Genomic DNA, 57,671 nt, shown 5'->3' with positions numbered 1-57,671 from the left:
TCTTATGAGTGTGATAGTCATTGGTGATAGAGCAGTGGGCAAAAGTAGCATGATTTTAGGATTATGCGAACCATCGACACAAGAAAAATATGTTGTTGTTGATAGCGATGATTGTCGCCGACTACAAGAACAACTTAGCCCCCACGGACAAGTATTGCCCACAGAAAATCCGATTAACTTACATTTCCTTTCCATCTATTTAAGGCTACCCAGACCGCGAGAAATCACAGTGGATTTAATCGATACTCGCGGAGAATTTTGGGGAGATATTAAAGCTACAGACAGTCCGCAAAAGCAATTTCCTAGTGCCTACCAAGACTTTATGGAAAAGATTGCCCAGGCACGTTATATTATGTTACTTTTACATCCCTACCAAGAGTTAGTTAGAGAAGAATATTTAGTTGCAGCAGCCAATTCTCTAGATAAAATCAATAAACAAGATGATTTATATCCCTGTCATGTCTGGGTGAAAAATCTCCAACGAAATTTAGAAATTCTCAAAAATAATTGTCCATCTGCTAAACATTTCTTTATCTGTCTGCACAAAGCAGACCTTTTTTGTAATTACCAAGAAGAAAGTGCAAGATGGCGATATAATCCAGCAGGTAATAATGATTTTGGCACTTATTTAGACAGAATTAGAACCCGCTACTTTGCTGTAGCGAGAGATGTAATTAAAGATTTTAATAAAAATCAAGTTGGCGCTTCTAAATTAAGCTTTTTTATCACTACTAAAAAAGATAGAAACTTATTAGAAATTCCTTGGTTAAGTTTAGGAACCTATTTAAGTGCAGATGCAGAGGTAGGGAGATGAAGGCGAAAACTCTAATTAAATCTATACCCGTACAAATGTGTATTATGGGGCCGAGAGCTTCCGGAAAAACAACTTACCTCGCCTCATTACTCGCCCCTGGATTAAGAGCAAAAAATAGCGGTGCTGTAAAAGCAGGAGGATTAAAAATCCACAAACTAGAAGATATAATTAGCAACTTTATTCAACAAAAAAAAGCCGTTCCCCCCACAGATTTAAACGAAGAATACGATTATCGCTTTGAGATTGCAATTGAGAATGCTAAACGCTTTCGTCAAGCCCACAAAATCCAACTTAGCGCCAAGGATCTTTCCGGAGAGCGGTTTGACAGAATTTTTCAGGCTCATATTAACCCTGCAAGCCTCAAATCTCCCCAAGAACAAAAACAACTAGCGGAAGATGTTCAAGACTTTCTCAGTCAATGTTTCACCATGAATCGCTGGATGTTTATGTTAACAGAATGGCAAACGGGGAAAGACGAAGAATATTTTAAAGTTTTTCAATGGTTGTGCGATCGCATCGATGAAAATAGTAAATTAAGGTCTATTCAAACTCTCAGAGTCGCTGTAGTCATGGCTAAATGCGAACGCGGCGAAATTTGGGGAGGGCGTCTCGATCCAGAAGCAGATTTATTTAAGATTAGATTACATAAAACTTATAATTTATTAAAAAATCGTTTAAAGAAAAAAGTTAACTTTTTCGCTTGTTCTGCCTATGGCATATTAGGCAAATACGATCCTCGTCCCAATCGATTTTATACTGAAGATGATGGTACTCATGCCGAGTATCGCGCTCGCCTGCGAGACTTTGATAATTGGCATCCTTATGGCGTAATTGAACCAATTTACTGGTTGGGTACAGGAGAAAATCTACACAATGAATTTCTTTAAATTTTTTAACATCTTCAATTCTGCTCCCATTAACCTACCAGGCGGTGATATCCGCATGATTGGCGCGCGTGATGTCGGTAAAACATCTTATCTCGCCGCCTTATCTATTTGTTGGGAAGCTCAGAACTATTTAGAAGGGCGAATTATGTCTGTAGATCCCTACGGCTATGGTGCGCAATATGTCCAAAATAATGCCGAGAATGTCTTAAAAAATGGGCTAGTAATTTCTGCTAGCGAATATGCAGATTCCTGTAAATTTTCCATCAAGCTGAAGCCCAGATTTTTCTTAAATCCAATTGCCACAATTCAAAATAAACCCCTCAGATTAAATATATCTATTACAGCACCCACAGGCGAATTAATTGAAAACTTAATTGCTGGTAACGTCAGCGAAGATGCAATTAATGATTGTGCTTCTGTAGTCGGTTTAATGCTCGTACTTGATAGCACTACACCCAAAAGAGATAAAGATTATGCCCAAGCAATTACTAACTTACAAAAAGAACTCAATAACATTATCGGCACACAAAAAAATCGCCGCAGATTAAGCAGACATCGCATCGCTATTGTGTTTACCAAAGGCGAACAAAATGATGTTTATCGCTACAAACCTCAAGAATTTGCCGAACTTAAATTTGCTCGAACTTTCGCTATATTACAAAATTGGCAACAAAGTTGGGGTTGTTCTCTCAACTTTTTTATGTGTTCTGCATTTGGCTTTATTGGTGATACACTTCAACCCAATTGTCGCCCAATTCAGGGAAGTAAAGCATATACTCTCAGCAAACCCGACGCTTGGCAAGCTTTTGGTTTAGTTGCTCCTATCTATTGGTTGCAAACAGGTAAAGACGATCGTCAATTGCGATAACCATATTAGAGGTTAAATTATGTCTACTTTTAATATCCTCAGTGGAGAAGTGGAAATATACGAATTTTCTCGCGGTTTTACTGAAGTATTGGAAAATGAACGGTGGATTTCTGGCGGTTTTGGTAATGCTATCGATCGTTCTAATTATAATGAAGAAATACCTAGTCCTATTCGCCAGTTTATTAACAATAACCAAAATATTTTTGGGATTCCCACTGGTTTTGCACCTGCGGAGGAGCAAGTAGCTTTAATTGCGCGGGTTATCGATAATCGTTACTGTGTTTTAGCAGTTGCTAATTCTTTAGGTAAAGATAATAGAGGTAGGGATGGAGTTGTGGGCTATCGCTACTTTTGGCTAGACACATATTCAATGATTAACCAACATTTACCAGCAATGGATGGTGTCGCCACTTTACTCAATTGGTGGAGCAAGAATCCCTTGGTATTTGACATGAACCCGGAGTCTTTTACAGGAGAAGAGTTAGTTTGTAAAGAATATATAGAAGATACTGAAAATTATCATCCAGAACAACCACAAGATTATCCTGTTTATCCCCAGATTCTCACCATAGCTGATTATCAGAGCGATCGCCTCATAGAATTACATTATCAAGCTGCGCAAACAGCAAAAAAAATGGGAATTCCCCTAGCATGGGCTTGGAATGTGCGCAAATTAAATTTTCCTTCCATGTATATAGCTATTTGGTGTGAAAATGAAGCCGCTAAACAAACTATTGAACGTGAATTAGCTAGGAATGATGTGGGTGATGCTGAAGTCAATCCTGCACCTATACAAATAGTTCAAAGAGTAGATAAAGATTATTTAACTAGAGATGAAAAATCAATTGAAAAAATATTAGATGACTTGATATCGGCTAATTATGAGAAAATAATTACTGAAAAAGTCCAAGCGCTAGTGGAAATATTGTGTAATGCAACAGATTTAGATTGGAATAAATTTTTTGTTGACGAAAATCAACATATCAAACATCTTCAGCAAGATGAAAATCCCATAATTGAGTCTGTGAAATATTATGCGCTAATGCCGATTTTAGTTCCTGATAGAATTGGAGAATGGTTAGCTTGGTTGCGCAAATCAAATAATCAAGAATATATTAAAGCTTCCTGCAAAACTCAAAATTTATTAATTAAATACTGTCATGAGCAACAAAAACATGTTTTGGTAAAGCAAATTTATGATGGAATTTCATTTTTGTTTTATCAAATACTTAAAAGAGATATTAATACTTATCATAATTCTCGATGGTTGTTAGCAGAAAATCGCAACAATGTTTGGGCAGAATTAATTAACCCATATGTTAAAGACTATTTAATTTATATAGAGAGAAAATGTACTATTACCACTGAGATTACAGAAGAATTTGGCGGAGAGATTACAAACCATATTTTTAGCGGATTAGCGAATATGTTGATGAATTATCAGCCAAAACCAAATCAAAATCGAATTGGGGATATTCTTTCGGGAAAAAAAGCCAATATTAATCATTTGGGGCTGAATAATCTAGCTAATTTACTCCAGGAAATAGCGCAAACGGAACTGAATCCAATTAGATATTTATTTAATCAGTACGATCGAAAAATTTTGAATGTGAATTTATTATCAGCAATTTTCTATCAATATAGTGAAGATAGCATTCCATCACCTGTTTTTTCTAAGCTAAATCCATTTCATAAAGGCACAATTAGAACAATCTTGCGAATTCCAGAACCTCAAGAAAGAGGACATAGTTTGAAAATATGGAGAAATCGTCTGTTAGTGCTTCTTGTTATCTTAAGTATGCCAACTTTATTACTTTATGCTTATTTAAATTTATCAAACTACATATTGCAAAATTTGTCAGGTTCATCAAACCTATCTTTAGAAGAAATTATTGAAAGTTGTAAAAATATAGATACTAATAATAGTAGTACTGAGTCATCAGAACAAGAGCTAAAAAAATGTGAATTGCAACTTCAGAAAATTGTTAACGAAAAAATCAATGTAATTAATGGCCTAAATAAACAGCAAATAACTGATGAGGAAAAAAGCCAGATTAGAAATAGCGAAATATATTCTGATGTCGCGAATATGTTTATTTATCCAAGAGTGTATTTACACAGTAGTTATCCAGAAAAAGACCAATATGTTTTAGAGATTATGAATTACTTCCAATTATCTTTTAAACAAAAAAAATCTTATCAACAAATTTTACCACCTCTAGAAAAATGTGCAATTAAAACGCAAATAGAAGATTTTCAAGCTTGTTTACAAAATTTAGATAACAAATAATTAAAGAGGTAGCATGTGAGACTAGAAAGACTGATACTATATATTTTATCGGGTATTATTGCTGCCTTGCTCAGTTGGAATTTTAGTCAAATGATTTTGAGAATAGTGCGAATTCTCAGTAGCGGTACTCTACCATTTAGACCAGACTTTATTTTATTACCTGTGCTAGCATTTTTCTTCGCTATTACTATGGTAGCGACAGAAATATTCCTCAGCAACCCTACCCGATATCGCAATAATTTTCAGACATTACGCAGCTATTTTATCAAAACTATCTTATGGAGTTTTATCGCTGGTATTGTTGCAGCATTTTCTACGGTTATTTTATACGAATTTACGCCCTTATCAGCCACAAATATCAAACGGGTTGCTTGGTGTATTGTGGGATTATGTACGGGAATTTGCGAAGGTTTAAGCTGGCGATCGCGCAGTATTGAAGGCTTAACCGAACGGGGAAATCAAAGGATTAAAAATACTATTATTTTTGGGAGTATTGCAGGGTTTAGCGCGGCTTTAATTATCGAAAAGTTACTTACTCACAACAGTTTACCCCAGGAATATCACGAACCATTTGGTTTTTTAACCTTTGGCTTGATTTTGGGAACATTTCTCTGCTTTGCTACTTCCCCAACTTCTCAAGTCGCGTTACGCGCAGGTGAAGGATTAGAATCTATTAATCCCCAGGTAATCAAAGAAGAAATACTCACTGGAGTAATACGCGATCGCCCTAAATTAAAACCCAAGGGTGGATTTCAATTTGTGATTGAACCAGATAACACAGGAGTAAACGCCAAAGAACCCGATGTCATTGAAGAAGGGTTATCAATTCAATTACCTGCGGGGAGAATTATTACAATTGGTGGTAGCACTGACGATGATATTTATCTCCCCAAAATACCTCCCCAATGTGCAGTAATTCAAGTCAAAATTCCCTACGCTGAAATTACTTGTCATCATCAAAGCGTGGTAGAAATTTATCCTCAACCGAAAAAGAAATCTTCAGATTCTAAATACAATCTTTGGCATAATCAAGTTATCACCTTTAAAAATCCCGATGGTGAAGAATTTTATCGCTTTGTGTTTTACGATCGCTTCCTCGATCCGCAATAACAAACTGGGGTTATTAGCTATGCTTTTAACCTGGATACCTACACCTTTGTTAGCTGCTAATGGTTCGGTAGAAATTCTCAATTATCAAACCGATGGCGATCGCGTAATTTTGAAGGTAAGAGTATTAGATCAAGAAAATCAGCCTGTTTCTAGCCTCAAGCGCGATAATTTTCAAATTAAAACCATAGATGAACAGGGTAAAACTGCGAGTTTCCCTGTCACTCAAGTCATCTCACCAGAACTTGCACAACCAGATCCTGCCAAAATTGTAATTTTACTGGATATGAGTGGCAGTATGCAGCAACGAGATGCAAACAAAGTCAGAAAACTTAATGGTGCAACCCAAGCAATTAGAGAAATTTTACAACAACTCAGAAAGCAAAATTTACCTTATGAAATTGCCATTGTACCTTTTGGCTTTTCCATATCCGAACAAAATTGTGCCCTAGTTTATGATGTCAGCCAAAACAAAATTCAAAATAGTTTTCGCGATATCAAAGATACTAAACTGGACAATGAAATTAATCAACTAGCCGCGCAAAATGTCTGTGCTGCAACTAATCTTTATCAACCAGTCGCAGAAGCTGTAAAGTTTTTAGGTACTGGGGGAAATTCACCACAAAATCAAGACAAAATAAAACCTCGACTAGCAGTAATTTTACTATCAGATGGCTACCATGTAGTTAATCGTCCTCAAGAATCGCAGCAGTTTGAGAGCTTGAGAAAGACTTTACAACAATATAGTACCAAAGTAACAGTTCATACCCTGGGCTACGGAGAAAATTTACAAGAATTACGCGATCGCACTAAATGTCCCCTTAAAGATAATGAATTAACCGTTAATCAAGTTAGCAGTATATGTAAAATACCCAAACTCAAACCAGAAGAATTTATCTTTGAAGCTATGCAATTAATAGCCGGAAAAGATAATCAATATGCTCCACCTACTACTGATATCAATACATTTATTGTAGATGAGCAAAGACTCAATGATATTGCTAAAGCTACCGGCGGATTATATAAATTCTCCAAAAATTCTCAGGATGTCGCCAATAGTTTAATTACCTTCTTTAAAACCCTGCGAGAGTATGAAGTAACCTATAAACAAACAGATGCGCAACAAGCTACACAATATAAAACTATCGTCACAGTTACTTCACCAGAACGAAATTTTAAATTTTCTTCCCCACAAAAGCAAATTCGACTCAACAATATCGGGTTTCAAGCTGCACTTTCTTGGCATAATTATTTAATTATCATCGCCATGACTTTCGCCTTTGCTCTCGCATGGTTTATTATCTTCTGGCGATGGACTAGTCAACTTAGATCTGATTCAGAACGTGCTATTAATAATTAAGGTGGAGTTAATAGTCAATAGTCAATAGTCAATAGTCAATAGTCAATAGTCAATAGTCAATAGTCAATAGTCAATAGTCAGTAGGGGCGGGTTTATTGAGAATTATCGTTAATCAGTGATGATATTTGTGAACCCGCCCGTACAGTTGTCAATAGTCAATAGCCAAAACCGATATTATTTACAACTAAAATAGGATTGCTATATATTATTAATTTTGAATCCGTGAGCATTGCAGTAATCGTTAAAAGATATTAATATTTCTTTCTCTTCAGCAAGAGATTGTTTGAGGATATTCAAACTACTGTATCTAGTCTCACCCTTGGTATTTGTATTAGATGGTTTGAGAATATTTGAGCCAGCATAATTATATGTTTTATACAAGCTAATCAAGTGCTTTTGAAAATTTACCAGGAATTTGTCATTAAATACTGGTTGATTTTCGATTGCTGCTGCTGATTTTGTCGCAATTTTAATAAATTGTAAAAGACTATCTCTATCAAACTGATTAATCTGTTTGAATTTCTGATTTTCATCCACAACAGTTTGCAGCACTTGGGTAAATCTTTGACACTGATCGCGCGTACTCTCGACTTGAGCGCCGCAACTAGATAATATAACAGTATTGGCTATAAAAATGACCGAGTAAAGATATTGCCATTTAAATTTAAACATGGCAGTAATTATCACTAATTATCTTGGTTTAATTTTATGCTAAAAGCAATAACCGTTTCAAGGTATAATTAAGTAAACTTTAATTGACAATAAATCATCAAAATGCCTGAGTACACTTTAATCATTCGAGATATTCTGGCAGGAAATAAGGAAGTAATTATAGACTCAATAGTTTTGTCAGGGCTTTATGAGCAACATCCACAAGACTTTTTTGCATCTCAAACTGCGGTAGGGTTAGCTAATCGAGAAAGATTACGCCAGAATTTACAAGAAAAACTGGCAAGATCTGCAATTGGCAATGAGATTTTAGATTATATTATTGCTGAATGGTGTCAAGGAATCAAGGAACATTATAAAAGACGTTTTATTTTAGCTGTAGAGATATCATATAGCCAATCATCTGCTGTAAATAGCCAGATTTCCAGCAATAATCCACAGCAGATAAATACATCTGTCTCAAATATCAAAGTTGTGGATCGCAAAAAAGCTAAGACTTCCTCTGCGATGCAAAAGCCAGAGGTAGATAAGCAAGATAATAACTCTACATCTGCTTCAGAGTCAGCGACAGAAACGGAAGCACAAATTAGTTCTCGCGCTGCTACAGATAAATGGAGTTTAGATTAGATTATCAGCCAAAAATACTAGAGCGATCGCATTTTTTAATAACTACGTATAATGACAAATGACAAATGACAAATGACCTTGGGAGCATCCCAATTTTGACGCAATACCCTAGAAGGGTATTGCTATACCAACAAAGCCTGCCTTCGCAGGCTATCAAACTTTTAGCCTGCGAAGGCAGGCTTCGTATTTCTAGCCCCACCCTTATAGGGTGAGGGCGTTTTTGCACATTTGGGATGCTCCCATGACCTTAAATTACACCGACCTATTTTAATAGATAATTAAAGTCTCACTCTTCACTAAATTTTATGGGTTTTAATTCCGCATTGTATACAGTCATCGCTAATCGTATCGCTACAAGTCCCGAAAGGCGAATTACTTTTGCTGAATATATGGATACAGTTTTATACCATCCCGAACATGGTTACTATTCCAGTCAAGCAGATAAACTAGGTTTTAAAGGTGGTGACTTTTTTACATCTGTGCATTTGGGTAATGACTTTGGCGAATTACTAGCAGTACAATTTCTGCAAATGTGGGAAATTTTAGGAAAACCAGAAAGCTTTGATTTAGTAGAAATGGGAGCAGGGCAAGGACTTTTAGCATCGCATATTCTTAATTATTATCAACAGCATCACCCAGAATTTTTAGCGGTACTGAAATATTTAATTATTGAAAAATCACCCACGCTTAAACAAGAACAACAGCAACGCTTACAAAATTTCTCCGTGCAATGGTGCAATTTAGCAGACATAGCATCTAATTCCATTACAGGTTGCTTTTTTTCTAATGAATTAGTCGATGCTTTCCCAGTGCATCAGTTTATTTTTGAGGCGGGGGAGTTGCAAGAGGTTTATGTGACAACGCACGGTGAGGGGGATGAGGGGGACAAGGGGGGAGGATTTGTAGAAGTTACAGGGGAATTGTCTACCCCCAGGTTGGCGGAATATTGGGATTTGGTGGGCATTGATTTGCGCCAGAATAATTACCCCGATGGGTATCGAAGTGAAATTAATTTAGCGGCTTTAGACTGGTTGAGTATAGTGGCAGACCGCTTGCGGTGCGGGTATGTGTTAACAATTGATTATGGCTACCCTGCCAGCCGTTACTATAACCCCAGGCGATCGCAAGGAACCTTACAGTGCTATTATCAGCATCGCCACCATGACAACCCTTATGTCAACATAGGAGCGCAGGATATTACAGCCCATGTTGATTTTACCGCTTTGGAACGATGGGGCGATCGCTGCGGATTAGATAAAGTAGGTTTTACTCAACAGGGATTATTTTTAATGGCATTAGGGTTGGGAAACCGGATTTCTGCCCTTTCCGAGCAAGAAAAGTCCATTTCTCAATTATTGCGGCGGCGAGAATCTCTCCACGAACTGCTCAACCCTTTAGGATTAGGCGGCTTTGGGGTGTTAGTTCAAAGCAAAGGCTTAACAGAAACAGAAATTTCTCAACCGCTAACAGGCTTAATTGTGCCAGAGTAAAAGTAGGCTAAAAGTTAAAACTCTATTAATGCTGTACTAGTCTCAGTTGACTAAGGTAACACTGTAACAGTGACAACTAAAAACCTAAGGAAACGAGGAATTATGAATACCCATGATTTGTTAATGCTAGTGACACTACTTGCCCCCGGTATCTTACTATCTGTTGTCATTTTGGTGACATTTGCCGCAGGTGGCTAGTTAAAAGAAGGCAGGAGGTGAGCCACTGCGGTGGACGGGTTCCCCGGCATAAAGCAAGTGGCGAACCCGAAGGGCAGGAAGGCAGTAGGCAGAAGGAATTTCCAGATATATAGTAAATAAACGGGAATTTTTTCAGGAAATTGTATTGATTAAATAAGTCTAATTAAATACATTTCTGATTTTAGTTCATAAATAAATTTACTTACTCTGTGAACTTGTGGCAGAAAAAAGAATCTTTCTTTTAACCTTCTGCCCTCTGCCCTCTGCCCTCTGCCTTTCTTCAGTTATCAGCCATCACTGTTAACTATTAACTGTTAACTGTACGCGATTAATCGATAATAGAAACGCGAAGTCTCACACAGGCTTCGCCTAAGCTGTACGAAAGGAACTAAACAATGAAGGTGGCATTTCTGGGAACTGGACTGATGGGACTACCAATGGCGCAAAGGCTATTGGCAGCAAATATAGAGTTAGTTGCCTACAACCGCACCCCAGAAAAATTAGCACCACTACAAGCAGCTGGTGCCGAAATCGCAACAGAACCCCGCTATGCAATTCGCGCTGCTGATTGCATCATCCTCATGCTGACAAATGCTGCTGCAATTTATAGCGTGTTGCTTTCAGATACTTCCTGGCGTGCGCTTTCCGGACGCACCGTCATCCAAATGGGCACAATCACCCCTACAGAAAGCTTAGAAATTAGAGATGCTGTTGTCTCCGCAGGTGGTGAATATATTGAAGCTCCGGTTTTAGGCAGTATACCCGAAGCCCAAGCTGGTAAACTAATTCTCATGGTAGGCGCTCGCGAAGACCAATTTCAACGCCACTTGAGTTTATTGCAAAACTTTGGCCCCGAACCGCGTTTAGTCGGGCCTGTGGGTGCTGGCGCATCAGTTAAACTAGCTTTAAATCAACTAATTGCTGCCCTGACAACTAGTTTTTCTTTGAGTTTGGCTTTTATTCAACGTCAGTATATTGACGTTGAAGTGTTTATGGAAATTCTCCGAGAAAGTACCCTTTACGCTCCTACTTTTGATAAAAAGCTATCGCGAATGTTAGATGGTAACTTTGCCAATCCGAATTTTCCCACCAAACATTTGTTGAAAGATACAGACTTATTTATCAACGAAGCCAAAGCAGCTGAATTAGATGTTAGTAGTATTAAAGGTGTCAGGCAAATATTGCACTCAGCAATGAAAATGTCATTTGCCAATGATGATTATTCATCGGTGTTTTATGCCATCAAAGCTTGGGAAGAAGGGCGTTGGGAATAGGCTCTTAAGCATTGAATATCCACATTGAGTCTGCAGGGAGCAGGGAGCAGGGAGCAAGGGAGAGGATTAGCTTAAGTTGAGAATAAAGTTAACAGCGCGCGATCGCCTAAAATTACACTAAATTACACTATTGGGTAAAATATTCATGACCTATGGTAAATTATCAACGCGATCGCGTCCTCCCAACCAGCACTGAACTCCCATGTTCAGATGATACGCCTGTGGATAATGAAGATCAAAATTTTATTCCCAACTTACTGCTTTTTCTCCTTGAGTCAATTTGGGCACAGAGGAATGATTGGTTTTTTGGCGTTGACATGGGTATTTACCACACTACAGGCGTGAGTCATCTAGTACCAGTAGTTCCAGATGGTTTTTTAAGCTTAGGAGTGGAACGACGCAAAGCAGATAAATCCCGTCTCAGCTATGTAGTATGGGAAGAACAAAACATTGTCCCCAAGTTTGTTTTGGAAGTAGTTTCTAAAACTCCTGGTGATGAATATGATACAAAGCTGAATATTTACGCCCAATTAGGTGTACTTTATTACCTCATCTACAACCCGCAATATTGGCGACGCGACCAACATCAGCCATTTGAATTGTATAAATTGATTAATGGGGAATATCAACTACAAATAGGCGAACCCTTTTGGATGCCAGAAATTAACTTAGGAATTGGGCGATCCCGTTATACATCTGGCACAATTCAACGAGAGGTACTGTATTGGTATGATGAAACTGGTACTCGCTACCCTACTGCTGATGAAATTGCACAAGCCGAACGCCAAAAAACAGAAAAATTAGCAGCCAAGCTCAGAGAATTAGGCATCGACCCAGATAATATTTAATGATATTGGAAGCCTAAACTCAATTCTCCTCAAAATTACTCTTCTTCGCCTCCTCTGCGGTTCCTTACCTTAACCTTTTGCTCAAAAATCAACTAATTTTTGCATAAAGTTTCTCTAAGTATACCCTTCCATGTACAACTGACCTAGTCAACGCAAAGGTTATATTAGTCAAAATAAAACAGTCAAGTAGGTGGATACTACATACCTAAGTGACTGCTTTTTCATACTTGACGAAAACCTATGACAGAACTGAGGATACAAGAAGCATATGAGTTTTACAGAAAATACATCTACAACGAAGAACTTATTAGCTTATTGAGAGAATATAATATCCGAATACCTGGAAGCATTTCGCCACAGATTTGGGAGTTGTTTGGCGCTATACTTACTGGCGATAGAGGCACTGGCAGCTATGGAGCCGATCTTAGCAATTATGAAGTGAAATCTAGTATTGATAACAACTCTTTTGAGTACCAATATCATCTTAGAACTGGTAGAAATAAGCTGCTAAAAGATATGGCTGTAGATCATTTATACGTGTCTTACAGCCGAGACTACAAAAATGTTACAGTCCGTAAACTTACAGGAGATTTCCTCAAAGAAATTTTTCAAAATTGGTTACCTGGGTTAGAGGAAAGGTATAGTACTCAAGAATCTAATCGTCGATACCGCAAAAATATCAGCTACAGTATCGTCAAAGCACATGGTCAAGTAGTGATGAGCGTTCAGGATGGTATACTTACATATCCTTTGATTAGTTAAGCAGCTAATTCTTCAGATGTTATTGTGCTATTTAATTGTTCAAATAATAAATTTAGATAATACTGAGCAATCCATTCAATTACTGGAACACAAACAGCATCACCAAAACCAAAAAGTATATTGTTAAATGATATATGTTCAGGTATTAAATACTCCGGCGCTCCCATAAGATGTGCACTTTCACGAGCATTAATCAATCTAGCATCAAACCGTCCTTTACCAAATCTGACAAGAATTTGACGAGCACTTCCGCCTTTAGGAGTTCGTAAACATCCAGCAATACCATCGATTCTTAGTTCTGCTGTTGATTGTTTAATACCATTACGCACTCTCATCCGCCGAAAGACAGTTCCGTATGAGAAATATTCATTATTCATCATTAAACGAATTTGCTCTTGATGACGTGCAAACATCTGATTGAATAAATACTCTGTTCGTTCTTTTGTCCACCATTCTTCAGTCTCATCAACAATATCAGCTAAATTTATTATTCTTTTAGGTAAATCTGGAAGATTGCTAAGGCTCCATTTAATTTCCGGATGAGCTACAATAAAATCTTTGATTTTTTGAGGTCTTGTATAAATTAGTTTACTTATGAATACATCCAATTCATTACGATTTTGTGATAAACCAAACAGATTACCTATAATAAATAAACGCACCCTACTTTGGGGTACAAAATAGGCAGCATCTATTAGCAAAATATCGACTGTATAACCAAGATTATTCAAGGCCTTTAATGCAATAATTAAATCTTCGCCAGACCCAGAAGTCAGGAAACCTTCTACATTTTCAATAAGAATGATAGGGGGTTTACCTACTGAAGCAACTTCCCCCATTTCATTGATGATTCTGATAAATTCCCAAAATGTAGATGATTCTCCTGAGTTTAATCCACTTCTAGACCCTGCAACAGAGATATTAGTACATGGGAAGGAAGCATGAGCTAAAGTAACTCTAGGAATATCGATTCCTCTAATTTGTTTGATATCTTTGCAGCAATAGTGACCTACTCCAAAATTTTCCTCATACATTTTTTGCTTCTCGTTACTATAGTCAAGGGCATATTCCACTTGCCATCCTTGCTTAATAAGACCCATTGTAACGAGACCAATCCCTGCAAAAAAGTCTGCTGCTGTTTTCTCAAGTTTCATTTGCTCTATTCTTATAAAGAATTTTCAATATAAAAAATGAAATTTTAACTATTTTATAGCTTAAATATCTTTAGCGGCTAAATATTCTTGAAGACTAATATGGCAAAAAGAGTAAATACCCTTTGCTCTCTCAACTAATAAACTATTGTGAGATTGAATATATTTAAGAATTGCAGCGCTATCAATTACTGCTAAATCTAAACTTAAAATATATTCGTGAATCTGCTGCTCAATAGCTGCTTTTAAAAACAAATATTCGCCTTTATAACAATAATTTTTTGCAATATTACGCAATAATTCTGCTGTCTGGCTCACAGAAATTTGCTGAAACATAGCATCACGTTGAATATGACGCTGGTTATCCCATTGTGCAAGTAAAATATCTAATGCTTCTTGATAAATTGCTAATGGATTCAAGGTAAAATCTGCTCTATCTTCAAAAACTGAACAGAGAAAGGTTAATAATAAAGGATTAGTTGCTAGTGATTTTAATGCTTGATTCTGTCGCAGTTTATATAAAAAATCTTCAGATTGTCTTGCGGCTTTATCCTGAAACCATTGAATAGCAAACTCAGTAATCTGCTGCTCATCAAAATCAGCAATTTCTACTTCTGTGAACTGCTCAAAAATATAATTTTGTGCCGCAACTCGGCAGGTAATTACAAAAGAATTGGCATAAAATCGGGTAGTAAACTGGCGAATTTCTTGCAAAATTCGGTTATAGTCTCTATCCCTTACTCGATCTAACCCATCTAATAAAACTACCGCTTGTCCTTGAGTGAGAAGAGTTAGCGCCGCATTGGGTGTAGTCACACCGCAATCTTCAAACTGTTCTGTAATATACTCTAGTAAGCTGGGTTGCTCTTTTATCTGTGCAAAGTCGTTGAGGTCAATAAATATAGGAACGCGATCGCCTCGATACTCACCCAAGTTACACTGAATAGCCAGCCACTTTAAAAAAATCGTCTTCCCGCTTCCCGGTTTCCCCAAAATCATCAATTTATCGTAGCGTTCTACAGCTTCTATCGCTGGTAAGCGCGGTTGTTGGAGAATACCCAAGTTAAAACAGTTAAACTTTGTTGGATCGAAATCTCTGACTATCTCCCCAATTTCCAGCCTTCTGCGTCCAGTGATTCGCTCCCAAATGTAAACAGGAGTGTAGATATTATCCAACCTTCGGGGCTTTTCCATATCCAGCACCCGCATCACCCCACAACGCCTTTGAATGCTGTTATGAACTTTTTCGCGGACATTCTGTACCAAAACTTGAATTTGGCTGACACTAGCTGATGCTTCTTCCTCTGGGAACGATGAAGGCTTGACAATATCTTCCCAATTTAAATTAAGCTTCTCGCAAATTGTCACGAAAATATAGCGATCGACAGCTTTACCTTGAAAAAACTTAGTAACCGGCTGACGACTAATTCCTAATTCTCCCGCTAACCCTTGCTGCGTCAAAGAATTGCGGATTAGCGCAGCTTCAGCCTTACTAATTCCCTTAGCCGATGCTTGAAGCGATCGCCTACTCATTACCCCTATATCAAAGCATTTTGTTAATTATATAACTATTTTTCCAAAAAATCATACTTATCTCATGCAAAAGTCATACATAAGTCATGCCTAAGAATGATTGTAAAACATGCATAAGAGTGCGAATCTAGAGATCTAGGTATTTGACATCTCTTACATAAAGAAGTGAAATATTATGTTACGCGATCGGTTTAGGAGGGATTATGAGCGGGATTAACGTCACCATTGATGCTCCTTCCGGAAAACATGTTATGCAGCAAGCACTAGAGAAAATCGCCGGAGAATTTCAGGATTATCTCAATTCACTACAACCTGAGGAAATAAAATGTTTAGCTGAACGATTAACGCCAAAAAATATTAAGCCAAAGTATTCTCAAGCCGAAATAGACTTTGCAGCCAAGCTAGGCGCAGAACAAATTACTGATGAAGAACGTAGCCGCTTAGAACTGGCTACCCTCACAAGAAATTTTAGATGGAGACAAGAATTACTTAAATCGTCATTAACGGCACCACAGGTAGCCGATTTACTCAATACAACTCGTCAGACACCACACGATCGCTTAAAAAAGAATAGCTTAATTGCTGTTCAAGATAACGGAGTCTGGAAATTTCCCACCTGGCAATTCGATCCTGAGGGGCCAGATGGAGTAGTCACTGGGCTACCAGATGTGTTAAAAGCCTTAAAAGTTCCTGCTTTCTCCAAAATTAGCTGGTTAACCCGACCCAATAGAGGTTTAAATGGTTTAACACCCATAGAAGCCTTAAAATTTGGTCAAATAAATGATGTCATTGCCGAAGCCAGGACGGTAAGCGTCTTGTAGTAGTCTGTATTCAACAAATGATCAATCAAATTAACGCGGAGACGCGGGGAATTAACCTTCCCTGCGTCTCTGTTTCTGTATAAGGGTTAGTCAATGGTCAATCGTCAATGGTCAATAGTTAGTCATTTAGTTGATTCAAGCTTCCCCCAACGCCTAAATCCCTGCATCTTTCATCAATATCTAGGACTCTTGACTATTGACCCTGGACTATTGACTATTGACTATTGACCCTTGACTCTTAACTAAGTATAAATCCTGCCAAAAAAGCAAATCAGTGGCGGCTAAAAGTTGCATAAACTACAGTTAAATTGATAAAAATGTCCGGAAACACGTAGCTAATACATGAAATTTGCAGTAGATGTAGTTGTAATGTACTAGTCCAGCACAGCAGAAATGCAGCTAATATTCAAAATAGATCAAAAAGCTACGTAATCAGCTGGTTGAATTTTGAATTTAGTATGGCGGCTTTAATTTACCAATGCAGTCAAAGTCTGCAAGTTCAATAAAAGGCTGAATTATCAAGGATACAAGATGAAATCAAAGCTAAAGCTATTCTGCTTTTAAGTTGCACAATCCATTGTGAAGGCTGTTGCCTGTTGACTGTTGACTGTTGACTGTTGACTGTTAACCGTGAACCGTCAACTATCAACAGTGAACAATAGCAATGGAATATTTTTTAGTTGGAAGTCCCTTACTCAATTTGTCAGGAGGTAAAACACCTCATCAAAGACATCTTGGTTTTGTGTTGTTTTCCATTCACAGGAACTTTCATCTTTGATCCTTTATCGTTCATTCTTATTCGCTCAAGTATTTCTAATTTCTCCATCAACTAGATGAGGAGTGACAAGGTGGTTAAACTAATTGTCCCGCCACCTAACTTTGGCAGGCCAAAACCAAAATTTCATACCTTAAAAAAGGGTACGGAACTGTTCAGAATTTTCCGGACAGATTTTGGTACGACTGCTTTAAGTTTTCGCTTTTGGGGGCCCCTTTATCGCTTCGATCATCATCGGGGGAAATTAGATAAAGTTTCCTACGAACCTCTGGATTACCATCAACCAGACAATGACAAAGAACGCGGTATCTATTACCTTGCACCAAAAGTTTCTAGTTGTTTAGTAGAAATTTTTGGCGATGTTGGTTGTATTGAAATTTCCGATCAGCAAATTGCGATCGTCACAGCCACAAGAGATTTAAAATTACTAGATCTACGTGGTGATGGTGCAATGCGTGCTGGTGCCAATGAAGCCACCTTAGCAAAAACAGAAAAACGCGGTCTTAGCCAAGCTTGGTCACGCTATTTTTATGAGCAATCAGCAATTTACTCTCAAATTCATGGGTTAATTTATTACAATGCCCATAATAACGAAGAAGCGATCGCAATTTACGAGCGTGCCGAACATTTCTTCACTTGTAAACCAGAAAATATCTTGCCACTAAGACATGAATTATTACGAGGCGTAATTTTAAAAGCAGCCGAAGATAATAATTTAGAAGTAATTCCTTATTGGTAATTTGTTAGAGCCGCGATAACCCTTGTCTGTACAATTGTCAGTGGTCAGTTGTTATTAGCAAATATAAAATTACCCATAACATCGTGGTTTTGTTGGTAAGATATATTAATTTTTTTACCATCAATTCACGTAGGGGCGGGGTCTCCCCGCCCTTTTCTCGATCATAATTCAACCCCGCCCTTTTCTTGACGATAATTTATATATGGCTATGATTAATTAAATTTGTAGAAAAATTATGATTAGCAAATCAAATCACGAACCAAGTAACAACCAAATTTCCAGAGAAGCAGTAGACTGGCTACTCAGAAGAATTACTCACATCCCCAAAAATTGGTTAATTATTAGCAGTATTTTTATTTTACTCAGCACCATTCAAATTACTGGTGGTGAAAAATTAACTTTTAAATTTCAAGTAACCAATACTACAGCTATTTTCTCAGCTTTAATTTGGCTCCCATCTTTGCTAAAAATTATAGCTTTAACCGGAGGCGCAATCAAAACACCAGCAGGAGAAATTACAGGCTCTAGCATGATGCCGATGCTACAATCATTAACTGGAGATACTCTAGGCTTTTTAATTGAGCATACTAAATTAGCAGAAGATGTAGCACCACCACAACAGCAATTAGAAATGCGACAAATGCGCCATGAATGGGAAAAAGCTTATGCTTCAACAGTCCCTTCTTCAGAAGCGAGAAAACAAATTGAAAGCTTAAGTCAACGCTACAAAGAACTGAGAAATTCTCTACCACCAGGCGCAAAACGTACATTTGAAATGGAATCGATTGCAGGTAGAATGCGTGCGTTAGCTTCAGAGGTAAATTTTTCTGAACCAGAGGTAAATAATCTGCTGAAATCTAACGACCAAGGTAAGCGATTGTTAGGACTTTCTGTGACAGAATGGTCTGGAGATTCGACTTATTTTTATACTGTGCTAAATATGATTAATAATTCGGAAACCGCTTTTGAACAGACTTGTGCATTACGCGCTGTAGAAAAGATGGTAATAAAACTTAATAATCAGCAGAAACAAGACTTACACTCAGTGCTAGTACATCAACGCAATTACAACGAAGCAGAAAAATGCTGGATTAGACCTAATTCTAACCGTTGGGCGTTGAGCGATCGCATTTTGACAGCCTTAGAAGCGTAATTTAATTATTAATTTTTTTAACGCGCCTCTAGCTTGGCGACTCGTGACTCTAATTTGTTAACTTGTTGCTTGAGTTCGACTACTAAAGTTGCAAGACGATCGAACATTTTGTCACGTTCTGTCTGTGATAAACTTCTGCCAGAACCACTTGAAGTTCTGGGTGTCAGAGTTGTTCTTGGTGATGGCGACACCCTAGTTTGACCAAGTTGATACTGCAACTGATTTAACTGTAACTGCACGCGATTTAAATCAGCTTCTAGGTTATTAATTCGCGATTCTACTTGTTGTGATGAAGCACTATTAGATAATAATCCTAACCAAAGCACAAGTGCAAAAATACCAGCCAAAAATAATCTTTTAAACACGATAATTTACTCCCTTGGGTAAGTAGATAGTAGAAAAAATCACTATCAACTACCCTTGACGTATTTTCTTACATGTTTTCTCCCTATTATTCAGCTTTATTTATCAGATTGTAGGTTAGAAAAAAGCCTCTGCCAATCGGTAGATTTAACTTCATTTTCTCCAGATTTAACTTCAAATGTCAGATTAGTAGCTTGTGGTTGTTTCAAAGCTTCTATACAAATTTCTGCAACATCTTCACGGCTGATTTTACCGCGAATATTATCGCCTTGCTCAAAAATTAATTCCTTTCCACCAGCTTCTTCAGTTAACGCACAAGGTCGAATAATTGTGTAAGGAATTCCGCTATTTCTTAAACTTTCTTCACCTTGCAATTTCCAAGTTAAAATTCCTCCCAATTGATCGTTTAATCTTACTGCAGGCGGTTCTTCATCAAGATTAATCCCAGGACGACCGGGACGAGTTACACCTGCGGAACTAACTAAGATAAACTTGGGTAAAGTTGTGCCACCATAAGCTTTAATTGACTCCACTTGTAAAGTGAATCCCCCTGGCGAAAAATGAGGATTTAATGCGCCATCATATTCAAATTTACTCAACATCAATTGCAATGAGCAAACTCTGCTACTGTCAATTGCTGGCGCATCATTCACAACTTTGGCGCGAAATACAGGAATAAAATCTGCAAAAGGAATGCGAAGATTTATCCAGGTATTAGCTACAGTATCAAAAGAATAGCTATAACCAATGCCATCCCATTTCCCATCAGTCCGCAAAAATAATTTATAGCGTTTTCCATCGCCTCTAACACGCAGTTCTACACCTTCATAACCAACTAAATTAAAAGGTGTATCGAAATTCTTAGTTCTCACAGAAGCAAAACCACCAGAATTAGCAGTAGAGACATTACCAGCAAACAAAGCTGTATTATCTAAAAATTGGATATTACTTGCACTGACACCACCCATTACAACATCATCTAAAGCTCCCCAGATATTCCGCAATTCATCTGAAGGTTTAGTAAAATCAAATATTATTTTTTCATTTGATTGAGCGAGATATGGTTTTGCAGCTTCCACCAAATTTTTCACACCCCGATATTCCACATTTTCGGGTGTATCGCCAACAATTTCTGGCTGATAAAATTTGACTCCTTGATAATATTTAGCTCTATCTGCTGTATCTCCTTCTATAGGTTGCACCCGCACCGCCGTACAACAAATTACAGCTTGAATATTCGCCATCACAAGAGATGATAATGTTTCTGATTTAGTAATATCGGCAACTACTAAATCAACATCATTACCCAAAACTGTTCTTGCCTTTTCAATATCGCGGACAAGACATCTTACCTGATAGCCACGTTCTAATAATCCCTTGACTACACGCTTACCTAAACCGCCAGTTGCACCAGCTACTAATATTGGACTCACATTTATTCCTCCATTAGGTTGATTTTTTTCATGTTTAGTACGTCCTTGAATTAATTTTTGAATGCAGTTTAAAAAAGGAATAACCTCAAAATAGCTCAAGGTTTTGATGAATCTGCCAAAGTCCCATTGAGAACGATTTTTTTCAGTCACGATTGCGCCCTCACAACTTTATCTAGTTTATAGCACTCTGATATCACTCATACCTGATTTTCGGGAGATTTGGAATATACGTAAGATAGGTATTGAGCAAATAAACTATTATCTATTTGGTAATTGCCAGTCTCTATATATGCATAATTCCCATATTTATTATTTGATATTTATATGTAAAAATTACTGTATTTCAAATCCTCCGAAATACTTCAACCCTTCGAGATTGGAAACATTTGGCATTGATGTAAATCGCAAAAAACGATATTGTCAAAAATTGTAGCTGAAATTTTCCATGCCCAATGCCTAATGCCCCATGCCCATGACTAACTATTTCCGTTCTAATGTTAATGCAATGGCTAGCTATGTACCTGGCGAACAGCCACCGCGAGGTACACCAATTATCAAGCTAAATAGCAACGAAAACCCTTATCCTCCCTCACCTGCGGCTTTAGAAGTGTTGCGGAATATTGATGGCGAATGGTTGCGGCGCTATCCTGAACCCTTTGGCGGCGAATTTCGCCAAGCTGCTAGTAAAGTTTTGGGCATTCCTAGCGATTGGATTATTGTGGGTAATGGTAGCGATGAAGTTTTAAGTATTGTTATTCGTGCTTGTACTGAACAGGGTCGAAAAGTAGTTTACCCAATGCCTACTTATGTGCTTTACCGCACATTAACCGAAATGCAAGCAGCAGATGTTTTAGAAATTCCTTATCAAGAGAATTACAGCTTACCAATAGAAGAAATTATTGCTGCTGATGGTGCAGTAACTTTTATTGCTTCTCCTAATAGTCCCTCTGGACATGTAGTCCCAGGTGAAGATTTGCGCAAATTAGCCAGTACGTTATCTGGGGTTTTAGTCATTGACGAGGCTTATGTAGATTTTGCTACAGAAAATGCTTTAGATTTAGTCCGGGAATATGAAAACGTCATTTTAATTCGCACCCTTTCCAAAGGTTACTCTTTAGCCGGATTGCGCTTAGGATTTGGGATAGCGAATCCCCAATTATTGTCTGGGTTGTTTAAAGTCAAAGATAGTTATAATATTGATGCGATCGCCTGTGCAGTTGCAACTGCGGCAATTACCGATCAAGAGTATAAAAATGCTTGTGTAGCTAAAATTAAAGCCTCAAAAAATCAGCTAGCAACCGATTTAAAACAATTAGGTTTTATTGTTTGGGATTCCCAAGCTAATTTTTTACTAGTTCAGCCACCGCAAGGAAATGCAGAGTACCTTTATCAAAAACTGAAGGAACAACAAATTCTCATCCGCTATTTCAAGCAACCAGGATTAGAGGATAAATTACGCATTTCTATTGGAACTGATGAGCAAAATCAAACTTTGGTACAAGCCTTAACTAGTTTGCTAAAAACCGGAGAATAAAGCCTGCAAGGTTTCAAAATACATTAACTCAAGACTTCCAGTACCTTGGCAGTAGCCTATAAAGCACAGTCGATAAAATATTCTATCTACGCCGCATAATCCAGAAAGCCTGTGTATTTTGCCCGATTAAGCTCAAATATTTAGGACTATAGCTTATTTTCACTAAATAAAACTGTAGTTGAGGCTGTTAAGGGACTTCCAGAAAATAAATTATCCCATTTTCATAGCGGCAGATTCTTTCTCCTCTGCTTCCTCTGCTTCCTCTGCTTCCTCTGCATACACAGCGATGGAATATTTTTTTAGTTGGAAGTCCCTAATTGAGCTAGAGTCACTTTTAACACTAGGAGAATTTTAAGTTTAAATACTTAATTATCTAGGGTAAAATATAAAACAATCTAAGTAAAAATATATAAATGATAAGACTTGCTGATTTTATGGTATTAGGGTTTGTAAAATCTCATACTTTGAACAATATCGCGATCGGTTATCATATGAGCGTATGAGTAAGTTCAGCCCTATGGCACACCATAATTGTAGACATACCATAATTTTTGGAGCCGATCTACAATATTTGCCAGAGGTGAATCAGAGAAAACTATGCAAAATTTGCAAGTTATTTACATCTGTTTTTAGCTGAACTCATCGCTCCTTGTTGAAACTTACGTAACCCACATGACTATTTACGTTGGAAATCTCTCATACCGCGCTACTGAAGCGGACTTAAGAGCAGTATTTACAGATTATGGCGAAGTCAAAAGGGTAGTTTTGCCCACCGATCGCGAAACAGGCAGGCTCCGGGGCTTTGCCTTTGTTGATATGACTGAAGATGCCCAAGAAGACGCTGCTATCACAGAATTAGATGGCGCAGAATGGATGGGGCGTCAACTCAGAGTCAATAAAGCTAAACCACGAGAAGATAACCGACGAGGTAGCTGGGCGAACAAACAAGAAATATAAAAAGTGTGAAATACAATAATAACAAATTGTTTTCTAGTTACGCAAGACATTAGTCAGTGAAATTCACTAGAAACAATTCACAATCAAATAACTTACTAGAATTCGACCCGGCTAGTTACGATGAGTAGGCAAATCTCACAGCTAGTCGGTTTTTCGCATTAATAGCGGAAAATTGAGGGCTAAGGGCTAGGGATAGAAAATCTTTCTTTTTGTGTTACGCGATTCTCCGGAGATTGACTAGCGGGAAAATTGGGGATAGCCGTTAGGTGCTAAAGGCTAGGGAATAGAGATTTTCACGCTTGGTTGTAGCAAACTGGGCGTGAATCGCTAGCAAAAAAATCAGGTATGGAGATTTGGCAGGAAGTATTTTTTTCCTTGCTCATTTCTTTAGTTTATCTAAAAACAAATATAGGTTATCAAATTCCCTTTCTAAGATAGAGGCAGCGACAACGATCGATAGCCATAACTACTAGGGAGAACAAAACAATGGCTCAAGCACCTGAATCTTTAAATTTATCTTATAAGGAAGCTGAAGATAAGACCTTAGATAGAGATTGTACAACGTTATCTCGTCATGTCTTACAGCAATGTCAAAGTTTTTCCGCCCAAGCGCAGGATTTGAGTGCCTTGATGAATCGGATTGGTTTAGCAGGAAAACTCATAGCCCGTCACCTCAGTCGTGCGGGATTAATGGAAGGTGTTCTCGGATTCACTGGCGAAGTCAATGTTCAAGGTGAATCTGTCAAAAAAATGGACGTTTACGCCAATGACGTATTCATTGCTGTGTTTAAGCAAAGCGGCTTAGTTTGTCGCTTGGCTTCCGAGGAGATGGATAAGCCTTATTACATTCCCGAAAACTGTCCGATTGGGCGCTATACCTTGTTATATGACCCAATTGATGGTTCCTCAAATACTGATACCAATCTCAGCTTAGGTTCGATTTTTTCCATTCGCCAGCAAGAAGGTGACGATATTGATGGCAAGGCTACTGACTTACTAGCCAATGGACGCAACCAACTGGCTGCTGGTTACATACTCTATGGGCCTAGCACCATGCTGGTCTATACTATAGGTAAAGGAGTTCACTCATTTACCCTTGATCCCAGCTTGGGTGAGTTTATTCTCACGGAAGAAAATATCAAAATTCCTAATCACGGTTCGGTGTATAGCGTGAATGAAGGGAATTTTTGGCAGTGGGAAGAATCCATTCGGGAATATATCCGCTATGTCCACCGTACCGAAGGTTATACGGCTCGCTATAGCGGAGCAATGGTGAGTGATATTCACAGAGTTTTGGTTCAAGGCGGAGTTTTTCTCTATCCAGGCACAATTCAAAAACCAGAAGGCAAGTTGCGCCTGCTTTATGAGACGGCTCCTTTAGCTTATGTGATTGAGCAAGCAGGAGGTCGTGCCACCACAGGACTAGTTGATATCTTGGACGTAGTACCGAAAAAGCTGCATCAACGTACACCTTTAATTATTGGTAGTAGAGAGGATGTTGCTAAGGTAGAGTCGTTTATTCAAAACGGTCACTAGTGTAAACAGTCACTTCGACTTTGTTCAATGATAAAGGTGTAACAAGGTGAGTAACAAATAATTACGGCGATTGGAAATGCACAATAGCTGTTTTGGAAGTGAATGAAACATTATCTCAGCAGGTCGATGCGAGAAGTGATTGGCAACGCCACAATTCAAAAGTCACCATCAACCTTTGATGGGTTGTGCCAAGTTCACTGAAAAAATTCCTCACAGGAGTGAAACAAATATAGCTATGGCAACCAATCATTTACTAGAGATTAAACAATACGGTCAAAGTATCTGGATGGATAATTTGAGTCGGGACATTATTCAATCGGGCGAACTCAAAAATTTGGTGGAAAATCAAGGAATTTGTGGGATTACTTCCAATCCAGCAATTTTTGAAAAAGCGATCGCTGGTAATGTAATTTATGATGCCGATATTGAGGCTGGAGTGCGTGCTGGGTTACCCACATACAAAATTTACGAATCCTTAGCTTTTGCAGATATCCGCAATGCTTGTGATATTTTGCGCCCTGTATATGATGCTTCCGATAGACTCGATGGTTATGTGAGTATCGAAGTCCCGCCAACTATCGCCCACGATACTGAAGCCACAATCAATGAAGCCCGGCGCTATTTCCAAGAAGTTGGCCGGGAAAATTTGATGATTAAAATTCCAGGTACAGCAGCTGGGTTACCAGCAGTCGAACAGGTAATAGCTGAGGGGATCAATGTTAATGTCACATTGCTGTTTTCTGTCCAAAGCTACATTAATACAGCAGCGGCTCATATTCGCGGTTTAGAAAAACGTGCCAGCGAGGGTAAGGACATCAGTAAAGTAGCTTCTGTCGCTAGCTTTTTCCTCAGCCGGATTGATAGCAACATTGACGGCAAAATTGATGGTAAGTTGAAAAAAGGCGTTGATGATATTGCTATTGAGGCCAAATTAAAAGCTGTGAAAGGAAAAGTAGCGATCGCAAATGCCAAGATTGCTTATCAAGAATACAAGAAAATCATTGAAAGCGATAATTGGCAAGCCCTAGCCACAAAAGGAGCTAAAGTACAGCGCTTACTTTGGGCTAGCACCAGCACCAAAGACCCCAACTACAACGATGTGATGTATGTCGATGAGTTGATTGGCCCCGATACAGTCAATACCCTACCACCTGCCACCATCAGTGCTTGTGCGGATCATTGCAATGTCGCCAATCGCATAGAAACAGGCATACAAGAAGCTTACAACCTGATCGACAACCTCAAAGATCCCGACATCAATATCAATATCGATACCGTCATGGAGGAATTACTCACCGAAGGGATTGATAAATTCGTCCAACCCTTCCAGTCATTAATGAACTCTTTAGAAGGCAAAGTCAAGCTATTGTCACCTGTATAGGGGCTAGGGGCTAGGGACTAGGAATTTTAGATTTTAGATTTTGGATTTTAGATTCAAATACAATCCAAAATCGCAAATCCAAAATCCAAAATTGTTTTCGATGCCCCATGCCCAATACCCACTTCATCCAACATCCCAAATTCTTATGGTTAGTCTGTTAGAAAATCCCCTGCGCGTTGGTCTGCAACAACAAGGGATGCCCGAACCCCAAATTATCGTTATTTTCGGCGCTTCTGGTGACCTTACCTGGCGCAAACTCGTACCAGCACTTTTCAAATTGCGACGGGAACGGCGCATTCCCCCAGAAACCACCATTGTTGGCGTAGCTCGTCGCGAATGGAGCCACGAGTACTTCCGCGAGCAAATGCAAAAAGGCATGGAAGAAGCTCATAGTAATGTTGAGCTAGGGGAACTCTGGCAAGACTTCTTACAAGGTCTGTTCTACTGTCCTGGTGACATAGATAAACCAGAAAGTTACCAAAAATTAAAAGATTTACTAACTGAATTAGACGAAAAACGCGGTACTAGGGGCAATAGAATGTTCTATCTTTCTGTTGCTCCTAATTTCTTCCCCGAAGCTATTAAACAGCTAGGGGGAGCAGGAATGTTAGACGATCCCTACAAACACCGTCTGGTAATTGAAAAGCCTTTTGGTAGAGACTTAGCCTCTGCCCAAAGCCTGAACAAAGTCGTGCAGAAATACTGCAAAGAAAGCCAAGTTTATCGGATTGACCACTACTTAGGTAAAGAAACTGTTCAGAACTTATTGGTATTTCGCTTTGCCAATGCGATTTTTGAACCTTTGTGGAATCGTCAGTTTGTTGACCATGTGCAAATTACCGTAGCAGAAACCGTAGGAGTTGAAGACCGGGCTGGATATTACGAAAAATCCGGGGCGTTGCGGGATATGTTGCAGAACCACTTGATGCAACTCTATTGTTTAACCGCAATGGAAGCACCAAACTCAATGGATGCTGATAGTATCCGCACGGAAAAAGTTAAGGTGCTACAAGCTACTAGATTAGCGAATGTGAATAATTTGTCCCGTTCTTGTGTACGTGGGCAATACAGCGCTGGTTGGATGAAGGGAGAACAAGTACCGGGGTATCGTACTGAGCCTGGAGTTGACCCCAACTCCACCACCCCTACTTATGTAGCGATGAAGTTCTTAGTGGATAACTGGCGCTGGCAAGGCGTGCCTTTCTACCTGCGCACTGGCAAACGGATGCCGAAAAAAGTCAGTGAGATTTCCATCCATTTCCGTGAAGTTCCTTCTCGGATGTTCCCATCGGCGGCTCAACAAAGAAATGCCAACATTTTAGCGATGCGGATTCAACCGAATGAAGGTATCTCCCTGCGGTTTGATGTAAAAATGCCTGGGGCAGAATTCCGCACCCGTTCCGTGGATATGGACTTTAGCTATGGTTCCTTTGGTATCCAAGCTACGTCCGATGCCTACGATCGCCTTTTCCTTGATTGTATGATGGGCGACCAAACATTATTCACCAGAGCCGACGAAGTAGAAGCAGCTTGGCAGGTAGTAACACCAGCCCTTTCCGTTTGGGATGCACCAAGCGATCCCGCAACTATTCCTCAATACGAAGCCGGTACCTGGGAACCAGCAGAAGCGGAACTCTTGATTAATCAAGATGGTCGTCGCTGGCGCAGGCTTTAAGTATTCGTCACTAGTCATTAGTCATTAGTCATTAGTCATTAGTAAAAACCTGAATGACAAATGACAAAGGACAAATGACCAAGGACAAATGACAAAGGACAAATGACAAAATCCAAAATTGACTATGACTCAAGCTCCTACGATTTTCTCACTACAAGCACCAAAGGACATTTCGCTCACAGAAATAGAAGCGGAACTAAATCAAATTTGGCAAAGTTATGGTATTGCTGGTGATGATGGTGCCCTACCAGCCGCTACCCGCGCCACGACTTTTACCTTAGTAGTTTATGAACCAGAAGAAACTCAGTATCTTTTGGCGACTTTAGGGTTTTATAACGGGCCAATTGACGGCATCTTAGGGCCGCAAACAGAAGCTGCACTGCGAGAAGTGCAGCGCAAATTCCAATTACCAGAAACCGGAACTGCAACCCCAGAAACCCTGGCTAAATTGCGGGAACAATTTGCTAAAGGTCACCGCCACGGAGCTATTGGCGATAGTTCTGCTCCTGTCTCTTATGGAGATGCAGCTAGTCCCCGGATTGCTGATGAAATTGCGATTCGTAACCCATGCCGAATTATTGCCCTGTGCCCTATTGCTGGTGAAGATGAAGGGGTGAAAGCGCAGGTTTCTGCCTATTGCCCAATTCAAAAGCAATCTTCCAGTACACTTATTTGCTGTGAATACATCACTCTATCGGGAACTCCCAGTGCTTTGGAACGGATTGGGGGTATGATTCCCGCTTTGTTGATTGGTGGTTTACCTAAGTTTTTGTGGTGGAAAGCTACACCAGATCCCAACAGCCCTTTATTTAAAAAGCTGGCAGCGGTTTGTAACAATGTGATCGTCGATTCTTGCAATTTCAACGAGCCAGAAAACGATTTACTCAGCTTGCAAGAGTTGGTAGAAAATGGTGTACCTTTAGCTGATTTGAACTGGCGGCGTTTGGCTGCTTGGCAAGAATTAACAGCACAGGCTTACGATTCACCCAATCGTCGTGCGGCGCTGAAAGAAATTGACAGAGTGAATATTGATTACGAAAAAGGTAATCCTTCACAAGCTTTACTATTTTTAGGTTGGTTGGCTAGTCGCTTGCAATGGCAGCCAGTTGCCTATGAAAGAGAAAGCGGAGATTATGATATTGCGAAGATTCGCTTTGTGACGCAGGATCAAAAGCAAGTAGAAGCTGAGGTTGCTGGTGTTCCTGTCGCTGATGCAGGGGAAGTAGCAGGTGATTTAATTGCCCTGCGCTTGAGTTCTACCAATCCAAAAGCTGACTGCGGTACAGTAATTTGTACCGAAACCGGCGGTTGTATGCGGATGGAAACCCACGGTGGTGCGCAATCTGCTGGTTTGTTCCAACAAGTCAGTTCACTTTCGGAACAAAAGGCAGAAGCGTTGCTGAGTCAGCAGGTACAGCGCTGGGGTCATGAGACTCTGTTTGAAGATAGTCTGGTATTAACAGCGCAATCGTTAAAGTTAGGCGTTAAGAGTTAGTTCAGCCTGAAAATTCAATAATTTCAATACCTCCAGATTTGATGATATTTTGATCTCTAGTCTGGAGGTATTATATCTATTAGCAATTTGAGTTTTGTTGGGTTATACCAATTCAAATAATGTTTGCGAAACATCAATATATTCTAGAGGGCATGGCACTGCCATGCCCCTACCATCTGTGGCATTCTTTTTTCAACTTGGTATTAATTAATTGGTGCTAGGGTTTGGCATTTCTAAATCCCTAAAAAAGATGTGAAATGCCGCTATTAGTTCACAAGTATTCGACTCTGCCTATCAATTCTTCAGGTGTAGCGACTTCATAAAGCAAGATGAGCATCCGAATTATGTAGCCGATTGGCTTTGCATCTTTTTGAACGTAAACTATGCCAGCGTGCTCAATTCCTTGACTGTTAAGAATCAAAAAATCATCATCATGTGTTATCAATACACGGGAGTTTGTTTTAGCAAAGTCCAACTGAACGTTATCACTCTGTGCTAAGAGATTCGCTGACTGTGAGGTTGTGACGTTAATACCAGCTCGTCTCAAAGCTAAAGCGATATCAGGATCAACGTTCTCATCCAGGTGAAACTGAAGGCGTTCAGGCATAGTTTCTCATTGCATCCAACTTTTCCTGCAACAGGGAAGGAGTTTTAAGACGCTCAGTTTCTACCAGGGCTTCTGTTTCAGCGATACGTTGGTCAATTTCAGGGCGATTATCATAGTAAAATGCCATTGCTGCATGAACTGATGCTAACGATAATTCATATTTGCCAGCAATTTCTTCTAAAGACTGTCCCATTCGGAGATACATAATGGCAACATCTGCCACAGTAATTCTTGTTCCTGCAATACGTGCCTTACCGCTTCGTATTCCCGGAGTCATTTCAATATGCTGATTTAGAGTCACTTCCATATTGGTAATTTCCATTTATACAATGATTTTATTTTGATTCTAAGTCATAGTGATTTCTCAGTCTTTGTTTAGTTAGCGATCGCATTTTTCATTCACAACTATTTTTATGGCTTTAGTAATTGCCGGAGAGCGTAGCGGCGTAGGTAAAACAACAGTAACGCTCACCCTTTTAGCATCATTATGTCGGCGCGCGATCGCAGTCCAATCTTTTAAGGTCGGCCCGGACTATATCGATCCGATGTTTCATCAGCATGTCACTGGGCTTGCTTGTCGTAATTTAGACCCAGTATTAACTTCTGAAGCTTATGTTCAGTCTTGCTTTACCATACACAGCCAAAAAAGTCAATATTCGCTAGTAGAAGGCGTAATGGGCTTATTTGATGGAATCTCGTCATTTGCAAATGACAAAATACCAATAACTGATTTTGCTAGTACAGCCCATATTGCCAGATTATTGAATTTACCTGTGGTGTTGGTAATTGATTGCAGTCGCTTGTCTGGTTCGGTAGCAGCGATCGCACATGGTTATTGTACTTTTGATCCCAATATTAAAATAGCCGGTTTAGTTTTAAATCGCGTTGGAAGCGATCGCCATCTCACTTTACTTAAAAATGCCCTAGAACCTTTAAATCTACCAATCCTTGGCATCATGCGGCGTCAAGATGATATCACAATTCCCGATCGCCATTTGGGTTTAGTGCCTACAGCCGAACTTCCCGAACTGGATGCTGTGATTAATCGCCTTGCTGATTTGGGCGATAGTTGTTTTGACTGGGAACGCTTGTTACCTTTGTTGCAAAGTGGGGACAAGGGGGAGAAACAATTCAAAATTCAAAATGACGCTCGAGGACTCGCTAACGCTGCGCTAACAAAATTCAAAATTGAGGAATGTTTGAGTTTGTCTGGTAAGGCTGTGGTGAGGGTTGCGGTAGCACGCGATCGCGCTTTTAATTTTTACTATCAAGATAATTTGGATTTGTTGCAAAAATTGGGCGCAGAATTGGTTTTTTGGAGTCCTTTAGCTGATAGTGAATTACCAGAAAACGTCCAAGGGATATATTTTGGTGGTGGATTTCCGGAAGTTTTTGCTCAACAATTATCAGAAAATATTAGCTTGCGTAAATCTGTTAAAAATGCAATTCTGCAAGGAATACCCACAATTGCTGAATGTGGCGGATTGATGTATTTATGTGAGCAAATAATTGATTTTGCTGGGGAATCTTGGCCGATGCTAGGAGTGTTACCCACATCTGCGGAAATGGGAGGACGCTTAACTTTAGGTTATCGTCGTGCAGTGGCTTTACAAGATAGTTTGTTAATAAATTCAGGGACAAATATTTATGGACATGAATTTCATCGTTCGCGGCTGAAAACACCACCAAATCAACCTTTATTTGAAACTTATCGTTACGATTGTGCAGAAAATATGGGTTATGAAGGCTGGAATTTACCTGCAAATATTCATGCTTCTTATATTCATTTACACTGGGGCGCAACTGTAGAGATACCCCAGCAATTTATTCATAAATGTCTGGAATTTAAAACTATAGCTGTTGACTGTTAACTGTTGACTGTTGACTGTTGACTATTGACTATTGACCATTGACCATTGACTAACGACTCTGTGAACTATCCACATTAATTTTTTCATTCAATTCACGAATTAACCGTGATAATTCCCGAATAATATTAACTGCAATTTCTGGAGTTTCTTCAATGGCGTCATAAAGTTGTTCTTGTGTCAGTTCTAAACAGTCACAAGGTTCTAAAGTTGTGGCGGAAGCAGAACGGGGTTGAGTGTCAAAAACTGCCATTTCGCCAAAATACTTGCCTTTATCTACCTCTGCCAACTTTTTATTACCAATGTGAACTTTGACACGCCCAGATACTACAATGTAGAGCGATCGCCCTTCTTCTCCTTGCCTAAAAATGGCATGATTGGCAGGAAATGACAGCTCGCTCATCACCGAAGCAAGCCGCACGATAAAATCATCCCGCAATTCTTTAAAAATCGGGACTCGCCGCACAAATAATAAACGGTCAACGCTGGTCAGCATGATAGCAAGTTAAAAATCAAACATTATTTTAGGTCATCTTGCACAGGTTCTACCCAAAACAGGTGTGAATGGGTAACAGAATGGGCTAGGGGCTAGGGACTAGTAATGTAGACACTTAGAGGCTGAAAGCAGTTTAGTGCTAATTCAGACGCAAAGAGGATGAAAATTTTTAGATTTTAATGTTAAGATTTCTGACTTGTTTTCGCAATGCCAAAAAATTTTTTTTCCGCACAACAGCACAGGACAATTGTTTATAAGTCTATGTAGTTTAGGGAAAAGGTGCTGCCAAGAATGTTTTGGAAAGGGTTTTTGAGATTATTCCTGGGACTATGGCTAGTCTTAGATATAGCTGCCCGTCTAGGATGTGAGATTCTATGGTTTCAGGAAGTTGGCTATCTGCAAGCTTTTTTGTTGCGATTTGTCACAAAAGCCGGTTTATGGGTAGTTGGATTCAGCATAAGTGCTACTTATATTCTGGGAAACCTCTACTTGGCGCAAAAGTGGAAATATCCCCAAAATTTAAAAATTGCCCCAGTTCGCCGTGAAGAAGCAGTAATTAGTAGTCAAATTAGAAACTTTTTAAGTCCGCAATATCCTAGAGGCGATGAGCGAAAAATAGCTAAATCAGAACGTTGGCAAACATTCAGACTGCGCTGGTTGTTACCTGTAAGTTTAGGATTAACCCTAGTAGTCGGGTTGATGCTAGCTTACTATGGGCAAATTATCTGGTCTTACTCAACTGCTGACCTGAACAAAGCTAATCTTACGGTTAACGCTTTGTTTCAATTGGACAGTTTTTGGCAGTTATTTAAGATAATCATTGCTCAAATTTGGTATCTGGGTTTAATTGGCGGAATTGCGATCGCTATTTTAATTTACCCCCGATTGTTGCTAAATGCGATCGCCATTATCTTCAGTATTTTATTTGGGATATTCCTATTCCACAATTGGGCACATGTTTTACAGTATTTCCATCCCCAGCCATTTGACTTCTCTGACCCTTTATTCAATAAAAATATTAGCTTTTACGTATTTGGCTTACCTCTATGGGAACTACTGTTAATTTGGCTATTTGGATTATTCCTCTATAGTTTAATTGCTGTAACTCTGACTTATCTGTTATCAGGAGATAGTCTCAGTCAAGGAATTTTTCCGGGGTTTTCGCCACCACAGCAACGCCATTTATATGGTTTGGGTGGTGCATTTATGCTAGGTGTGGCTTGCTGTTATTTATTGAGTCGTTATGAATTGGTGTATTCTTCCCGTGGGGTAAGTTACGGTGCTAGCTATACCGATGTCAGAGCGCAATTGCCAGCTTATGACATTTTATTTGTCTTCGGATTAGCGATCGCATTTTATTTGTTATGGCGCACGATTTTTTGGAAACCCAAATCCTACAGCCAGCGATTTGTATTCTATGGGTTAGGAATTTATCTCGCGCTGATGGTAGTCGGCGGTATTTTCATCCCCACGGCTGTACAATATTTGCTAGTAGAGCCGAATGAATTACAACGAGAGCAACCCTACATTCAGCGTACTATTACCGCAACAAGGCAGGCATTCAATTTAGCAGCGATTGATGCACAAGTTTTCAACCCTCAAGGTCAATTAACTGAAGCCGACCTTAAAGCCAATGAACTAACAATTCGGAATATTCGCCTGTGGGATCAGCAACCCCTACTGCAAACCAACCGCCAGTTACAACAAATTCGCCCATACTATCGCTTTCCTGGTGCTGATATTGACCGCTACACCCTAGAAACAGACAGCAGTAGCACTAGGCCAGCTGCTTCCGAAGATTCCCCAAATTCTCAGCCAGAACCTTTACCAACAACCGAACAACGTCAAGTATTAATTGCTGCCAGAGAATTAGACTATAGCGCAGTTCCACAGGCGGCGCAGACTTGGGTGAACCGTCATTTAATTTATACTCATGGTTTTGGTTTTACCCTTAGCCCTGTAAATACAGTTGCACCTGGTGGATTACCTGAATATTTTGTCAAAGATATTAGCGGTGATAGCCGCGCCTTAACAACTTCTAGTCAAGCAATTCGTAATAGCATCCCCATTGGTCAACCACGAATTTATTACGGAGAAATTACCAATAATTATGTCATGACTGGCACAAGAGTTAGAGAACTCGACTATCCAAGTGGTAGTGACAATGTTTACAATACATACGATGGAGCAGGTGGTATTACTATTGGTAATTCTTGGCGAAAGTGGTTATTTGCCACATATTTGAAGGATTGGCAGATGGTACTGACGCGAGATTTTTTACCAGAGACAAAAGTTTTATTAAGGCGAAATATACAACAAAGAATTCGCGCGATCGCACCTTTTTTAAAATATGATAGCGACCCTTATTTAGTAGTTGCTAATGCCAATCTCAATAATAATAATCCAGACTTTTCCACAAATCAGAATTATCTGTACTGGATTGTCGATGCTTACACCATCAATAATCACTATCCCTATTCCGATGTAGATTCAGATGGGATCAACTACATTCGGAATTCCGTCAAAGTTATCATAGATGCTTATAACGGTTCTGTTAACTTTTACATTGCCGATGCTAGCGATCCTATAATTGCCACTTGGGAGAAAATATTCCCGCAATTATTTAAACCATTGAGTGACATGCCTGCAACACTCAAAAGTCATCTCCGCTATCCAGTAGACTTTTTCAATATTCAAGCGGAACGGTTAATGACTTATCACATGACCGATACCCAAGTATTTTACAACCGGGAAGACCAATGGCAGATTCCAAACGAAATTTATGGTAGTAAAGCCCGTTCCGTAGAACCCTATTATTTGATTACCAGCTTACCTACTGTACCCTTTGAAGAATTTATCCTGTTACTGCCTTATACTCCTAAAGAACGGACTAACTTAATTGCTTGGTTAGCAGCGCGATCGGATGTTGATAACTACGGTAAGTTGTTATTATACGTCTTTCCTAAAGAACGTCTGATTTACGGCCCAGAGCAAATTGAAGCCAGAATTAATCAAGATCCCGTCATTTCTCAACAAATCTCTTTGTGGAATCGTCAAGGTTCAAGAGCAGTTCAGGGTAATCTTTTAGTCATACCCATCGAACAATCCCTGCTTTACGTTGAGCCAATTTATTTAGAAGCAGCCCAAAATAGCTTACCAACATTAGTTCGGGTAATTGTCGCTTACGAAAATCGCATTGTCATGACGCAAACCTTAGAACAGGGATTACAAGCCATCTTCCAACCACAAGTAACCCCAGCACCGCCAATTGTTCGTCCAGTAGAAGAAACCCCTAGTTCCTAGTCTTGTTGTAATTGAAGCAAAGGCAGACAAGGCAGAAATTGTAGAGACGCGATTAATCACGTCTCTGCGCCATGCCCAATGCCCAATGCCCAATGCCCTATACATATTAAGTAACATTATCGCGAATTATTCAGATTTAAATTCGGCATATAATCTGTAAAAAATCAGGTTTTATGCCGTTTTTTTGCACTGAATTTCAGATTTTCTACTTTACAAAATTTAAAATACCAAAAACCATGAAAAAAATCATACCATTATTACTAAGTGCAGCTTTACTTAGTAACACTGTTGCTTGTAGCAAAACAAGCGATCGCACTTCCAATAATGCTACATCTAATCAAACTACTGCTACTCAAGCTACAAATAATCAAGCCAGCAAAACTCCAACTTCTCCAGCATCCATACCCGCAAATACCAATTTAGAAACAGTTCTGCAACAAGAATTATCTACTGGTAAAAATACTAATAATGAGCGGTTTACTCTCAAAGTAAAAAACTCTGTTAAAGGTGTAACACCTGACTTAAAAGATGCAGAAATTCAAGGACATTTAGAAAATGTGGTCAAAGCAGCGAAGGGTAAAAAAGCAAGTTTACATCTAGTTTTTGATGAAATTACCTTTAAAAATGGCGATACCTATCCCATTGATGCGGGTTTAGTCAACACCCAAGTAGAAACCAAAACTAAAGGCAAATTTATCCAAAATGCTGGCATTATTTTAGGTGGAACCGTTGCTGGTCATTTTATTGGTAAAAAAACCAATGTCAAGCATGGTGGTTTAGCTGGCGCTGCGGCTGCAACTGCTTATGTTTTATCAAGTCCTGGGGGTGAAGTAGTATTGAAAAAAGGTACAAAAGTCAAACTGAAGCTAAAATCTGCAATTAGCAATACGCCATAAATTTGCAGAATTCAGGCAGCAATTTTTCATTTAGTTTCTAGCGTATTGCAGATAAATTCATTACACATCTAGGGTAATTATCTTTAGGGAACATCCCAGTTTTTATAAACACCCGCAGGTAGGGGCATGGCAATGCCATGCCCCTACAATCAACGATTATAATTCATACTTTTGGCGAGCAAGCATCAATTTAATTTTGTTAAAATTGAACTGAAACCAAGACATTCAGCAGCAAAAAGTATTACGTGATTAAGCCAATATCCCCCAATGGAAGGATGTTGATTTCTAGTTTATTCCATTGGCTAAATAATACATCCCAAAAACACCCGTACTTATCTAGAGTAATTGGTGCAGGTTGGATTGCGATCGCACTTTCTTTAACTGGATGCGAACAAGCAATTGAGTATTTACCACCGCTACCAAATATTGAAATTCCCACTAACCAACCGCCACAGTCGCCCCAGCTAGCGCAAACATCCCAAACAGCACAAATTGAGTCAGAAATTCGCCAAGAAATTAATAAAGTGCGTCAAAAAAATGGACTACAACCTTTACAAAATAATGAGAAATTAGCCCAAGTCGCCAGAAAATACAGCCGTCAAATGATGGAACAAAACTTCTTCAGCCACACAGGAATTGATGGTAGTACTCTCTCTCAAAGAGTGCGTGCTGGTAATATATCTTATTGGATGATTGGCGAAAATTTATTTAGAAGTAAAAATATTTCTCAGCCTGTATCGCCAGCAGTAGAAGGCTGGTTAGCTAGTCCCGGACATCGAGAAAATATTCTCAGGCCAGTATTTAGAGAAACAGGTGTAGGAGTGTGGCGCAAAGGTAACACCTACGTTATTACTCAGTTATTTTTGCGAGGTTAAACAACATCAAAAAAATAAATTATGCCAAATTGTAGGGGCGGGGTAACCCCGCCCCTACGAGTGGCGGGTTTGGTAAGTTAATGATTGGAATATTTTTTATTTGGAAGTCCCTAATCGCGAAAAAATCCCTCTTCCCAATGCCCCATGCCCCATGCCCATTTTCAATTAATACCTACTACTAGGTAAAAGCAGAATATCTACGATTTCACCTACGAATAAGCCTGATAATGCTAATATTGTTAACGCTAAAAATGAATCTAGTTTGCTAAAACCTGCAAACCGCATCTCTAAATCGGCTAAAAATGTCGTGGCAATTGGGATAAGAAAAAGACTTAATATAATAGACCAAGTGGCAACTATGGCAATAGAAAGACTTAAAAATAACACAATAACTAAAGTTTGAGAACCAAAAGTAAACAATTGTTCTAACCAAACAATACTCTTTCTGGCTATAACTAGCGCTACAGCCGTGATAAAACCTCCCACCAACCAAATAATGTGATGTGCTGCAAGATACCAGCCTAAAAGGATATAAGCTATACAGAGTAATGCCAAAGACATCCAAGGCATCCTCTTGTAAAATTCTATATTCATAACTTGTTAACAATTAAACTTAATATCTAATACGGCAATTACAATTTTCTAATTGCGCAAGTATTTTACTTGTGTTACTTTTAGTAAATTGCCAGGGTTGCCCAGCCAAAATTGCAATTTTTTGTAGACTTTTATACTTAAGTTTTGGCTGATGTCAAGATTAATAGTATGTATCAGAAATTGCTATTCATTTATAAGAATGAGCAAATATATTCTAACACAGTAGTTTAGATATAAACATCACATCCTTAATTTATGCCTTTAGATATATAACTATAAATAACAAGCAAAACCCTTGGCAGATATACCTTAACTGGTGTTTTGCTAAACCTATAATTGAAGGATTGCTTGCTTCCTCTTCATCTGCTCAAATTAAAGATTTATGAAAATAATTTTCTTTATGTTAATTAACCAAGGTAAATAATATGTCCCTGGAACTCATACTGCAAAAAAATGCGATCGCCAATCAAAATATAGCTCAAGAAACAAGAAATGATGTTAAGTCTGAGCCACAAAAGCCAGCGCCATTTAGCATACCCGATGTAGCTATATCTGTGACTCCTCTAGCTGTGTTAATTACTTGGCTCGGTTTTTTTATCCTGTTACGCAAATACCAAACATCTAGAGATAATAAAAAAGGTTTTATAATTCAGACTTTACGTAAAGTTCCTTGTAAAAATTGTCAGTTTTATGCAAATAATCATTATCTTAAATGTGCAGTTCAACCTTCTTTGGTGATGACAGAAGAGGCGAAAAACTGCTCTGAATATTCACCTTCTACTAACAAATCAAGTTCTAAAGATTTCTTTAATCGCGATCACGATTCTTAGTTAAGTGGAGTGGCGCAATTACCCACATACCTATTTGTAGCAAAAATTATTAATTGAATTTTCACTATTTGGCATCTTATCGAGTATAATGCTGAACATCATTCCTGCCCAAAGGAGAATTTAGCTTTTGCAGTCGGAATTGTGAGCGCAAAGAGCCTTTGAAACAAGGGACATTTTTCAGCAATTTATACCTATGATTCCTACCTTAATTTTAGCTTGGATCGTATTTGCAGTATTATGGAAAGTTGTCAAAACGACTATCAGAACTGCACTAACTTTAGCAGCGCTCTTGATATTATTGCACATCAATTTTGGTATTACACCCCAAGATATTTGGGATGCAATTGTGAATTTACCACAAACTTTCTCGCAAGTAGGTATTAGAAAATAATCAAGATGAAGTGTGTCATATGTAGACATTAAACAGCTACATATTTCACGCTTCATCCTGTTAAATTAATTATTTTTAAATGTGGAAATTTTTAGTAATGCATCTTTGAAAGCACCTGGTAACTGACGCATAATTTTGCCTCTTTCCCGATCTAAGGCTACTAAAGTTACTTTGGCGGTGGTATACAATTGTTGTCTATCAGGAGAAACGATCGCATAATCCCAATTCATCCTGACACCAGTTACATCAGTCATGCGTGTTTTGACTAACACATCCAAACCTAAAACCAGAGAACGATGATAATGCAGGGAAAGATTGACAACTGCGAGATCGCAGCCTAAAGCCACTAAATCGGTATAATCAATCCCAATAGATCTTAAGCATTCTACCCTGGCTTCTTCCATCCAAGTTATATAGTTACCATGCCAAACAATTCCTGCACAATCAGTATGGTGAGGATACACCCTGACAGGATAGGTAAACCAATCTTCAAATGCATAATTTGTGGGTTTATCAATGGCGCTAGTTGGTGGGATTTCTGGTTGAGTTGGTTGAGCTGTTGACATGTTTAAATTTCTCAGTATTTATGAATGTCTACCTCTTGAGTAACATAAAAATTACTAACAAAATAGTTGATGCTTTGTCAAAGCCTGATATTTCTCTCTGCTCAAAGCAAGCTCAGAGTCGGGCTAAAACTTCCATGCGCCTCTTTCTGTTAGAATAGTATCAATATATGTAGATGCTGAGTTAGCTTTGTTAACTCAGGAGCGGCAAAATCAGATAATTTATTACTTTATCATCTACGCTCCCAAAAATAGGGGGTGTTTTGTTATGCGATATTATTCTCAAATATATATTGTTATTATAACTACCTTGATGATTTGCCTTTCTGGGTGTACTACCCCACAAAAGCAACAGGTAAATCAAACTCCTAGCACCCAGCAAAACTCACCAGAAAACAATCAGCCATCTAGCCAGATTAAACTGCTGAATGAAGAAGCAGTAAAATTATCAGAGCAAGGTCAGTTAAAAGAAGGTTTTCAGAAATTAGAACAAGCTTTAACTATTAGTACAGATAGGGGCGAGCGTTTTTGGGAAGCTGTGACTTTGAATAATATGGGCAGAATTTACCAAAAACAAGCCAATTACGCCCAAGCGCTGCAATCCTATCAGCAAGCTTTATTAATTAACAAAGAATTAGGCGATCGCGTCCAATTAGGTAAAACCTATAGTAACATTGGCTACCTATTTGATATTCAAAAGCAACCAGAGTTAGCAATTTTCTTTTATAAACATTGTCTCATCAATCGCGAGCAAGCCAGGTTAGAGCCATCATTGCTATCTGCACCCCAACCAGACGCCTATAGTATTACAGTTGCCCAAACCTATCGCATTTTGGGCGACAAACTATTGAAACAGGGAAGGGTAGCAGAAGCCCAACGCAGTCTAGATTTACTCAAGGTAGAAGAATTACAAGGTTTTGCTTCGGGAGTAAGGGGTAATCAGCAAACTGCTAAAGGGATCAATATTATCCCCCAAGAAACAGCAACAAAACAAAAGTTAGAGCAAACTCTAGATAATGCTGTCGAACTGGGTAAAGAGTTAACCAAGTTGCGAAAAATTCCCCCCGAACAGCGATCGCCCCAGGAAAAACAACGTATAGAAGAAATCGTCTTAACTCAGCAAAAACTCTTAAAGCAATTTAACGATTTTATCGCTAGCCCGCCTGTAAAAGCACAATTAGACCAAATTAGCCGCGCAGCCAAAGGGCAAAATTTAGATTTAGGTAGTATCAATGAACTCCGAGATAATTTAGCCAAATTACCAGAAAAATCTGTGTTAATTTATCCCCTAGTTCTCCAAGATAGCTTGGAATTGGTAGTAGTCAGCCCCGAATCTGTACCCGTCCATCGCCCAGTTAAAGTCACCAGAGAACAGCTAAACCAAACAATAGCCACTTTTCGCCAAGATTTACAAAGTCCTCGGCGTCAAGATGCGAAAAAAACAGCCAACCAATTATACGATTGGCTGATTAAACCCTTAGAAAATGACATTAAACTCGCAGGGGCGAAGCAACTAATTTATGCACCAGACGATCAGTTACGTTACATTCCCCTGAGCGCTTTGTATGATGGCAAGCAATGGCTAGTTGAGCGCTTTAGTGTTAATTACATCACTGCTGCTAGCCTGAGTAACTTTAACACCCCACCAAAAAGAAATTTTCGGGCTTTAGCAGGTGCGTTTACTAAGGGTAACTATCAATTTCAGGTAGGTACTCAACAACTCAATTATGCTGGGTTACAATTTGCGGGACAAGAAGTAGAAAGTATCGCCACTACCCTCCCCGGATCGCAAAAACTACTCGATCAAGCCTTTAATCCCCAAGCTACCATCCCGCAAATGGACGACTATCCGATTGTCCATTTAGCTACCCATGCGGCTTTTGTGGTCGGTAAACCAGAAGACTCATTTATTTTATTTGGTAATGGCGATCGCATTCACTTGCAAGATGTCGCCAACTGGTCTTTACCTAACGTTGATTTAGTCGTCTTGAGTGCCTGTGAAACCGGTTTAGGCGGTAAATTAGGTAACGGTGAGGAGATTTTAGGGTTTGCTTACCAAATGCAAAAAACTGGCGCTAGAGCCACAATTGCCTCATTATGGTCTGTAGATGATGGTGGTACGCAAGCCTTAATGAGCGCTTTTTACACCTTGTTATCTTCCGGTAAATTGACAAAAGCTGAGGCTTTGCGACAAACACAAATCGCCTTAATTACGGGGAAATCTCCGGAAAACAATCCTCTTCCCATAGCTATCAGTAGCGGTTTCAGCCATCCCTACTATTGGGCCCCTTTTATTCTCATTGGTAATGGCTTGTAATATTTATCACTCAATCCGCTCAGTTGGCTAGGAAATATCTCCAAGAATAGTTTTCTGGTATCTGTCACTCGCTGGGTAGTGAAAATAAATCTTTGTTAAAAATCTCGCTATCCTACATCAGGTGTATGGTAAGGCGTTAATTTTAGCCACAGTAAACTTGATTGTTTCCAAAGATGTAGTCAGCCATTCATCCATAAAATAACTAAAGGTAACGGTGAATAGGTAATAGATGAGTCATAACTTACTCCTAATTACCGATTCCCGATTACCAGATATATTCTCAATACTTGTTTGACAATAGCCCATCAGCCGCAATAATCCTTAAAACTTCTTAGCCAAGGCTTTATTTGCAGCGATCGCTGGTGGTGCAGACTGCTTGACAATATTCGCCAACTCTTGTAGTTGACTAATCGCTTCCGCACCTTCTAACTTCATTAATTCGCGATCGTCTCGCATTTCTGTCCAAGTAATACCGTAGTCAGATACTAAAAACCGAATTAGGTGATTATCTCCCAAACTCACCATAAATGAAGCACTATTCATCTGGTCGCCACAGGTATAGCAGGATGCAGGATATCCGCGTCGCTCCAGTACTATTGCCAAGGCTTGTAGGTTCATTACCAAGTCTTGTACGAATTGCCGATGTTGATGCGCTAGTCTCAGAAACACTTTTGTCCTCCAGACACCACAGTCATTTGAATTTCTTTTATATTTTCTTTAGATTTTCTCATCCAATGGTATTGTAAACTATCCATTACAATAACCACACGTTTACGTAGACTTTTTTGACTACCTAGCTTAGGGTAGTAGATAACGGTTTTAAGTACCGTATCAAAGTATTCAATTTACAAAGACCAAATATCAGACAGAATTCCTAAATTTAAGATTATCTTTAGATGCTTCTGTCAGTTTAGATGTCTGAGATAGTAATCCGCTTTAAGAGTAACTTAAATTTGCTACTAGTCAACCAGATAAAAGATACATCTTGGGTTGAGATTGGCTAGTGAAGCCAAATTCCTTACTGGTAAAGACTTTGGGAATAGTTTTCGTAGCCTGAGCAACATAGGCTCCCTTAATCAACTAATTTATTCTCTAACATCTGCTTGGTCTTGCCCAAGTACTTGATACCTTGAGTTACATTGTCCTCAATCTATGGCATTTGGCAGATGACCATAAAACTTTGAGATTTAGTATTTCCTAAACTGAGATAATTTATCTGTCTTGGATTATACATTCAGTGTAACGTAACCACGATGCCAAATGTAAAACCCCTTGTCATCGGATTAAACACTGAGAATAACTCTAGTGAAAAAACCTATGTTGCCATTTAGGCAGGATTTTCGGGAATTTTTAGATTGCAGAGATATTGTTACATAAGGTACTAATTTTTTTTGGTCATTATAGAAAAAAGTTACATAAAATACAGAAAACTTTATAGTTAAGCGTAATTATGCGGTCTAACTGTTACTCTTCATTAACTACTTAGGGCACAATCAAATTGTGCCCTAAGTACTTGATATAAGTTGGGATGATTGATTTACCCAATATTTCAGTGTGATGGGAATTCCCTGGGATTAGCTTGAACAGCAAGAAGCCTCACACGAGCGCGCGAAGCGGAAGTGTTGAGACGGCAGTTGCTTCAAGTCGGCAGAGCCGCCCAACGCACTGCCTCATGAATTGCGCGGGAGTTGACGACAGTTCTGTGACCAAATTCTTCCGCACCGAAGTTCAGGGAGCAGAACATGGAGGAAACGTAGCTTGCTTCCCCGAAGGGGTACAAATCTTGTGTTATACTCTTTTATAGCAAACGCTGTTTACTCTAATATGTTAAAGGTCGTCAAAGTCAGGTTATATCCAGATATCCAACAACAGCAGTCTCTAGCGCAAGCTTTTGGTTGTTGTCGTTGGCTTTGGAATTACTGCCTGAATTTGATGAACCAAACATACAAGGAAACTGGTAAGGGTTTATCTGGCTACGCAGTAAAAAAGATAATTCCCCAGTTAAAGAAAGAGTATGAATGGCTAACTTCGACATATTCACAATGTTTGCAGCAAGTCTGCTTGAATTTGGGTGTAGCCTTCAACAATTTCTTTGAAAAAAGAGCTAAATACCCAAGATTCAAATCAAAACATGGCAAGCAGTCAATACAATATCCCCAAAACGTCAAGGTTGCCGATAATTATTTAAGTCTTCCCAAAATAGGGGACGTATCAGCAATAATTCATAGACCTGTTGAGGGGAAAGTCAAAACTGTAACTATATCCAAGAACTGTTCTAATCAATACTTTGCAGCTATTCTGTTTGATGATGGTAAAGACAAACCTTCCGCGAACACGGATGGCAAGGCAATAGGTATTGATTTGGGATTGACCCACTTTGCTGTTACTAGCGATGGCTCTAAGTTTGACAATCCTAGAATACTCAACAAGTATGAGAAGAATTTAAAACTAAAACAACAGCAACTATCTAGGAAGCAGAAAGGTTCTAATAACCGTACCAAAGCTAGAAAGAAGGTTGCTAGAGTCCACAGAAAAATAACTAACTGCCGTGAGGATTTTCTGCACAAGCTATCTCGTAGGATAGTCAACGAAAACCAAGTCATCGTGCTTGAAAATCTTAATGTTAAGGGCATGATGCAAAATCATTGTTTGGCTAAATCCATCCATCAAGTTGGATGGGGAATGTTTTGCACCATGTTGAAATATAAGGCAGAAATGGAAGGGAAGGTATATCAGGAAGTTGATAGATTCTTCCCCAGTTCAAAAACCTGTCATGTGTGTCTAAATCAAGTTGGCAGTTTACCGCTAGATGTAAGATTCTGGACCTGCGAAAACTGCCATACAAAACATGATCGGGATGTAAATGCAGCTATTAGCCTCAGAGATGAGGGACTACGCCACTTGCTTCAAGCCGGGGAACCCGTCCAACGCAGTGGCTCACGAATTTTGACCTCTGGAACGGGGGATAAAGCCTGTCGCCCAGATGTAAGCCGAAGTAAGGGAGGACGCAAGAAATCCACTACTACGCTTTCTGTTGGACAGGAAGCCTACACTGTACCGTCAGGTCAGTGTAGGTAGTTCACTTAATAAACTACATCCCACCAACCAAAAGCCGGGCCGATAAAACGGATGGTTACCCAAGCAGCTACCATAACTCCTATACCAATCCAAGCCCCACGAGTCGTCCAACTGACAAATTGTTCGGCTTGAGATTTGGAAATTGGCACCCAAGGTAAGATTCGGGTAGTATCTTGACCGTAATTTTCGCCTAATGTATCTTTACGACGCTTTGCTTCACCCATAATCAGCAATTTAAATTTCTAATTTCATCTAAGTTTTTGGTTGAGATTGGCTGCAATGCCTGTGGCAAGCCATTAAGGTATGTAAACAGATGATAGCTCGTGGTGTAGAGCGATCGCTTTGCGGTTGACAAAACGTAAATAGTTAATGGGCATTGGGCATTGGGCATGGGGCATTGAAATAGAGTTATAGAATCAGGTGGAAATCCAGCTAAGTGTAAATTCAGCACAAAGCTTGTCAGACAGGCGTTATTCTTTTGACTGTTGACGGTTGACTGTTGACGGTTGACTGTTGACGGTTGACTTTTTGGACTAAGCTGAATTTTCTTCGTTGTTGTGGGAGAACAGGCTGGGATCGAGGTAGTTGATGCGGGCAAGGGGACTTAAAGCGGCGAGAATTTGCGCACCGTAGCTGCGATTGACTACACGCCCATCTAGTAATGCTACTATGCCTTGACTTTCTCGTGCGGGTGCTACGGCGCGTTGGAGTTCATTTAAGGCTGTGGGCAATAGGTATAAACGGAACCAGTCTTGATGCGATCGCTTATAGTGAGCTACCCTACCAGCTACTAGGGGGCTTTCCAAAGATGGCAAAGGCAATGTCGCAATAATTAACAAATGAGGTGGCGGTAAAACCCCTTGATGTTCTCGCCAAAATTCCCAGCCGCTAATTAAAATCCCATTGTCATCGAGACAAGTTTTTTCTACCTGCACCCGCGAACCAAACTCCGCCGCGAGAATTGCCCCGGTTTGCGCCTTCAGTGGCACATCCCCAATTAAGATGACTGTTAATCCTGGCGCAGTTGCACTCAAACACAACAGGGTGCGCACCTTGTGAATAAACGCCGCTTGAAATTCTGGGGTGTTGGGTAAAGGTAGCTTATAGGGGATGTACAGCTGAATCGCATCTGTTTGGCTATCAGATGAGAATTTCAAACAAGTCACATCATCCAAGCCCAAGCGCTGACGGAATAGGGGCGCTTCTGTTTCCGGTTCTAAGGCGCTACCGACAAAAACTATCGGCTGTCGTTGCCAAATTGGGGCGACGATTTTGCCTAATTCAATGGGGGCGCAGTGTAAGGAAAATAAACCTTGACGACGAGCAATAGTAGCCCAGAGGAGAGGAGGAGATGCAGCAGAAGATCCGGAAAGATTTTCGTCAACATTTTGGAAGTATTGCCAGAAATTTTTCCAAGCTGCGGGAAGTTCTGCTAACGCTAACGCTGCATAGAGATGCTGTAAAACATCGATTTCGGCTTGGGAAATCAGATAGCACTCATAAGGATTAGCTGGGTGCTGGAAAAAATCCTTTGTCAGTTGTGCCCTGGCAGAACGAATAATTTCCCCTTGTTCTGGACAAGCTAGCATGAGTTCATCCCAGTCATGGGGTTGAATAGTTTGGGTAAGTTCTTGGCGTACCCAATCTTCCAAATCGTCCACCCCATCAATAATTGTCGGCACCCCAGGCGGGAAATGTCCCTCATCTTGAATTTGTTTGCTTAACCAAGCGGCTGGGGTAGTTAGCAGTAGCCCTTGGAACTCCGCACCAGGCCAAGCGTCACCTGTTCTAATTGGCTTTTTGGCTTGCAACCACTGCTGTAGGCGCGGAATTTCCACTTTTAACAACCGTTGCTGTACTGTTTGAGAAGCCACAATAATTACAGGGCCGTGCCACATCAATGCCGAGGCGACAAAACTCGTGCGATATCGTCCTTGATACCCACAAACAGCCCCGACTTGAATTAAGGCGCTACGTCCCAAGCGCAAGGCGCGTGCTACCAACCTTGCCATCGTCAAATGATGGGGCCAGGAAGGGAAACCCGCCTGCGATCGCAAAAAGTTATGTAGTGACAAATGAACTTCTGCTTCAATCACACGCTTCTAATCCCATACAAAATGATTTTTACTTCCGAATAGCCCCATTTCCATTATCTTGTCATTAGTCAATTGTCAGTTGTCCTTTGTAATTGCCAATGACTAATGACTAATGACTAATGACAAATCACCAATTACCTGAATCATGCCAATTTACACAGGAATCTCCAGCGAAGCCTTTAGGCATCCACTGGATCGCCAAGCCGAGCAAGCTTTACGCAGTTTACCGGGATTTGATTTAATCGCTCGTAAATTTGTGGAATTTATCTATGAACGCCCGCAGTTAGTTTATCTAATGGGTAACACCATCCAAGTTGGGCCGCGACAATACTCCACTATTTACCAGATGTTTCGCGAATGTGTGCGGGATTTGGATATTTATCCAGAACCTACACTTTTTGTCTTGCAGAATCCCCAAGCAAATAGCTATGCTTTGGGGCAAGAAAATCCTTACATAGTCATAAACACAGGGATACTTGACTTACTAGACGAAGTCGAGATTCGGGCGGTGCTAGCCCATGAACTGGGGCATATTAAATGTGGTCATACTATTTTAATTCAAATGGCGATGTGGGCGATGAGTGCTGCTTCCGCCTTAGGTGAATTAACCTTTGGTTTAGGTAATGTTGTGACTCAAGCTTTAATTTATGCCTTTTTTGAGTGGCGGCGCAAAGCCGAGTTATCAGCAGATAGGGCGGCGCTGTTGGTGATTGATGACTTAAATACCGTCATGTCTTCGATGATGAAAGTCTCAGGCGGTAGTATCAAATATGCCAATGAATGTAGTTTACAAGAATTTATCCAGCAGTCCGAAAATTATCAGGCATTAGATACAGATGTACTCAATCAAGTGTACAAATTTCTGATGTACAATGGCGCACAAGGCATGATGCTTAGTCATCCGTTTGCGGTGGAACGCCTGCGCTATTTACGGGAGTGGGCAGTATCCGCAGAATACCAGCAAATTCGCCAAGGAAATTATCAGCGATCGCCTGCCTCTGGATCTGTGAATGTTTCCTCTGAAACTGCTGCTAATGATGCAGAAAAATTGCGTCAACAAATTGAAGAATTGCAACGAGAAATTAACAGAATTAAAAAACAAGAGTAATTTTAGTTACTCAGTATTTTGTATGCAGGTACGTTAGGATTTTCATAACGTACCATTTACTCTTTTATGCTCAAAAAATAATAGTTTTGTAATTGCTCCAATTATTTTATTATAAAAGATAGGTTGAATAATCAAACTAAAAATTGCCCTTTTTTTGTTTATTACCATTGTAATCAAAATGTAATAAATAAGTTTTATCAATGATAATTAAATTTAGCAAATTTCTCTGCCTATTGACTTATATAGTTTTGCTGTTCTGCTTCACATCTGGAATTGCTATAGCATCACCAGACACAATTAATAGCAAATCTCACTTCATTGTTGCCCAATCTACTCAATCATCCTCAGATGTTGAATTAAGCCCTTTACAGCGCCAAAGAATTCAGGGATTACGCCAAAGAAGAAACAGAGAAATCCGGGCTATTTTAAATTCAGCACAACGTGAGAAACTAGCGAAAGAATTACATCAAGGTGCTAAACTCAATCAAGCTTTAGAAAAATTAAATTTACAACCAGAACAGCGAGAACTGATTCAAGCAATTTTGAAATTTACCAATCTCAAATTAAAATTTATGTTTCCGAAAAAAACTCCGGCAATTTAAAAAGGGAACAGGCAACAGGCAACAGGCAACAGAATGTTTTGGATGAGGATTTAAACCACAGTCAAAACTTGCTACTTGTAGAAGTACAAGTATCTTACTCCCGGAGGGAATAGAAAATCGTAGGTTGGGTTGAGGCTCTGCGAAACCCAACACAGCCCCCCAATGTTTGCTCTAGGTACATCCAATTTTTTAAATACCCAATACATTTGTAGTGCGTAAAGCCTTCGGCATAGCTTCGCTTAACGCGTAGCGTGTCCGAAGGACAAACGTCTCGCTCGCTGGTGTTCAAGAGCGAGCAAGATGCTCGCACTACGAAAATATGGGTAATTTATTTTTTGTAAGTCCCCTACGTTCCTCAAACTTACTACCCTGCGGGAAGCCGCTCCGCGTCTACAAGCCGGGAACCCCGCTACGCAGGTTAAGATTTTTGGGCTGAATCGAGCAGTATTGAGAGTTATTCTTTCTCTGTTGCTTTATTTTGTGCTGTCTGTTTTTAGCTTTGACAGTCGCGGCTACTTTTGCAGCATCTATAATTAATCTTGCCCTATGAGCGTTCGTTACCATGTCGGAAGAAGATATCCGTGCCGCGAGGCTGGAAAAAGTAGATCAGCTAAAACAGCTGGGAATGAATCCCTATGCCTATCGATGGGAATCTACCCACCATGCCGCACAATTGCAAGAAAAATTTGCTGACTTAGCCAGTGGCGAAGAAGTTGATTTAGAAGTTGCCATTGCTGGACGCATTCTAGCGCGTCGCGTGTTTGGTAAACTGGCTTTCTTCACTTTGCAAGATGAAACAGGCACAATTCAGCTTTATTTAGAGAAAAATCGCATTCAAGAAAGCATGGCAGATATTGATGCTGATGCTTTCAACCACCTGAAGCAATTGTCAGATGCTGGCGACATCTTGGGAGTCAAAGGCACTATCAAACGGACTGAAAAGGGCGAGTTATCGGTATACGTCAAACAATACAGCATCCTCACTAAATCTTTGTTGCCTCTACCCGACAAGTGGCATGGGTTGACGGATGTGGCTAAACGCTACCGTCAGCGTTATGTTGACTTAATTGTCAACCCTGATGTGCGGCAAACTTTCCGCCGTCGCGCCCAAATCACGGCGGGAATTCGTCGCTATTTAGAACAGCGCGATTTTCTAGAAATTGAAACGCCAGTGCTACAAAGTGAAGCTGGGGGTGCAGATGCGCGTCCGTTTATCACCTATCACAATACCTTAGATATGGAGTTGTATCTGCGGATTGCCACAGAACTGCATCTTAAAAGGTTGATTGTGGGTGGTTTTGAAAAGGTGTTTGAGTTAGGGCGAATTTTCCGCAATGAAGGAATTTCTACCCGACACAACCCAGAATTTACCACCATTGAAATTTACCAAGCCTACGCCGATTACAACGATATGATGGAGCTGACAGAGGGAATTGTCACCACTGTTGCCCAAGATGTTCTCGGCACGCTGCATATTACCTACCAAGGGCTAGCTGTGGATTTAACACCACCTTGGCGGCGGGTAACAATGCATGATTTAGTAAAAGAATATACAGGCTTAGATTTTAAGTCTTTCCAAACTTTGGAAGAAGCAAAAGCAGCTAGTAAAAATGCTGGAATTCCGGGTATAGATGAAGCTCAATCAATTGGCAAATTACTGAATTTAGCCTTTGAAGAAAAGGTAGAAGCTAATTTAATTCAGCCTACCTTTGTGATTGACTATCCGGTAGAAATTTCGCCTTTGGCTAAACCCCATCGTTCTCAGCCTGGGTTGGTAGAACGGTTTGAATTATTTATCGTTGGGCGGGAGACGGCGAATAGTTTCTCCGAACTTACCGATCCCATCGATCAAAGGGAACGCCTGGAAGCCCAAGCTGCGCGTAAAGCTGCTGGCGACTTAGAAGCCCAAGGTGTTGATGAGGACTTTTTGACAGCTTTGGAATATGGAATGCCACCTACAGGGGGTTTAGGAATTGGGATAGATCGGTTAGTGATGCTATTAACTGATGCTGCTAGTATTCGGGATGCGATCGCTTTCCCTCTACTCAAACCCGAAAAATCTGAATCATCCCCAGAAACCACAACTGAGCAATAAGTCATACTTAAATCCAAAAAACCTGTATAAGGGCGAAAAACCGCATTTGTACAGGTTTTTTACTTGATATTGCTATTAATATAGTCGTAAAATATGCGAAATTAACTCATTTTTTGAGGTATGGTGTTTTTTGCAAGCAAGAGAAATTAAAGACAGGCTAAAGTCATTGATTGAGGAAGCATCTGCGATTGATCCCAGGTTAGCGAATAGATTACAAGAGATAAATCGCTGGGTAAAAGATGTTAAACCAGGTTCGCTGACTGCAAAAAGATTTGTCATCCTGTTTTTGCAACAAATTCTCCAAGATGCTGAAGTTTGGTTGAGACTTAAATCATTACCATCCCAAGAAGAGCAGCAATCAGCTTTAACAGCGCTGAATCCAACTTTAAAATATTGGTATGGCTACTTGTTCCCTAAATGGTTGAGTGAAAACGACCCTAAATTTTATATCTGGAGACGAAAACTAATGGCGGGGGAGTTTAATCAGGAAGATGCCAAATTAATTGACTCTATTGCTAATAACATTAAAAATTGTGGCAGAACCATTGTACAACGCTATATTGCAGACCTATCTATGGCAACTGATATAATTGTTAGCAGTAGGCAAGAGATGCCACTATGTATTCAACTCACTAGCGTTTCCGAGGAATTTTCTCAAGACAAGTTTGATGATTGGGAAAATACCCTAATTTTTTGGGCAATAGATAGAGGATTATTTTTAAGTTACAATCCCCGTGCAACAGATTTTGTGAATCAGATAGTCAACATATTATTATATAACAGCGATAATCTCAGTATAGGTAGTTATTTAAAATTTAATTTATAGTTGTCGGTCACTTTCATTTACTGGATTTGTCTAGCCACGTTATTACTTAACAAAGTGAGTCCTTATGGTTCAGGAAAAACAATCTGACCGTCAACAGAGATTAGACAACTTTTTACAAGCTGTAGAAGCTGCTCAAAAATTACAGGATGACATCATAAAATATGGGCTTGATGCCGCTCATTTATATTGTGATGATGTTGACGGAGATTGGCTAGATACATGGGGAGAAGACGAAGATGAGCAGCAAAGTTTTGTAGAATTAGTGATTAATTTCCTGCAAAGTGATGACTTGGTAGCGGTGAGGGTCAGAAAGCAGCTAAAAGATAAACCGCTAAAAGAGATTGCTGTTGAATTAGAAAAATGTCTGAATTTATCTGAAGAAGAAGACCAGATTTTTGCCGTCAAAAATGTATTAGCGGATAGTTTTACAGTTTCAGAAACTACTCGCGGAATTAGTAATGAAATTGATGAAATTGAGTTATTGGATTTAGCTGAGGAATTGCTGGAGAAGTTGGCAGAAATGTGGAAATAATTTTTTGATACATATGTTTTTATAAATAGTAAAAGACCTTCAAATAACAAGCTAAAAGCTAATTATAAATGAAAGAAGAACCTATAGATTTTTTGTTGACTTTATTGTTAAAAACATCACACAGTTATGGCGATAAAAATACAGTTTATCCTTTACTCCAAGATAATCTAGACAAACTAGATTTGAATTTGGCTGTATTGTTGCGTCATTGGGCTAAAAATTACTTTGCTAGAGAAAGCCTGTACAATGCACAAACATTAGCAGCAGCAGAAGCTATTGGAAATTTTGGCACAATAATTGGACAGTTTCCACATGGAAACATAGCTTACAACTTAGATATTGCAATTGCTTGTTACGAAGTTATTGAAGTTATTTTCACTCGTGATAAATTTCCTCAATTTTGGGCTACATCTAAACTAAATTTGGGAAATTCTTATGGATATCGCATTTATGGTGATCCAGTAGAAAATTTGGAAAAAGCATTGTTAGCTTATCAAGATGCTTTACAATTTTACTCTTATGAAAAATTTCCTGTAGAGTGGGCAGAAACTCAAACTAATTGGGTAATTTTTTATTTAAAAAAGATTAAACTTACCAAAAATATAATTGAGTTTGATGAAGATTTAAATAGAATAGTCAAAATTTGTAATCAAATATTAGAGATTTTCAATAAAAATCAATTGATTGAAAAATGGTGTATTGTAAAAAATACTCTTGCATCTGCTTATTGTGATATACCTAATGATAATCGTTCAAAAAATTGGGAATTAGCAATAGATATTTACAATGAGGTATTAGGAGTTATAAATCAGAAATCATTTCCTGAACAATGGGCAAATACTCAAATGAATCTGGGTATGGCATATAATAAAAGGGTTCAAGGAGATACACAAGAAAATTTGCAATTAGCAGTTCAAGCTTGTCAGAATTCTTTGAAATTCTATACCCGTGAAAATTATCCATTTGCTTATGCCATTCTTCAGAATAATTTGGGTAATGCTTATCGTGAGCAAGGTTTAATCGCTTCAGCAATAGCCAATTATAGATTAGCTCTAGAAGTTCATACACCTGAAATATATCCTGCTGAAGCATTTAGAACTGCTCGCAATATTGGAAACACTGCTTTTAAATCAGGAATTTGGAAAGAAGCTATTTATGGCTACAGTATTGCTATTCAAGCAGTAGAAATTAGCCGCAATCGCCTAAAGTCTGATTATCGTCGCCAAGAAATTATCGAAGAAGCCATTGGTGTTTATCAGAAAATGGTACAAGCCTCCATCAACGCGGGAGAAATAGAAAAAGCTTTTGAATACGCAGAGCGATCGCGCTCTAAACGTCTGGTAGATTTAATGGCAAGTAACGATCTCTACCAAAGCGGCGAAATTCCTCCAGAAGTTAAAGAATTATTGCAGCAGTATGAAGAACTGCAACAGCAAATTGATCAACAACGCGATCGCTTAAAATCCAACGATAACCGGAGTCAAACACGCGCTGCATTCCAAGCTTACAACGAAGCGATCGCATCTCTAGAAACTGAAAAACAGCAAGTTTGGGAACAAATCAGACGCCTAGATCCTGTGTTAGCTGGCGAAATTCAAGTTAACCCTCTCAGCTTGTCAAAAATTCAAAACCTAATTGACAACCCTAATACCGCTATTCTCAGTTTCTACACTACCGATAATGACACCCATATTTTTGTCCTGCGACAAAATCAAATTACCCTCCACACTTGCACCCAACAAGGGCTAAAAACGCTACAACAGTGGATTTTTGATAATTGGTTATTAGTGTATGTAAATGATAATCCCACATGGGGGAGTCAAATCGATTGGTTTCTCGGCGAACTATCTCAACGCTTGCAACTGGCTGAACTCATTTCCCAACATTTAGAAGGTATTGAAGAACTAATTCTAGTACCTCACTTATTGCTCCACCAAATTCCCTTCGCGGCTTTACCTATTGCGAATAATCAATATTTAGGAGATAAGTTTCTCATTCGCTATACTCCTAGCTGCCAAATTTTGGAATTTTGTCAACAACGCGACAAGATAGAAAGCGGCGATCTATCATACGGTACTGTGGAAGATGCTACAGACGATCTACCCTGTGCCAGTTTTGAAGGCGAACAGCTTGCCAAACTGTACAACATTCCTCACTCTCAACGCTTGAGGGGTAGTAATCAAGCTACTAAAGCTAAATATCGCCAGCTAGCTGAACAAGTCAAGGTACTTCACTGCTGTCATCATGCGGAATCTTGTCTTGACAATCCCCTGGAATCACATTTGAAATTAGGAGATGGGAATATTACTTTAGGGCAATTGATGACACCAGGATGGCGTTTACCCAATCTCTCTGATGTTTTTCTTTCCTGCTGCGAGACGAATTTGGGTATTCCTTCGCTAACTGATGATATTCTCACTCTTTCCACAGGCTTTTTGTGTGCTGGTGCTAGAAGCGTTGTCAGTACTCTGTGGGCAGTTAATGATTTAGCAACAGCAGTATTTTCAGTATTTTACTACCAAAATAGACAACATAGTAAAAGCCGTCCGGAAGCTTTACGACAAGCACAACTTCAACTGCGCCAGATGAAAAAAGAGGAATTTTTGCAGAGGACGGATATTAAAAAACTATACAATCACGCAAAAACCGAATTTGAAGAAGCAAAGAATAAGAGATCCCAATACCAGCGAGGTTCAGTAGAGCGCTTAAAATGGGATAGTAAATTTTTAAACTACGGCAAGCTGAAAAATCAACTTGAGGCGGTAGAAAATTTGATAGAGCAGTTTCCCTTTTCCCATCCGCGTTATTGGTCTGCTTTTATCTGTCAAGGTTTACGATGATAAGCGATCGCACTTGCTGATTCCTTAACCGTCAACACGATGGTTTAGGGTTTTTGCAGGTTAATAGGTGAGAATGCTATAAAATAAATTTACAATTCCAGCGACTCACTCCAGTTTAGAGGTTTATCATTATTTGCACGCCAAAGATATTAAAAAACAATTAAGATTACTCATAGAGGAAGCATCTGTTATCGATCCGGGTTTAGCGAGAAAATTAGAAGATATAAATCGCTGGGTTAAAGATGTTAAGCCTGGTTCTTTAACAGCTAAAAAATTTGTGCTTTTTTTTCTGCAACAAATTATTCAAGATGCGCTAATTTGGCTGGATATTCAAGCGTTAGAATCGCCGGAGGAGCAGGATAAATACTTTGCGCGAATGACGCCATCAGAATATTATTGGTATAAGTATTTATTTCCCAAATGGCTCAATCAACCAGATCCTAAGTTTTCTATCTGGAAAAGAAAATTGATGGCTGGGGAGTTTCAGCAAGAGGATATCAATATATTAAGAGCGATCGCTACAGATGTTGTCCATCGAGAAGGGACATTTTGGCATTGCTATATAGCAGACTTTTCGATGGCAACTGATATAATTATAAGTAATAAAGAGCAGCAACCACTGTGCATTCAGATTACGAGCCTCTCGGATGAATTTTCTCAAGAAAAATCTGATAATTGGGAAAATACCTTACAACAATGGGGCATAGATAGAGGTTTGTTTTTAAGTTACAACCCCCATATTACGGATTTTGTCACTCAGCTAGTGAATATATCACTGTATAACAGCGATCGCCTAAAAACTGGCGTTTATTTAAAATTTAGTTTATAGTTTTAAGTCTTTTTCCTGTACTGTCTTAACTAAACTACACCACTATGGGGAAACAAAGGTCAGTAGAACCTCAAGAAAGATTGGAAACATTTTTAGAGCATTTAGCAGCAGCTAGAGATTTACAAAGAAATTGGATGACTTATGGACTTGATTATGTAGATAGGTATGTTGAAGACGTAGATGGAGATTGGTGGGAAAAATGGGAGGAAGAAGAACAGCAGAGTTTTTTAGACTCAGTGATTGATTTTCTCAAAAGTGATGACTCCATAGCCTTAATAGTTCGCCAGCAGCTAGCTAATAAACCAATTCCCGAAATTGCTGAAAAGCTAGAAAAGTACTTTAGTTTCCCAGAAGCAGAAAGAATGTTTGCTTTCAGGAATTTTTTAACTAATAGCTTTATAGAAGAAAATAATGGTCATACTCCTAATAATTTTACAGAACTGGAACTCTGCGAGCTAATAACCAAGCTTTTAAATAAATTGCAAGAGATTTCTTTAAAATATCAGAGTCAATTTCTTTGAATATACTCTCAATATCAAAAACTCCACCTACGGATTGGGGTTTAAAAGCGTGGTAGGGGCATGGCATTGCCCATTGGTGTCAACTTAACGCAAAACCCTTATCCTAACTGGCTCCCATGCTCTGAGTGGGAGCGATGATCTGTGGGCTGCCGCCTCAATTTATCAGCTTCCGAGGCAGAGCCTCGCAATACGCATTTCCAGCCGGAGGCTGGAAACGAGATAGAGAAAGGTTTTGAGCTTAAGTTGACACCTATGGGCATTGCCATACCCTCTAGAATATATTGATGTGCCGCAAATACGGTATATTCAAGGTAAATTAGGTTACGCGCTTTGGGGCATGGCAGTGCCAGTGCCCCTACAATCAACGATCATCTGTACTTCACCAACTGGCAATCTGCTGTATAATTTAAATTGGTGGGAATTTTGACACGCTTTCGCGTAGGGTCTCGTAGAGAAGCGTAATAAATAAAAAAGGCGCGTTAGGGACTTCCAGAGAATAAAATATACAACTTATAAGAATGATAATCATTCTGGTGGGGAAGGAAGAGGTTGCCGTTGGCAACCTCTTCCTTCCCTTTTTGTAGTAAATTCAATGATGATTCGATTTTTGAATGTACATAGGTGTCAATGGAATTAACAGATTCATTGAAAAACTTGTTGAAGG

General features: G+C 39.3%; 51 protein-coding genes (1 of these 51 running past the window's edge). 37 read left to right on the top strand and 14 right to left on the bottom strand.

The genetic code is table 11. The features are described 5' to 3' along the window. The 7 genes in view from H6G08_RS04635 to H6G08_RS04605 are tightly spaced (at most 19 nt apart) and all read left to right on the top strand, a layout consistent with a single transcriptional unit that may run on beyond the window. Positions 1-8 carry the end of a 4Fe-4S single cluster domain-containing protein gene (locus H6G08_RS04635; RefSeq protein ID WP_190539144.1) on the top strand. Its footprint begins 580 nt before the window's first position, so 8 of the gene's 588 nt are visible here — the last part of the coding sequence; the start codon falls outside the window, past its left edge; it ends in the stop codon at positions 6-8. Beyond that, entirely contained in the window at positions 5-814 is an 810-nt protein-coding gene (locus H6G08_RS04630) for a hypothetical protein (protein ID WP_190539142.1), read from the top strand. The genes H6G08_RS04635 and H6G08_RS04630 overlap by 4 nt, the downstream gene beginning before the upstream one ends. Further along, on the top strand, positions 811-1,701 hold the full coding sequence (locus tag H6G08_RS04625; protein ID WP_190539140.1) for a TRAFAC clade GTPase domain-containing protein: 891 nt from the start codon (positions 811-813) through the stop codon (positions 1,699-1,701). Before H6G08_RS04630 ends, H6G08_RS04625 begins: the two co-directional genes overlap by 4 nt. Further along, on the top strand, positions 1,688-2,569 hold the full coding sequence (locus tag H6G08_RS04620) for a hypothetical protein (protein WP_190539138.1): 882 nt from the start codon (positions 1,688-1,690) through the stop codon (positions 2,567-2,569). Before H6G08_RS04625 ends, H6G08_RS04620 begins: the two co-directional genes overlap by 14 nt. A gap of 19 nt (positions 2,570-2,588) precedes the next feature. Further along, entirely contained in the window at positions 2,589-4,859 is a 2,271-nt protein-coding gene (locus H6G08_RS04615; RefSeq protein ID WP_190539136.1) for a hypothetical protein, read from the top strand. A gap of 15 nt (positions 4,860-4,874) precedes the next feature. After that, positions 4,875-5,969 (top strand): hypothetical protein, encoded by a 1,095-nt coding sequence (locus H6G08_RS04610; RefSeq protein ID WP_190539135.1) that lies wholly within the window; start codon positions 4,875-4,877, stop codon positions 5,967-5,969. Further along, positions 5,914-7,326, top strand: coding sequence for a vWA domain-containing protein (locus H6G08_RS04605; protein ID WP_190539133.1), 1,413 nt, complete (start codon positions 5,914-5,916; stop codon positions 7,324-7,326). Before H6G08_RS04610 ends, H6G08_RS04605 begins: the two co-directional genes overlap by 56 nt. Before the next feature lie 198 nt (positions 7,327-7,524). Here the strand turns inward: H6G08_RS04605 and H6G08_RS04600 are convergent, their stop codons facing one another. Next, positions 7,525-7,998 carry a hypothetical protein gene (locus H6G08_RS04600; protein WP_190539131.1) on the bottom strand — a complete coding sequence of 158 codons (474 nt, stop codon included), beginning with the start codon at positions 7,996-7,998 and terminating at the stop codon, positions 7,525-7,527. A gap of 102 nt (positions 7,999-8,100) precedes the next feature. On the opposite strand from H6G08_RS04600, the gene H6G08_RS04595 reads away from it, so the two are divergent. The 5 genes from H6G08_RS04595 (at position 8,101) to H6G08_RS04575 (ending at position 13,194) form a co-directional block, all read left to right on the top strand. Then, complete coding sequence (locus H6G08_RS04595; RefSeq protein ID WP_190539128.1) at positions 8,101-8,622, top strand: hypothetical protein; 522 nt, start codon at positions 8,101-8,103, stop codon at positions 8,620-8,622. A 305-nt stretch (positions 8,623-8,927) separates the two neighbouring features. Next, the gene (locus H6G08_RS04590) at positions 8,928-10,112 is read left to right on the top strand and encodes a class I SAM-dependent methyltransferase (RefSeq protein ID WP_190539126.1); all 1,185 of its coding nucleotides are present in this window, start codon (positions 8,928-8,930) and stop codon (positions 10,110-10,112) included. Positions 10,113-10,705: 593 nt separating this feature from the next. After that, positions 10,706-11,584 (top strand): NAD(P)-dependent oxidoreductase, encoded by an 879-nt coding sequence (locus tag H6G08_RS04585; RefSeq protein ID WP_190539125.1) that lies wholly within the window; start codon positions 10,706-10,708, stop codon positions 11,582-11,584. A 152-nt stretch (positions 11,585-11,736) separates the two neighbouring features. Next, positions 11,737-12,432, top strand: a complete 696-nt coding sequence (locus tag H6G08_RS04580; RefSeq protein WP_190539123.1) for a Uma2 family endonuclease — start codon at positions 11,737-11,739, stop codon at positions 12,430-12,432. Positions 12,433-12,672: 240 nt separating this feature from the next. After that, entirely contained in the window at positions 12,673-13,194 is a 522-nt protein-coding gene (locus H6G08_RS04575) for a hypothetical protein (protein WP_190539121.1), read from the top strand. Here H6G08_RS04575 and H6G08_RS04570 read toward each other — a convergent pair. Together H6G08_RS04570 and H6G08_RS04565 are read right to left on the bottom strand one after the other, a co-directional pair. After that, on the bottom strand, positions 13,191-14,348 hold the full coding sequence (locus H6G08_RS04570; RefSeq protein ID WP_190539119.1) for a DNA cytosine methyltransferase: 1,158 nt from the start codon (positions 14,346-14,348) through the stop codon (positions 13,191-13,193). The two genes, H6G08_RS04575 and H6G08_RS04570, sit on opposite strands and share 4 nt — an antisense overlap. A 60-nt stretch (positions 14,349-14,408) precedes the next feature. Further along, a complete protein-coding gene (locus H6G08_RS04565) occupies positions 14,409-15,878 on the bottom strand; it encodes an NACHT domain-containing protein (protein ID WP_190539117.1) in 1,470 nt (489 codons plus the stop codon). A gap of 203 nt (positions 15,879-16,081) precedes the next feature. On the opposite strand from H6G08_RS04565, the gene H6G08_RS04560 reads away from it, so the two are divergent. From H6G08_RS04560 to H6G08_RS04550, 3 genes are all read left to right on the top strand, one after another. Next, positions 16,082-16,699: a DUF2384 domain-containing protein gene (locus tag H6G08_RS04560; RefSeq protein ID WP_190539115.1), complete on the top strand. Its 618-nt coding sequence runs from the start codon at positions 16,082-16,084 to the stop codon at positions 16,697-16,699. An 848-nt stretch (positions 16,700-17,547) separates the two neighbouring features. Further along, positions 17,548-18,213 carry an RES family NAD+ phosphorylase gene (locus H6G08_RS04555; RefSeq protein ID WP_313941188.1) on the top strand — a complete coding sequence of 222 codons (666 nt, stop codon included), beginning with the start codon at positions 17,548-17,550 and terminating at the stop codon, positions 18,211-18,213. 235 nt (positions 18,214-18,448) lie between these two features. Then, entirely contained in the window at positions 18,449-19,366 is a 918-nt protein-coding gene (locus H6G08_RS04550) for a hypothetical protein (RefSeq protein WP_190539111.1), read from the top strand. A gap of 17 nt (positions 19,367-19,383) precedes the next feature. Here the strand turns inward: H6G08_RS04550 and H6G08_RS04545 are convergent, their stop codons facing one another. After that, positions 19,384-19,731 carry a hypothetical protein gene (locus tag H6G08_RS04545; protein WP_190539109.1) on the bottom strand — a complete coding sequence of 116 codons (348 nt, stop codon included), beginning with the start codon at positions 19,729-19,731 and terminating at the stop codon, positions 19,384-19,386. Between the two features lie 96 nt (positions 19,732-19,827). Further along, positions 19,828-21,312 (bottom strand): CIA30 family protein, encoded by a 1,485-nt coding sequence (locus H6G08_RS04540; protein WP_190539107.1) that lies wholly within the window; start codon positions 21,310-21,312, stop codon positions 19,828-19,830. A gap of 322 nt (positions 21,313-21,634) precedes the next feature. Here H6G08_RS04540 and hisC point away from each other — a divergent pair, with 322 nt between their 5' ends. The 6 genes from hisC to opcA all read left to right on the top strand — a co-directional run bounded on the left by hisC (position 21,635) and on the right by opcA (position 29,740). Beyond that, positions 21,635-22,696, top strand: a complete 1,062-nt coding sequence (hisC, locus tag H6G08_RS04535; protein ID WP_190539308.1) for a histidinol-phosphate transaminase — start codon at positions 21,635-21,637, stop codon at positions 22,694-22,696. Between the two features lie 672 nt (positions 22,697-23,368). Continuing rightward, positions 23,369-23,653 carry an RNA-binding regulator gene (rbp, locus tag H6G08_RS04530; protein WP_190539105.1) on the top strand — a complete coding sequence of 95 codons (285 nt, stop codon included), beginning with the start codon at positions 23,369-23,371 and terminating at the stop codon, positions 23,651-23,653. 486 nt (positions 23,654-24,139) lie between these two features. Next, positions 24,140-25,189, top strand: coding sequence for a class 1 fructose-bisphosphatase (gene fbp / locus H6G08_RS04525; RefSeq protein ID WP_190539104.1), 1,050 nt, complete (start codon positions 24,140-24,142; stop codon positions 25,187-25,189). Between the two features lie 235 nt (positions 25,190-25,424). Beyond that, entirely contained in the window at positions 25,425-26,570 is a 1,146-nt protein-coding gene (gene tal / locus H6G08_RS04520; RefSeq protein WP_190539102.1) for a transaldolase, read from the top strand. Positions 26,571-26,715: 145 nt separating this feature from the next. Further along, positions 26,716-28,245 carry a glucose-6-phosphate dehydrogenase gene (zwf, locus tag H6G08_RS04515; protein WP_190539306.1) on the top strand — a complete coding sequence of 510 codons (1,530 nt, stop codon included), beginning with the start codon at positions 26,716-26,718 and terminating at the stop codon, positions 28,243-28,245. Between the two features lie 124 nt (positions 28,246-28,369). Then, positions 28,370-29,740, top strand: a complete 1,371-nt coding sequence (gene opcA / locus H6G08_RS04510; protein WP_190539101.1) for a glucose-6-phosphate dehydrogenase assembly protein OpcA — start codon at positions 28,370-28,372, stop codon at positions 29,738-29,740. 271 nt (positions 29,741-30,011) lie between these two features. Here opcA and H6G08_RS04505 read toward each other — a convergent pair whose 3' ends face one another. After that, a complete protein-coding gene (locus H6G08_RS04505) occupies positions 30,012-30,347 on the bottom strand; it encodes a DUF5615 family PIN-like protein (protein WP_190539100.1) in 336 nt (111 codons plus the stop codon). Then, on the bottom strand, positions 30,340-30,669 hold the full coding sequence (locus H6G08_RS04500; protein ID WP_242046064.1) for a DUF433 domain-containing protein: 330 nt from the start codon (positions 30,667-30,669) through the stop codon (positions 30,340-30,342). The genes H6G08_RS04505 and H6G08_RS04500 overlap by 8 nt, the downstream gene beginning before the upstream one ends. Positions 30,670-30,760: 91 nt before the next feature. Here H6G08_RS04500 and H6G08_RS04495 point away from each other — a divergent pair, with 91 nt between their 5' ends. Beyond that, positions 30,761-32,218: a cobyrinic acid a,c-diamide synthase CobB gene (locus H6G08_RS04495; RefSeq protein ID WP_190539099.1), complete on the top strand. Its 1,458-nt coding sequence runs from the start codon at positions 30,761-30,763 to the stop codon at positions 32,216-32,218. 49 nt (positions 32,219-32,267) lie between these two features. Here the strand turns inward: H6G08_RS04495 and H6G08_RS04490 are convergent, their stop codons facing one another. Further along, the gene (locus H6G08_RS04490; protein WP_096644683.1) at positions 32,268-32,711 is read right to left on the bottom strand and encodes a cyclic nucleotide-binding domain-containing protein; all 444 of its coding nucleotides are present in this window, start codon (positions 32,709-32,711) and stop codon (positions 32,268-32,270) included. Between the two features lie 291 nt (positions 32,712-33,002). On the opposite strand from H6G08_RS04490, the gene H6G08_RS04485 reads away from it, so the two are divergent. From H6G08_RS04485 to H6G08_RS04475, 3 genes are all read left to right on the top strand, one after another. Further along, complete coding sequence (locus H6G08_RS04485; protein ID WP_190539098.1) at positions 33,003-36,014, top strand: UPF0182 family protein; 3,012 nt, start codon at positions 33,003-33,005, stop codon at positions 36,012-36,014. 236 nt (positions 36,015-36,250) lie between these two features. Continuing rightward, positions 36,251-36,910: a hypothetical protein gene (locus tag H6G08_RS04480; RefSeq protein WP_190539097.1), complete on the top strand. Its 660-nt coding sequence runs from the start codon at positions 36,251-36,253 to the stop codon at positions 36,908-36,910. Positions 36,911-37,155: 245 nt separating this feature from the next. Further along, positions 37,156-37,785, top strand: coding sequence for a CAP domain-containing protein (locus tag H6G08_RS04475; RefSeq protein WP_313941181.1), 630 nt, complete (start codon positions 37,156-37,158; stop codon positions 37,783-37,785). A 165-nt stretch (positions 37,786-37,950) separates the two neighbouring features. Here the strand turns inward: H6G08_RS04475 and H6G08_RS04470 are convergent, their stop codons facing one another. After that, positions 37,951-38,379, bottom strand: coding sequence for a hypothetical protein (locus tag H6G08_RS04470; protein WP_190539096.1), 429 nt, complete (start codon positions 38,377-38,379; stop codon positions 37,951-37,953). 425 nt (positions 38,380-38,804) lie between these two features. Here H6G08_RS04470 and H6G08_RS04465 point away from each other — a divergent pair, with 425 nt between their 5' ends. Together H6G08_RS04465 and H6G08_RS04460 are read left to right on the top strand one after the other, a co-directional pair. Beyond that, positions 38,805-39,209, top strand: coding sequence for a hypothetical protein (locus H6G08_RS04465; RefSeq protein WP_190539095.1), 405 nt, complete (start codon positions 38,805-38,807; stop codon positions 39,207-39,209). Positions 39,210-39,402: 193 nt separating this feature from the next. Continuing rightward, entirely contained in the window at positions 39,403-39,600 is a 198-nt protein-coding gene (locus tag H6G08_RS04460) for a hypothetical protein (protein ID WP_096644677.1), read from the top strand. A gap of 65 nt (positions 39,601-39,665) precedes the next feature. Here the strand turns inward: H6G08_RS04460 and H6G08_RS04455 are convergent, their stop codons facing one another. Further along, positions 39,666-40,166 carry an acyl-CoA thioesterase gene (locus H6G08_RS04455; RefSeq protein WP_190539093.1) on the bottom strand — a complete coding sequence of 167 codons (501 nt, stop codon included), beginning with the start codon at positions 40,164-40,166 and terminating at the stop codon, positions 39,666-39,668. Positions 40,167-40,431: 265 nt separating this feature from the next. Between H6G08_RS04455 and H6G08_RS04450 the strand changes: the two genes are divergently transcribed. Then, positions 40,432-42,480: a CHAT domain-containing protein gene (locus H6G08_RS04450; protein WP_190539091.1), complete on the top strand. Its 2,049-nt coding sequence runs from the start codon at positions 40,432-40,434 to the stop codon at positions 42,478-42,480. A 321-nt stretch (positions 42,481-42,801) separates the two neighbouring features. Here the strand turns inward: H6G08_RS04450 and H6G08_RS04445 are convergent, their stop codons facing one another. Then, positions 42,802-43,149 (bottom strand): DUF1815 family protein, encoded by a 348-nt coding sequence (locus tag H6G08_RS04445; protein WP_096644675.1) that lies wholly within the window; start codon positions 43,147-43,149, stop codon positions 42,802-42,804. A 1,155-nt stretch (positions 43,150-44,304) separates the two neighbouring features. Here H6G08_RS04445 and H6G08_RS04440 point away from each other — a divergent pair. Beyond that, a complete protein-coding gene (locus tag H6G08_RS04440; RefSeq protein ID WP_190539089.1) occupies positions 44,305-45,558 on the top strand; it encodes an RNA-guided endonuclease InsQ/TnpB family protein in 1,254 nt (417 codons plus the stop codon). Between the two features lie 5 nt (positions 45,559-45,563). Here H6G08_RS04440 and H6G08_RS04435 read toward each other — a convergent pair whose 3' ends face one another. Further along, positions 45,564-45,782, bottom strand: a complete 219-nt coding sequence (locus tag H6G08_RS04435; RefSeq protein WP_190539087.1) for a DUF2839 domain-containing protein — start codon at positions 45,780-45,782, stop codon at positions 45,564-45,566. A gap of 309 nt (positions 45,783-46,091) precedes the next feature. Next, a complete protein-coding gene (locus H6G08_RS04430) occupies positions 46,092-47,654 on the bottom strand; it encodes an ATP-dependent DNA helicase (protein ID WP_190539085.1) in 1,563 nt (520 codons plus the stop codon). A gap of 145 nt (positions 47,655-47,799) precedes the next feature. Between H6G08_RS04430 and H6G08_RS04425 the strand changes: the two genes are divergently transcribed. The 8 genes from H6G08_RS04425 to H6G08_RS04390 all read left to right on the top strand — a co-directional run bounded on the left by H6G08_RS04425 (position 47,800) and on the right by H6G08_RS04390 (position 57,007). Next, positions 47,800-48,762, top strand: a complete 963-nt coding sequence (locus H6G08_RS04425; protein WP_190539083.1) for a M48 family metallopeptidase — start codon at positions 47,800-47,802, stop codon at positions 48,760-48,762. A gap of 233 nt (positions 48,763-48,995) precedes the next feature. After that, positions 48,996-49,364 (top strand): hypothetical protein, encoded by a 369-nt coding sequence (locus tag H6G08_RS04420; RefSeq protein ID WP_242046063.1) that lies wholly within the window; start codon positions 48,996-48,998, stop codon positions 49,362-49,364. A 562-nt stretch (positions 49,365-49,926) separates the two neighbouring features. Next, on the top strand, positions 49,927-51,459 hold the full coding sequence (gene lysS, locus H6G08_RS04415; RefSeq protein ID WP_190539079.1) for a lysine--tRNA ligase: 1,533 nt from the start codon (positions 49,927-49,929) through the stop codon (positions 51,457-51,459). A gap of 130 nt (positions 51,460-51,589) precedes the next feature. Beyond that, positions 51,590-52,285 (top strand): hypothetical protein, encoded by a 696-nt coding sequence (locus H6G08_RS04410; RefSeq protein ID WP_190539077.1) that lies wholly within the window; start codon positions 51,590-51,592, stop codon positions 52,283-52,285. A gap of 64 nt (positions 52,286-52,349) precedes the next feature. Then, positions 52,350-52,817 (top strand): hypothetical protein, encoded by a 468-nt coding sequence (locus H6G08_RS04405; protein WP_190539075.1) that lies wholly within the window; start codon positions 52,350-52,352, stop codon positions 52,815-52,817. 68 nt (positions 52,818-52,885) lie between these two features. Continuing rightward, the gene (locus H6G08_RS04400) at positions 52,886-55,657 is read left to right on the top strand and encodes a CHAT domain-containing protein (RefSeq protein ID WP_190539073.1); all 2,772 of its coding nucleotides are present in this window, start codon (positions 52,886-52,888) and stop codon (positions 55,655-55,657) included. Between the two features lie 133 nt (positions 55,658-55,790). Further along, positions 55,791-56,486, top strand: coding sequence for a hypothetical protein (locus H6G08_RS04395; protein WP_190539071.1), 696 nt, complete (start codon positions 55,791-55,793; stop codon positions 56,484-56,486). Positions 56,487-56,530: 44 nt separating this feature from the next. Then, on the top strand, positions 56,531-57,007 hold the full coding sequence (locus tag H6G08_RS04390) for a hypothetical protein (RefSeq protein WP_190539069.1): 477 nt from the start codon (positions 56,531-56,533) through the stop codon (positions 57,005-57,007). Positions 57,008-57,486: 479 nt separating this feature from the next. Here H6G08_RS04390 and H6G08_RS37190 read toward each other — a convergent pair. After that, positions 57,487-57,671, bottom strand: a 185-nt coding sequence (locus tag H6G08_RS37190; RefSeq protein WP_206758293.1) for a hypothetical protein, incomplete at its 5' end; no start/stop codon positions are given.

This window comes from Calothrix anomala FACHB-343, assembly GCF_014696435.1.
In the GTDB taxonomy this organism is placed as follows: domain Bacteria; phylum Cyanobacteriota; class Cyanobacteriia; order Cyanobacteriales; family Nostocaceae; genus Aulosira; species Aulosira anomala_A.
This window is presented reverse-complemented; position numbering and strand designations above follow the sequence as displayed.

Coding starts and splice junctions, on each gene's coding strand:
- H6G08_RS04480 (WP_190539097.1), top strand. CDS start 36,251: ATGAAAAAAATCATACCATTATTACTAAGTGCAGCTTTACTTAGTAAC.
- H6G08_RS04595 (WP_190539128.1), top strand. CDS start 8,101: ATGCCTGAGTACACTTTAATCATTCGAGATATTCTGGCAGGAAATAAG.
- H6G08_RS04405 (WP_190539075.1), top strand. CDS start 52,350: ATGGTTCAGGAAAAACAATCTGACCGTCAACAGAGATTAGACAACTTT.
- zwf (WP_190539306.1), top strand. CDS start 26,716: ATGGTTAGTCTGTTAGAAAATCCCCTGCGCGTTGGTCTGCAACAACAA.
- fbp (WP_190539104.1), top strand. CDS start 24,140: ATGGCTCAAGCACCTGAATCTTTAAATTTATCTTATAAGGAAGCTGAA.
- H6G08_RS04575 (WP_190539121.1), top strand. CDS start 12,673: ATGACAGAACTGAGGATACAAGAAGCATATGAGTTTTACAGAAAATAC.
- H6G08_RS04495 (WP_190539099.1), top strand. CDS start 30,761: ATGGCTTTAGTAATTGCCGGAGAGCGTAGCGGCGTAGGTAAAACAACA.
- H6G08_RS04465 (WP_190539095.1), top strand. CDS start 38,805: ATGTCCCTGGAACTCATACTGCAAAAAAATGCGATCGCCAATCAAAAT.
- H6G08_RS04615 (WP_190539136.1), top strand. CDS start 2,589: ATGTCTACTTTTAATATCCTCAGTGGAGAAGTGGAAATATACGAATTT.
- H6G08_RS04455 (WP_190539093.1), bottom strand. CDS start 40,166: ATGTCAACAGCTCAACCAACTCAACCAGAAATCCCACCAACTAGCGCC.
- H6G08_RS04470 (WP_190539096.1), bottom strand. CDS start 38,379: ATGAATATAGAATTTTACAAGAGGATGCCTTGGATGTCTTTGGCATTA.
- H6G08_RS04565 (WP_190539117.1), bottom strand. CDS start 15,878: ATGAGTAGGCGATCGCTTCAAGCATCGGCTAAGGGAATTAGTAAGGCT.
- lysS (WP_190539079.1), top strand. CDS start 49,927: ATGTCGGAAGAAGATATCCGTGCCGCGAGGCTGGAAAAAGTAGATCAG.
- H6G08_RS04580 (WP_190539123.1), top strand. CDS start 11,737: ATGGTAAATTATCAACGCGATCGCGTCCTCCCAACCAGCACTGAACTC.
- H6G08_RS04585 (WP_190539125.1), top strand. CDS start 10,706: ATGAAGGTGGCATTTCTGGGAACTGGACTGATGGGACTACCAATGGCG.
- H6G08_RS04570 (WP_190539119.1), bottom strand. CDS start 14,348: ATGAAACTTGAGAAAACAGCAGCAGACTTTTTTGCAGGGATTGGTCTC.
- H6G08_RS04460 (WP_096644677.1), top strand. CDS start 39,403: ATGATTCCTACCTTAATTTTAGCTTGGATCGTATTTGCAGTATTATGG.
- tal (WP_190539102.1), top strand. CDS start 25,425: ATGGCAACCAATCATTTACTAGAGATTAAACAATACGGTCAAAGTATC.
- H6G08_RS04620 (WP_190539138.1), top strand. CDS start 1,688: ATGAATTTCTTTAAATTTTTTAACATCTTCAATTCTGCTCCCATTAAC.
- H6G08_RS04485 (WP_190539098.1), top strand. CDS start 33,003: ATGTTTTGGAAAGGGTTTTTGAGATTATTCCTGGGACTATGGCTAGTC.
- rbp (WP_190539105.1), top strand. CDS start 23,369: ATGACTATTTACGTTGGAAATCTCTCATACCGCGCTACTGAAGCGGAC.
- H6G08_RS04390 (WP_190539069.1), top strand. CDS start 56,531: ATGGGGAAACAAAGGTCAGTAGAACCTCAAGAAAGATTGGAAACATTT.
- H6G08_RS04450 (WP_190539091.1), top strand. CDS start 40,432: ATGCGATATTATTCTCAAATATATATTGTTATTATAACTACCTTGATG.
- H6G08_RS04550 (WP_190539111.1), top strand. CDS start 18,449: ATGATTAGCAAATCAAATCACGAACCAAGTAACAACCAAATTTCCAGA.
- H6G08_RS04490 (WP_096644683.1), bottom strand. CDS start 32,711: ATGCTGACCAGCGTTGACCGTTTATTATTTGTGCGGCGAGTCCCGATT.
- H6G08_RS04600 (WP_190539131.1), bottom strand. CDS start 7,998: ATGTTTAAATTTAAATGGCAATATCTTTACTCGGTCATTTTTATAGCC.
- H6G08_RS04440 (WP_190539089.1), top strand. CDS start 44,305: ATGTTAAAGGTCGTCAAAGTCAGGTTATATCCAGATATCCAACAACAG.
- hisC (WP_190539308.1), top strand. CDS start 21,635: ATGACTAACTATTTCCGTTCTAATGTTAATGCAATGGCTAGCTATGTA.
- H6G08_RS04625 (WP_190539140.1), top strand. CDS start 811: ATGAAGGCGAAAACTCTAATTAAATCTATACCCGTACAAATGTGTATT.
- H6G08_RS04505 (WP_190539100.1), bottom strand. CDS start 30,347: ATGCCTGAACGCCTTCAGTTTCACCTGGATGAGAACGTTGATCCTGAT.
- H6G08_RS04400 (WP_190539073.1), top strand. CDS start 52,886: ATGAAAGAAGAACCTATAGATTTTTTGTTGACTTTATTGTTAAAAACA.
- H6G08_RS04590 (WP_190539126.1), top strand. CDS start 8,928: ATGGGTTTTAATTCCGCATTGTATACAGTCATCGCTAATCGTATCGCT.
- H6G08_RS04500 (WP_242046064.1), bottom strand. CDS start 30,669: ATGGAAATTACCAATATGGAAGTGACTCTAAATCAGCATATTGAAATG.
- H6G08_RS04425 (WP_190539083.1), top strand. CDS start 47,800: ATGCCAATTTACACAGGAATCTCCAGCGAAGCCTTTAGGCATCCACTG.
- opcA (WP_190539101.1), top strand. CDS start 28,370: ATGACTCAAGCTCCTACGATTTTCTCACTACAAGCACCAAAGGACATT.
- H6G08_RS04630 (WP_190539142.1), top strand. CDS start 5: ATGAGTGTGATAGTCATTGGTGATAGAGCAGTGGGCAAAAGTAGCATG.
- H6G08_RS04435 (WP_190539087.1), bottom strand. CDS start 45,782: ATGGGTGAAGCAAAGCGTCGTAAAGATACATTAGGCGAAAATTACGGT.
- H6G08_RS04605 (WP_190539133.1), top strand. CDS start 5,914: ATGGTGAAGAATTTTATCGCTTTGTGTTTTACGATCGCTTCCTCGATC.
- H6G08_RS04560 (WP_190539115.1), top strand. CDS start 16,082: ATGAGCGGGATTAACGTCACCATTGATGCTCCTTCCGGAAAACATGTT.